This window comes from Corallococcus sp. AB032C (assembly GCF_003668935.1).
Taxonomy (GTDB): Bacteria; Myxococcota; Myxococcia; order Myxococcales; family Myxococcaceae; genus Corallococcus; species Corallococcus exiguus.
In genome coordinates, this window is record NZ_RAWP01000078.1 from 1 (window position 1) to 49,370 (window position 49,370).

Sequence of the window (49,370 nt, forward strand, 5' to 3'; positions counted from 1 at the left end):
GGGGGTGGGCACGGTCCCCGGGGACAGGTTGCCGGGCGAGGGAGCCGCGGTCCCCGGCGCCCCCGTTCCAGGAGCATTCGAGGGGGCTGTCGTGGGCGAGATCTGCGCGCCCGCCACGCCACCGGTGAGCATCATTGCCACTGCGACGACCCTGCCGACTTCTCTGCCCATGCTGTGGTCCGCCTCGTGTGCGTCCGGGCATATCCGGAAGCCCGCGACGGCGCAGCATTTCTGTGCACCTTCCCGGGGGTCCGGATGTCGGCTTCCCTCCAGTCGGCTTGCGCGAGAAGGCGCGTAGAGGGCGTGACAGTCGCGGACATTCCGTTCAGACAGTGCTTGGTGGGCGCGGACAAGGACCGCAGAATCCCGCGCCAGTTTCGACGCCTTCCTTCAAGGAAAACCCATGGCCTACACCGACCGCGTCAAGCAGATCCTCTCCTGGTATCCCTCCGACAATCCCGGCACGTTGACGAACCTGGCGCGCCTGCTGAACCACGGCACGCTCGCGGGCACGGGCAAGCTGGTCATCCTGCCGGTGGATCAGGGCTTCGAGCACGGCCCCGCGCGCTCCTTCGGTCCCAACCCCGTTGGATATGATCCGGACTACCACGCGCAGCTGGCCATCGACTCCGGCTGCAACGCGTACGCGGCGCCGCTGGGCTTCCTGGAGGCCGTCGCGGGCAAGCTGGCCGGTGAGATTCCCCTCATCCTGAAGGTGAACAACTCCGACTCGCTGGCCAAGACGGCCGCGCCCATGTCCGCGGTGACGTCGTCCGTGAAGGACGCGGTGCGCCTGGGCTGCGCGGCGGTGGGCTACACCATCTACCCGGGCTCCGCGGCCCGCAACGAGCAGTACGAAGACCTGCGCGACATCATCGCGGAGGCCAAGTCCTACGGCCTGCCCACGGTGCTCTGGGCCTACCCGCGCGGCGCCCTGAGCAAGGAGGGCGAGACGGCCATCGACGTGGTGGCGTACGCGGCGCAGATCAGCGCGCAGCTGGGCGCGCACATCATCAAGGTGAAGCCGCCCACGGACTTCCTGGAGCAGGCGGAGGCGAAGAAGGCCTTCGAGAAGGCGAACATCTCCACCAAGACGCTCTCGGACCGCGTGCGCGAGGTGGTGCGCTCCGCGTTCAACGGCAAGCGCATCGTCATCTTCTCCGGCGGCGAGGCGAAGGAGACGTCCGCCCTCATGGAGGACATCAAGCAGATCCACCAGGGTGGCGGCTTCGGCTCCATCATGGGCCGCAACGCCTTCCAGCGTCCCCACGGCGAGTCGCTCAAGCTGCTCAAGGACGTGATGAACGTCTTCGCGGGCAAGTAGTCCCCGCGCGAGCACATGCGTGGCGTGGCGCCCTTCCCGGCCTGACTCTTCGCGGGACGGGCGCCAGGCTCGCGGGATCGTTTCGCCGTGAACGCTGGCGGGCTGGCAGGCCCTGGAGCGGCCGGCCTCCCCCGTTCCTCCCCTGGCCTCCCAGAGGGGCTTCGATTACGGAACGGGCATGAGTCACGGTTCCAGGAGGTCCGGCGGGCACGGCGGGAACGCACCCGCGCTGCCACCGGATGACGCCAACCGCGCGGCGGCCCTGGAGGTGCTCGCCGGCGGCGACGAGATGGGCGCCCTGATGCGCTCCATGGACTGGTCGAAGACGCCGCTGGGTCCGGTGGCCTCCTGGCCGCAGTCCCTGCGCACCATCGCCAGCGTGTGCCTCACCTCGGGCTTTCCCATGATGGTGTTCTGGGGACCGCAGGCGGTGAAGCTCTACAACGGCGCCTACAGCCGCATCCTGGGCGGCAAGCACCCCGCCGCCATGGGGAGGCCCGGACACGAGGTCTGGGCGGAGGTCTGGGACGAGATCGGCCCGTGGGTGGAGCAGGTCCGCAGCGAGGGCCGCGCCATCATGACGGAGAACCAGCGCCTCTTCATGGAGCGCAACGGCTTCCTGGAGGAGACCTACTTCACCTTCTCCTATAGCCCCGTCCGCGACGAGTCCGGGGCCGTCAACGGCGTGCTCGACACGGTGGTGGAGACCACCAGCCAGGTGCTGGACGCGCGCCGCCTCCGGACGCTGCAGGAGGTGGCTTCACGCGCGGGCGGAAGCCTCAAGGTCCACGACGCCTCCACGCGTGGCCTGGAGGCGCTCGCCACCAACCCCGCGGACCTCCCGTTCGCGCTGCTCTACCTCGTGGACGCGGACGGCGCCCGGGCGCGGCTGGAGGGGCGCATGGGCCTGGAGGGGGACGGCGCCTTCTGCCCCAAGGAGGTGGGCCTGGAGCCGGGCGCGGCCTCCCCCTGGCCCCTGGCCCAGGTGATCCGCTCCGGGCAGGCCGAGCGGGTCCAGGGACTCAAGGCCCGCTTCGGTCCCCTCCCCCTGCGGGCCGGTGTGCCGCAGCCGGGCTCCGCGCTCGTCCTGCCCATGGCCCGCCCCGGCGAGTCGAATCCCCTGGGCGTGATCGTGCTGGGCATGTCCCCGCGGTTGCCCGCGGATGCGTCGTACCAGTCGTTCCTGGAGCTCGTCGCCGGGAGCCTGGGCGCCGCCATCGCCGGGGCCCGCGCGCACGAGGACGCCCGGCGGCAGGCGGAGGCCCTGGCGGAGCTGGACCGGGCGAAGACGGCCTTCTTCTCCAACGTCAGCCATGAGTTCCGCACGCCGCTGACGCTGATGCTGGGGCCGCTGGGGGACGTGCTCGCGGACGTGGAGCACCCGCTGGAGCCCGCGCACCGCGAGCGGCTGGCGATCGTGCAGCGCAACAGCCAGCGGTTGCACAAGCTGGTGAACAGCCTGCTCGACTTCAGTCGCCTGGAGGCGGGCCGCATGCGGGCCACCTTCGAGCCCACGGACCTGGGCCCGCTCACCGCGGGGCTCGCGAGCGCGTTCGACTCGCTGGTGAAGCGGGCGGGGCTGCGGCTCCAGGTGGACTGCCCTCCCCTGTCCACCTCCGTCTGGGTGGACCGCGATCTCTGGGAGAAGGTCGTCCTCAACCTCCTCTCCAACGCCTTCAAGTTCACCTTCCAGGGCACGCTCACCGTCCGGCTCCGCGAGCGCGACGGCCGGGTGGAGCTGTCCGTCAGCGACACAGGCACGGGCATCCCCACGCACGAGCTGCCCCGCGTCTTCGACCGCTTCCACCGCGTGGAGGGCGCGAAGGGCCGCAGCCATGAAGGCAGCGGCATCGGGCTGGCGCTCGTGCGGGAGCTGGTGGAGCTGCATGGCGGCCGTGTCGCCGTGGAGAGCACGCCAGGCCGGGGCAGCACCTTCACGGTGTCCCTGCCCACCGGCACGGCGCACCTGCCGCCCGAGCAGCTCAGGGCCTCCTCGCGGGAGGCCGTCCGGGCCCCGAACCCGGAGGTCTTCGTCAACGAGGCGGCGCAGTGGCTGTCGGGCGCGGCGGACGACACGCCCGCGCCCGTCCCGGAGGCGCCACCGGGAGTCGTGCGGGGGCACGTGCTCGTGGCGGACGACAACGCGGACATGCGCGACTACGTGCGGCGGTCGCTGGAGGGGCGCTTCCAGGTGACGACCGTGGCGGACGGCAATGCCGCGCTGGAACTGGCACGGCGACACCCGCCGGACGTGGTGCTGTCGGACGTGATGATGCCGGGGCTGGACGGCTTCGGGCTCCTGCGCGCGCTGAAGTCGGATCCGCGCACGGCGCACGTCCCCGTCATCCTCCTGTCCGCGCGCGCGGGCGAGGAGGCGAAGGTGGAGGGCCTCACCGCCGGCGCGGACGACTACCTGGTGAAGCCCTTCGGCGTGCGCGAGCTGGTGGCCCGCCTGGAGGGAACGGTGAACGCCGCGCGGGCGCGCGCCCAGCGCGAGGAGCTGCTCCAGGCGCTCAAGCTGTCGGAGACGCGCTACCGGCTGGCCACCCGGGCCACGAAGGACGCCGTCTGGGACCTGGACCTGAGCACCCAGCAACTCACCTGGAGCGAGGGCGTCCACACGCTCTTCGGCTACCCGCTCGACGCGGTGCCCCCCGAGCTGGACTGGTGGACGGACGCCGTCCACCCGGAGGACCGCGCGCAGGCCGTGGAAAGCCTCCACGCCATCGTGGACTCGCCCGGCGGCAGCGACTGGCGCGCCGAGTACCGCTTCCGCAAGGCGGATGGCACCTATGCCCAGGTGGAGGACCGGGGTTGGGTGGTGCGCGACGCCACCGGAACGGCCATCCGCATGGTGGGCGCCATGCAGGACGTCACCCTGCGCAAGGCCGCGGCGGACGCCCTTCGCCGCAGCGAGGAGGAGTTCCGCACGCTCGCGGAGGCGCTGCCGGAGGCCGTCTTCGTCACCGCCCCGGATGGCTCCGTCGTCTACGTGAACGGCGTGCTGACGGAGGAGACCGGCGTGAGCGCGGAGACGCTGTTGGACCGGGGCTACCGGCACGTCATCCACCCCGACGACCTGGCCTCCAGCGGACAGGCCTGGGTGGAGGCCCTGACGCGCGGCGACCGCTACCAGGCCGAGCACCGGGTGCGCTACCGCGATGGCCTGTATCGCTGGCACCTGGTGCGCGCCATGTCCGTGAAGGACGCGGAGGGCCGGGTCATCAAGTGGGTGGGCACCTCCATGGACGTCCACGAGCTGCGCCAGGCCCAGGCCCAGCAGCAGCAGCGCGCGGACTTCGAACAGCAGCTCATCGGCATCGTGAGCCACGACCTGCGCAACCCCGTGAGCGCCATCCTCCTGGGCGCCGCCAGCCTGATGCGCCGCGAGGAGCTGGACGAGCGCAGCACCAAGGCCGTCAGCCGCATCCAGTCCGCCGCGGAGCGGGCCCACCGGATGATCCGCGACCTGCTCGACTTCACCCAGGCGCGTTTGGGCGGCGGGCTGCACATCCAGCGGCGCGCGTCGGACCTGCACGAAATCGTGGACGGCGTGCTGGAGGAGATTGAAGCCACGCACCCGGACCGGGAGATCCGCCGGCGCCGGAGCGGCAGCGGCCTGGGCGCGTGGGATCCGGACCGGCTGGGGCAGCTGGCCCAGAACCTGGTGACCAACGCGCTGAAGTACAGCCCTCGGGACACCGCCATCCAGGTGGAGACCCACGGCGGCCCCGACGCCGTGACGCTGTCCATCCACAACGCGGGGGCCCCCATCTCCCCGGAGCGGATGAGCCACCTCTTCCAGCCGCTGCAGCGTCCCAGCGGCGAGGTGGACCACAGCAGCCGGAGCATCGGCCTGGGGCTCTACATCGTGAAGCAGTTGGTGAAAGCCCACGGGGGCATCATCACCGTGGAGTCCACCGACGAAGCGGGAACCACCTTCACCGTGCGGCTGCCCCGCGACGTCCCGGCGAGCCCGTAGCGAGGGCGCCGGGGCGTGGCCCTGGCGGGGAGCAGCCCCCAGCGGAGGCCCCAAAAGCGAAAGGCCCGCGAGATTTCTCTCGCGGGCCTCTCTCAATTCAGTGTGGAGCTAACCGGGATCGAACCGGTGACCTCTTGAATGCCATTCAAGCGCTCTCCCAGCTGAGCTATAGCCCCGTCTCTTCTACTGCGTGCTGCCCGTTCCGCCGTGGGGGGCGGTCCGTGCCGTGAGGCGGCGCGACTTCTACGGCTTCTTCGTTCCGGACGCCACAACTTTTTGCGGCTTCGCGACGGTTTTTACCTTCAAACGATCCGCCACCTCTTCTCCTTCCCGAAGGAGGTCGGTGAGGGACGCGGCGTGGTCCGCCGCCGCCTTCTCCGCCGCCGCGATGTTCTGCAGCAGCCGGGCAAAGCTCGCGGGCAGCTCCAGCCGGCCTGCCTGGATGGACTGCCAGACGGCCTCGCCCAGCTCGCGGTGGGTCTGCTCCTTCTTGTCCTTGAGGAAGGCCGCCTTGCCGTTGGCCCGCGCCAGCTCCGTGTTGCGCTCGACGGCTTCCCGCAGCTTGGCCAGCTTGGCCTCGGCCGCCTGGAAGGCTTCGTTGATCTGCTGCATCACTTCGTTCTGCTTCGGATCTGCCGCCACGGCTGTCACCCTCGGGAGAGGAGAAGGTCGTTCGTGCGTAACGTGGCGGCTCGGCGACTGTCAACCCGCCTTGCGGACCAGCCGGGCGGCGAAGAAGCCCCCGCCGGGGACCCGAGGCGGCAGGGCGCGCAGGTAGGGACCGTCCACTCCCACCTGGAGCTCCGGCGCCCAGCCCTCCCCCACCGGCTCCAGGGCGAAGCCCGGGTGTTTCTGGAGGAAGCCCTCCACCACCGCGTCGTTCTCCTCCGGCAGCACGGAGCACGTGGCGTAGATGATCCGCGCCCCGGGCTTCACCTGCGCGGCCACCTCCGCGAGCAGCTTGGACTGCGTGGCCTGGAACTCCGTGATGGCCTTCGCGGAAAGCTTCCACTTCTGATCCGGCTCGCGAGCCAGGGACCCCGTGCCGCTGCACGGCGCGTCCACCAGCACCACGTCCACCGCCTCCAGCGGCACCGGGTGCGGGAACGTCACCTGCTTCAGGCCGAACTCGCGCACGCGGTCGCGCGCATCCGAAAGCCGCCGCTTGGAGCGGTCTCCCGCGAGCACCTTCCCCTTCGCGCCCACCAGATCCGCGAGCCCCAGCGTCTTGCCGCCGGCCCCCGCGCACACGTCCGCCACGGCGAGCCCCTCCAAGGTCGCCCCGGGAGGCAGGCACGCCAGGACGATGAGCTGACTGCCCACGTCCTGCACCTGGAGCCGCCGGGCCTTCATGGTCCGCGACTCGAAGATGCGGTGGCTGGAGTCCGCGACCCGCAGCGCGTCCGGAGCGCAGGGCACCGCCTCCACCGCCACGCCCTCCTCCGCCAGCGCCGCCAGCACCGCGTCGCGAGTGCCCGGGGGCCGAGCGCGGAAGTGCAGCGACGGCTCGTCATCCAGGGACGCCATCAGCCCCGCGAGCGTCGCTTCCGGATACACCTGCGCCAGTCGCTGCGTGAGCCAACCGGGGAACGAGTACCGGGTGGCCAGCCGCTCGATGACGGCCTCCGAGCCCTCCGCCGCGACGGGCTCCACGAGGGGCTTCGTCGCCAGCCCCTCCAGCACCGCGTCATGCAGCGTGCGCGGCCGCACCGGCCCCGGCAGCTTCACCTCCGGCCCGATGCGCGCCCAGCCCTCGCCACAGAAGAGGCGCCGCCAGAGCGTGTAGCGCACCAGCGCTGTATCTTCCGTGAGCGCGTGCTTGCCCGGGGAATGCCCCAGCTGCCGCGCCGCCAGGTCCAACAGCCGCGTGTGCCGGGACAGCTCGCGCGCCGCCAGGGCCACGAAGCGCCGCTCCTGTCCGCCCAGCCCTTCCGCCTCCCGCAGCGCGGTGGCGAGCGCGGCCTTCAGCGGCTCGCCCTTGAGGACGGCGATGTGCGTCTCCACCGCAGCAGTGGCCGCGCGCCGGGACGGACGCCCCAGACGTGACGGCTCATGCGGCGTGGGCCAGAGGGGAATGTCCACGAGTGACCTCTTTGCCTAGCCGCGCAACGGAACGCACACGGCCAGCGCGCCGGCCCGCGTCTTCACCTGGGGCGACGCGCCCTGGGAGAGGAACAGGTAGCACGGCGCGGCGTAACGCTCGCCGTCCAGCTCAAGGTCGCCCTCCAGCAGGAGGACCCCATGGGCGGACCGGGAACGGCTCCAGGGAAAGGCGGCTTCGGCGGCCAGCCGCATCCACATCCGGTCGCTGTCCGGCGCCGAACCGGCACACTTCACTCCGGGTGATGACTCATTCCACTCCGGTGAGTCCCCGTCCACGGGCTCCCGGGCGGCGGCGACCACCTGGCGCTTGAGCGTCAGGAAGCGCTCCACCAGCTCCATGATGTCGTCGACCTGGAAGGGCTTGATCAGCAGCGCGTCCGGCACCGAGGGGTGCAGGACCTGGGCGACCTCGTCCGAACTGGCGGCGCTGACGATGGCCACCGGGTGGCGCTGCCGGCGCGCGGCCTCCAGGACGCCCCGGCCGTCCGTGTGCCCCCCGGCGATGCGCATGTCGGTCATCACCAGCTCGAAGCGGCCCGCCGCCAGGGCGCGCAGCGCTTCGTCGAGGGTGCCCACCGCCTGCACGTCCGCCAGCTCGGAGACCAGCTCTCCCATTCCTTCGCGGAGGCTCGGATCATCCTCGACCAGCAGGACCTTCATCGCATCTTCCAGCGCGGGGAACAGGGGAGCGCTTTCACGTTCGGGCGACCCGGAAAGGACGGCATCTCGGGCGCCGGGTCTGCGTTTGAAGATGGCCCTCCCCGGACTCGAACCGGGACGCGGGGTCAGCCGCAGCGGATTTTGAGTCCGCCTCGTCTACCAATTTCGACAGAGGGCCCCTTGGGTGTGAGCGAGGCGGCCGAACGTATATCGCGCCTTCGGTTCGTGTGCATCCGAAGATTGCGGCTGTCCACGCACACCGCTAAAGGGGCAGCGCATGTACAACCTCCTCATCTCCCTGGCCATCGGGCTGGCGGTCGGCGTGCTGGTGAAGTTCGCCGGCGGCTTCTCGTGGTGGGCCGGCATCGTGCCCGGCGTCATCGTCTTCTTCGCTGCCTACATCGTGCTCGCCCGCCGGGTCTCCACCCGGGTCCAGGCGCTGATGACGACGGTGCAGAATGATCTCCAGGGTCAGCCCGCCAACCAGAAGGAGGCCCAGGGGCGCGTGGACCGCGCCGTCAAGACGCTGGAGCAGGGCCTCGTCTGGGACAAGTGGCAGTTCCTGATCGGGCCTGAGCTCCACGCCCAGATCGGGATGCTGAAGTACATGGTGAAGGACCTGGATGGCGCGAAGCCCCATCTGGAGAAGGCCAGCGGCCGCAACTACATGGCCAAGGCCATGGAGGGCGCCCTGCACTTCCGCCGCAACGACGTGCCCGCCATGAAGACCTCCTTCGAGGCCGCGGTGAAGAGCGGCAAGAAGGAATCCATCGTCTGGGCCGCGTACGCGTGGTGCCTCCTCCAGCTGAAGGACAAGGACAGCGCCCAGCGAGTGCTCGCGCGCGGCGTGGAGCAGAACCCCTCCGACGAGAAGCTCAAGGGCAGCCTCGCCCAGCTGCAGAACGACAAGCGCCTGAAGATGAAGCCCTATGAGCCGCTCTGGTGGCAGTTCGGCCTGGAGGCGCCGCCGATGATGCCGCCCCAGGGTGGCGGGCGCCGCGTGCAGTTCACGAACCGGCGCTGAAGTCCCGGCGAAGTGATGGCCCGGCGCCAATGCAATGGCGCCAGGGCCCCCTTTCGCTGCTCGCCGTAACCCCGTTGAGGCGCCGCCTGGCGCGCGCTTCCGGGGAGTCCTCAACGGATCAGCCGCTCCATCCCCTCTCGGGGCACCGGGTTCGTCAGCGGCCCGCGTCCGGCAATTCCTACCGTGCGCGCGGGCCCCACGCTGCAACGTCTTCCGGCTGTCTTGTTGGCTGTCTCGCCGGCCCCCATGCAACCCCCTGAAAAGAGGCCGTCCCGCGGGTGAAGCGCGGGGCACAGGGCTTGCTCTCGGGCAGGGGCACGCGGGCAATCGGAACGGATGGTTCCCAAAGCCCCCGCGGAGGCGGACGGGCTTGGCAGCCGGAGGTCTCGGGAGAAGTTTGGATGGGTGGGGGTGGGTGCTTGCAGGACGAGGCGGCGGCGGGTGCGCGTGGGGCGCAAGGGCGTGGGGAGCACCTGGAAGGGCGTGGCGCCCGAGACTTTCGGCCTGCCATTTCGGGGCAGGCGAGCGGAGCGAACCAGTTCATGGAACGGCACGGACGCAGCAGTGAGCGCGCGCTCCTGCTCATCATCGAGGACGACATCGGCGTGCGCGAAGGCCTGATGGACCTGCTCGCTCCACGCTTCGACGTGCTGGCCGCTTCGGACGCGGACGCGGGCGTGGAGCTGGCGCGCGAACACCGCCCGGACCTGGTGCTGTTGGATCGCTTCCTGCCCTCCGGGGATGGGCTGGCGGTCCTGGAGACGCTCCAGGGCGACGTGCGCACGGAGATGGTGCCGGTCATCTTCCTCACGGGGGACGCGGACGAGGCGACCCTGGAGCGATGCCTGGAGATGGGCGCCGTGGACTTCATCCACAAGCCGGCGAGCTCGCGCGAATTGCTCGCCCGCATCGACCGCGCGGTTCGCCAGAGCGAGCAGCAGCGCAAGCTCCAGGTGCTGGCGCAGACGGACGCGCTCACGGGCCTGGCGAACTTCCGGGCGCTGTCGGTGCGGCTGGAGGACGAGTTCAAGCGCGCCCAGCGCTACGGCTACGCGATGAGCGTGGTGGTCATCGACCTGGACCACCTGAAGGCCATCAACGACGGCATGGGCCACGACGTGGGCAACCGCGCCATCCTGGCCCTGGCCACCTTGATGCAGGGCAACCTGCGCGAGTCCGACTTCGCGGCGCGCTTCGGCGGGGACGAGTTCGTCGTGCTGCTGCCGCACCAGACGTCGCTGGAGGCCGCGGTGTTCGCGGAGCGCCTGCGTACGGAGCTGCGCGGCGTGAACGTGCAGCGCGGTGACGGGCGCCCGGCGCCCTTCGGTTTGAGCATCAGCGTGGGCGTGGCGGACCACACGGCCGACTCCCCGCGTGAGAGCACGGAGGCCTTGCTGAAGGCGGCGGACGCCGCGCTCTACGAGGCCAAGCGGGAGGGGCGCGACCGGGTGGTGGTGTACGGCCAGTCGGCCCACTCACCGGCGGCGCAGCGGCACTGACGGCGGGAAGGGAACGAGGGCGCGCGATGAGCGGGACCAGCAAGCTGGCGAGTGGTTCGAGGGTGGCGATCGTCGGCGGCGGCATCGCCGGGGCGGGGCTGGCGGCCTCTCTTCTCTTCAACGGCCGCGCGCGGGGCGTGGCCCTGGACGTGCGCGTCTACGCGGGGGGCACCGAGGAGCGCACCGCGCCCCCTGCCCTGCTCACGCCGGAGTGCCGCTCGCGGCTCGCCGCGCTGGGCTGCCGGATTCCTCCGGAGTGGCGCGCGCACGAACTGCGCGGCGTGGAGATCATCTCCCAGGGCGAGCGCGAGCTGCTGCCCTGCGCGGCCGGCGGACTCTGGGTCGTGGATGGCTGGCCCCGCGGCGAAGGTGGCCTGGACATGGTGCGCCACGTGCTGTCCACGGCGGCCAGCGCGCAGGGCGCCCGGTTCGTGAACCGCCACGTGGAGCGCGTGGAGCGGCAGGCGCCCGCACCGGACGCGCCCACGGCGGTGCGCAACGCTGGGCCCCTGGTCGTCCGCGCGCAGGGCAGCGGCGAGCGCTTCCACGCGGTGGCGCTGGCCGCGGGCGCGGGGCCGCTGTTGGGTGACGCCTTCTTCAAGGGCTTCAAGCCGGCGCCGTCCATGCCGGCGGTGCAGGCACGCATCCAGGGCGGGATGCCGGGCCGGGACCTGGCGCCGGTGGCGCGGCTGTGGGTGGCGCCGCTGCCGACCGTGGATGCGCTGTTCCTCATCCCGGGCGCGTCGTCCGTGTACGCGCTGGCCTTTGGCGCGGCGGTGACGCCCGCGGACCTGTGCCAGGTGCTGATGATGGCCGCGCGCGACGGCCTGCTGGAGGAGGGCTTCGAGCTCACCACCCTGGAGACGACGCGCCTGCCCTTCGGCCCCGGCCGCACGCTGGTGGCGCCCGGGCAGTTGGTGGTCGGTCCCGCGGCCTTCGGCCACCCGCTGCAGGTGGGCCTGTCGGAGACGCTGGCGTCGTGCAGTCGCGCCGCGGTGGCGCTGCTGGATGGCGGGCTGGACGCGCCGTCGCTGGAGCGCCGCTACGTGCGCGACGGGCTGGGCGAGTTGATGGAGGACGCGGCGGCGGGTGCGCGCTCCCTCACGTGGCTGCGCCGCGCGGGCAAGCGGGCTCCGGCGGCGTTCGTCGCGGCGCGCGCGAAGCACACGGCGGGCGGCGTGTACGGCGGTGGCGTGCTGGGGTTGAGCTCCCCCACTCCACTGGGCCTCTTGTCCGCGGCGCGCTGGTCCGGCGTGCGCGAGGTGGTGGGCTCATGGCTGCGCACGCCCATCGAGCCCGTGCCCACGCTGGTGCCGGAGGTGGAGCCGGACCTCTACTACGTGGTGGACGACGACGCGGACACGCGCGAGGCGCTCACGCTGCTGTTGGAGAGCACCGGCGCGCGCGTGGTGTCCTTCGCGGACGAGCTGGCGCTGTTCTGCGCGGTGGCGCGCCGTCCGCCCACCGCCATCCTGCTGGACGTGGTGCTGCACTGGGTGGACGGCCTGCGTCTGTGTGAAGGCCTCAAGCAGCACCCGCTCACCCGCGACACGCGCGTGCTGGTGATGAGCGGCCTCAACCGTCCGCACGTGCGTCAGCGCGCGCTCGACGCGGGCGCGGAGGCCTTCCTGCCCAAGCCGGTGAACCCGGACCGTCTCCTGTGCCAGCTCACCGGCCGCGTGCCGGACCCGCTCGGCTCGCCGCGCGACGTCATCCGCGCCTCGGTCGCGGAAACATTCGGCGAAGACCGCTTTGCGTCCTGATACCTACCTGCACGCAACCACGATCACATCGACGGGATAATCCCTACAAACGCATGAAGTTTCGCACTTCATGCTCCATCCAAAGGGAATCCCTCATGCTCGCCTCGAAGCTGTTTCGCGCCGGTCAGACGTCGTCCCGGTTGTTCAAGCACGCCCCGGAGATCACCCGTTCGTTCTCCACGAAGGTCCCGTCGCAGGAGGATCAGGCGCTCAAGCTCCGCGCCGAGCAGAACCGGATCAAGTTCCAGCAGCACGACATCATGAGCGCCATCATGGACGTCGAGGATCGGCGTGACGGCGGCAACAACCAGTTCGCGCCGCGCATCCGGCCGGACGTGGAGCTGACCCGCCGGGACAACTTCCCCTTCAACGAGGTCCAGCCGAAGTACGACACGCCGAAGTCGGCCATCGACCGTGACGGCAAGCTGCAGCCGGTGGATGCGAGGGACCGCACGGTGACGCTGACGGCGCACGTGGACGGCGCGAAGGAGACGAAGGCCCACTCGCCCTTCACGTCCTTCAGCGGCGTGCCCGTGGGCGTGGATGGACAGGCCACGAAGAAGGAGCTCGTGGACAACCCGGACTACGGCAAGAGCCGCGTCGTCCACAACCCGGCGCGCGACGCGAAGGGCGGGGACGTCTTCGATCAGTTCGACATCCAGCGGGACATCCGCACGTCCACGCATCCGGGCCTGGACGAGACGGCCGTGAACCGCAGCCAGCCCGGCACGCCGGTGTGGCAGCCGGAGCCCCTCGAGCGGAAGATCCTGGCGGACGTCGGCGTGGATCCGACCCGGCCCAGCTTCACCTACCGCGAGCGCGCGAGCATGAACTCCGCGCGGGATCAGGAGTACCTGGTGCGCGGCACCATCCACGACTTCTCGCTGGAGCGCCCGGACGCCAAGGGCGACCTGAAGCACGTGTCGCGTGAGCAGTTCGCCGACCAGTTCGACGACGCGCACCAGAAGACGAAGTAGGCCGCGAACCGGTCCGGCGCCAGGCACCGGCGCCGGTCCCCCCGGTCGAGACTTCACCCGCCGATATCCCTACATCACCCAGAGTGAATTGGCGCCAGGGGGTGTCGTCCTGGTGCTCAAGCCTCCACGCGATGCAGTCCCCGCCGCAGGATGAGCGAGCCGGACATCATCGAGATGCCTCGGAAGAAGACGGCGAGCCCCACCATCGTGCCCACGAGCCACACGGAGGACGAGGGCCATCTGGCCATGACGCTGAGGCCCAGGACCAGGGAGATGAGGCCGTAGGCCAGGTCCCATCCCCATTGGAAGTAGCGGTCCATGACGGAGGTGATGACGTGGAAGAGGCCGCTGGCGAAGAAGTAGCCGGCGATCAGCAGCGTGAGGGAGGCCAGCCCCGCGGCCGGGTACATGACGGTGAGGATGCCGACCACGGTGGTGAGGACGCCGCCGAGCATGAAGGACCAGAAGGCGCTCCGGCTTTCGCTGCGTGAGCGGACGGCTGCGGCGATCTCCAGGACGCCGCCAATCACCAGCATCATCCCCACGAAGAAGACGGTGACCATGCTGGTGAAGAACGTGGCGCCCAGCAGCACGACCCCCGCGATCGCCGTCAGCAGGCCCAGGAGGAAGGGGCCGCCCCACATGGCGGAGGCTCCCCGGGAGGGACGGTCCGGCCGGGTCTCCGGCGCGCTTTCAACGTTCGTTCGCATGGCGATCTCCACGGTGATGGCTGCCCACCTCGGGCCCTCGGCCGCATGTCGGTCCGGGAGTGGACGTGGTGGGGGTAGCGCTTCCTCGTGGAAGATGGGAGCGCGACCGGGCGCGAACAATCGGCGCCAGCCGACGAAATGAGGCGGGAAGGCGAGCAGGGGCCAAGATGGCCCGCCGCGCCTAGAGGGCGGGACGAGCGTACGGTGGCGACAGGAACACCGCGCCGGGCTCCTTGCGGAACCAGGTGAGTTGCCGTTTGGCGTAGCGCCGGGTTTCCTGCGCGGTGTCGGCGATGGCCTCTTCGCGGGTCATCCGCCCCTCCACCACGGCGCGGGCCTGCACGTAGCCGACGCTGCGCATGGGCGCCGCGTCCGCGTAGCCCTGCTCCAGCAAGGCCCGCGTCTCCTCCACGAGTCCTCGCGAGAAGAGCGCCTCCGTGCGCGCGTTGATGGCGGCGTAGAGGGACTCGCGCGGAGGGTCCAGCACGTAGAGCTGGAAGGGATAGCGGTCCGGCGCGAAGGCATGGGCGCGGCGGAACTCGGACGCGGGCACGCCTGTCTGCGCGTGGATCTCCAGGGCACGGACGACGCGCACCAGGTCCTGGGGGGGCAGCCTCGCCGCGGTCTCCGGATCCACCCCGGCCAGCCGGCGGTGCACGGCCTCCCTCCCCTGCTCCGCCGCGAGCGACTCCAGCTCCGCGCGCAGCGAAGGCAGGGCGCCGGGCGCGTCCACCACGCCGTGCAGCAGGATGCGCAGGTACAGGCCGGTGCCGCCGACGATGAACACCGGCCGGCCCCGCGAGGCGATGTCCGCGATGGCCGCATCCGCGCGGCGTTGGTACTCGGCGGCGGAGAAGGGCTCGAGCGGATCCACGCAGGAGACCAGGTGGTGCGGCACTGCGGCCAGCTCCTCGACGGAAGGCTTCGCGGTGCCGATGTCGAAGGCGCGGTACACCTGCTGCGAGTCCGCGCTGACGATCTCCCCTCCCGCGTCACGAGCCCAGGCGATGGCCAACGCCGTCTTCCCCGACGCCGTGGGTCCAGCGATCACCGTCAACGGCACCCGCGTCTCAGCCACCAGCGTCCGCCTCCCACGCCCGCTGTAACGCAGACGCGAGGCGAGCGCGAGCCCCCGCTAAGCCAGCCGCGCCCGCACCACCTGCGCCGCGCTGGCATCCCGCGAGAACACGAGCCGGGCGGTCTCCACGGACGACAGCACGCGTCCAGCCGCGCCCACCAGCGCCCCCCGGCCCGCGGACGTGGGCTCCGGCAACAGCGCATTCAGCAGCAGCACGCGGGCCACCTCCCCCGCCCCCTGCGCCTCCCACCGCGAAGCCATGTCCCAGCCCAATGTGCCCACCGCGACGAGCGCCGCCTCGGTGGTCCGGACCGGCACGTTCCAGGGCGTCCCCGCGGCCCGCCACCCACCACCCTCCACGGGCCACACCGCGACCAACTCATCCGCGAGCACCGTCCCGCCCGCCTCGCGCCACAGCCCGCCCAGGGTGCTCTTGCCCGCACCGGAGTGCCCCACGAACAGCGCGGCCCGGCCCTCGTGAACCAGCCCCACGCCGTGGATGAGCAGCCCGCCACGCTTCGCCAGCGCGGACGCGAGCATCACCTTGATCACGTTCTCCACCGGGTACCGCCCCGCACCGATGACGTCCGCAAGGCACCGGTCCGGGGAGAGCAACGCGGAGTACCCGGCGCCCTCCACGCGCAGCGTCCCCGAGTCGCCAGGCTCCAGCCGGGGCAGCTCCTGCACGGTGGGGGGAGCAATCGGACTGGGCGGGTTCCGCATCACCAGCCGGGCATCGGGAGACGCGGCATCTGGAGCGAGGAATGCGCCGAACACTCGCCGGAGCGGACCGGCGAGCGCGTCATCCTCCACGTCGAGCGCCACGGTCCACCCGGCCAGGGTGATCCGGAGCGCGCCGTCACGGGGACCCGACAGGGGGTCCCCGCTGTTCACGGCATGCACTCCGATTCGCCGGGGATGGTGCACATGGACAGCTGCGCCAGCGCGACGAAGGGCTGCTCCCACAGGATGGCGGGAGCCACGTACACGGCGGGCGCGGCCGGCGGCTTCGGCACGGAGGGACCCGCGGGAGGCTGTGAAGGGCGTTGGCTCACGTGATGGCCCACCTAGAAGGGCACCGGGAAGGCACAGATACGACCATCCCCGGTACCGACATGCAACCGGCTCACGGTGTGATCGACGGTCGGCATGCCGATGATCTGCGCCGGACCCACGGTCACCTGCCCGGTCTCGGTACCGGTCGCGAGATCGAACTGGTGCACCTTGCCGTCCGCGGCGCCAACGTAGGCGCGCACCACGCCATTGAGGTTGAGGGTGAAGACACCGGTGGGGCGCGCTGCGACGGGTGTCGACCACAGCAGCTCAGGCACGTTGGTCCCGTGCGACTCGACCACCTCATAACGCTCGATCTTGTTGTCGTCCGTGGTCACGACGAAGCCCCGCCCCTGGGGGCGCGCGAACTGGCTGAATGCCGAAACCAAGTTGGACCGGACGGCGACCGTCCAGGCCGTCGTGGGTGTGGTCGGATTCACGCCGTGCACGCTGCCGTCATTGGCGGTGACCAGGATCTGGTTGCTCGTGGCGTTGCGGACCACGCCGAACTCCAGGTCGCCCAGCTCCAGCCGCGCCACCTCCGCGCCCGTGAGACTGCTGAGCACGCGCAGGGTGTATGAGCTCACGCCTGACCTGGTCGGCACGTAGAGCCGGTTCGTCGTGTAGTCCACCAGCATGCCGCCGCTCACCATGCCCAGATCCCCGGGCCGATAGCGCCAGATGAGCGCGCCGGTGGCCGCGTTCAACGCGACCACCTGGTTCTGCGTGGCCGTGTTGTGCGTGGCGAAGATGGCCAGGTCCACGTTCGAGTACGTCGTCCGGTACTCCGGATTCGCGTAGTCGAGCAGCTGCGTCACGGGGAACGAGTTGAGACGCCCCAGGTCCAGCGTGGTGTTCTTCCACAGGAACTCGCCCGTGGCCGCGTTGAGCACCGCCGGCACACCCGTCTCATCACCCACGACGAGCCACTGCTGCCCGGGCCGCCCCAGCAGCGGCACCACCGGGAAGCGGCTGCCAATCGTGCCCGGCAGCTTCACTGGCCGGAATCGCTCCGCGCCGTCCTCGGTCGGGTTCGCGGTGTTCGTGAGGACGCCCACCACCGAGTCGTTGAAGGAGCTGAAGATGCCCACGCCCAGTTCGGTGACGGGCTGGTACCGCGAGGCCAGCAAGCCCACCGAGTAGCACCACAGCGGGTTGCCCGGCACGCGCGCCTGGGGAGTGGCCAGCAAGCCCACCGAGGTGGGCTGGTTGCCCGGCCCGTACCGCAGCTGATCATCCGCGTTGAACACGCGGTAGAAGTACGTCGTGCCGTTCGTCACCGCCGTGTCCGTGAAGGACGACGCGGAGCTGAGCTCGTCCACGTACGCCACCGTGGCGTTGCCCAGCACGTCCCCCACCGCGTAGCGCACGCCGAGGGTGGGCGCGGTGTTGGGCGTCGCGCCCTGGGCGCGCAGCGCCAGGGTGCCACCGTGGTTGAAGGGGTTGTCCCACGTGAGAGTCACGCTGCCGTCGCGGGCCACGCCGGTGAGGCGCCCCACGTCCGGAGCCGCGGTGTCCTTGAGCAGCGTCATCGTCGCCTCCACGCGGATGCGCGGATCGTTCCATCCCTGGTTCAGCTCCAGCCGGTGGCGGAACGCCGTTTCCGAGTCGACGGCGGCGAAGCCCGAATAGGTGATGCGGAAGGTAGCCTCGCCGCCCACCGGGATGCCGGACTCCGACTCCCAGAGGTAGCCGGCCGTTTCCGTGTAGACGTTCCAGTCCCCGGACGCCTGGGGGCCCGACGCGGCCACCGAGAAGTAGTTCACCGCGGGCTTGAACAGCCTCACCTCGTAGATGGGCAGCGGGCCCCGGTTCTGCACCGTGTACGCCACCGTCACGCCCGTGGCCGCCGTGGACACCGTCTCATGGCTCAACCGCACGCGGTGCTCCACGATGCGGCCCTTGCGCGCCGTGACGGCATCCCCCGCCACCGCCGAACCGTTATGCGTCCCGTCCACCTGCGCCTGGAACTGGTAGCGGGCGCCGGGCGTGCCCGACACCTGGTAGCGCCAGGTGAACTGCCCGGAAGCGCCCGGAGCCAGCTGCGCCACGCTCTCCGGCGACGGCCCGGCCACGAGCGACGCCGTCGCGTTGCCCAGCAGCACCGGCGCGCGCGGGCGCACCTGGGTGTATGTGTTCGTGGTGGAGGTGTTGAGCACCGTCAGGCGCAGCGTCACCTGATCACCGTCGAACGCGTCCACGATGTCCATGTCCGCCGACGCCACCAGGTTGCCCACGTCCGCCACGGGCGAATCCACGAGCGGGGCGTTCGCATTGGTCGCGCGAGCCCGGACGCGCGCGGCCACGGCGCCTGCGGCGGTGGGCCGCAGGTTGACCGCGATGACGCCCGCGGACCGCACGGCCACGGGCAAGCTGGTGGCGGGGCTCTTGCTCGCGGTGGTGAGCGGCACACTGCTCGTGGAGGTGGGGTTGTCCACGAGCACCGAGGCGGATCCCGTCGTCCCCCGGTTCTCCACCACCACGCGCGCCACGGTGTTTCCGTTGACCGCGAGCATTCGCGGAGCCAGCGTCACGTTCGCGGCCAGGATGCCGCGAGTCCAGGCGGTCATGCTGGCGACGTTGTACGTGTAGCTCGTCCCGTCGCACTGGTCGCGGGCGTACGTCCCCGCCATAAGGCGCTCGCTGGTGCTATCGTTGGTGCGGTTCGACGGGCCCACCACGCTCAGCACGAAGCGCGCGGACTCAGTGCGAGCCAGGCCGCGCCCCTCTTCCACGCAGCCCAGCGTGGACTGGAAGGTGATGCGCCGCTCGTTGGCGTCGATGTAGTCGACCTTCCAGTTCGGGTTCGCCTCCGCCGGCAGGCCGCCCAGGAGCTGGTAGCCCGCCGGCAGGACGAAGGACACCTCCGACAGGCGGGCGTCGTTCGTGCTCGTGGACGTGTTCGTCACCTCCACGACGAGGTCGGACGCGTCGTCCATCACCACGCGAGCGACGGTCTCCCCGGCGGAGGGGACGGGGCGTACGGTCCAGGTATGGGTCTGGGAGAAGCCCACCGCGGGCAACAGCACGGCGAGGAGCGCGAGGATGCGGACGTTCATGGCGTGCCTCACGTCACGGCTCCAGGGTGAAGGACGTGGCGGCCAACTGCACCCCATCCAGGAAGAAGCGCACCTGCCAGGTGCCCGTCATGCGCGTCATGGACACCGGCGTGCCCGCCACCGGCAGCGAATAGCGCAGCGTGCGCGTCTCCTCCGGTGGCGCCTCCACCGTCGCGCTCCGCTTCTCGTACGGACGCCCGTCTGGCGCGATGAACTCCACGTCCACCTGGCCCTTGTTCCGCACGCCGCTCACCACGAAGTCCACGTCCACCTGCAGCACCTCGGACAGGGCCGTGGGCTGGGAGCCCACGACCTCCGCGCTCCCGGTCGGGGGCGGCAGCGGCACCGGCGGCGGCTCCTCCTCCACGACCTCGTCCGGAGGCGGCTCTTCCGGAGGCGGCTCTTCGCCCGTGGGGGCAGCAGGCGGCGGCCGGGCAACGCTCCCGCCACCGGCCAGCACGTCCGTTGGATCCACGGGGGTGACGGAGCCGCTGCCCTGCCCCGGCTTCACGGCCGACGGCGGCGGCAGGGGAGATACCCCTTCCGAGCACGCCGACAGCACCATCGCTCCCGCCAGCACGGCCACGAGCGCCCGCATCATGTCTCCTCCAGAGGCGCGGCACCGGCCGGCGCGCGCACTTCGTCCAACAGACCTCGCCGCTGGAGTTCCTCCAGGAAGCCCAGCGTGTCGGCCAGCACCGGACCGACGTCGGTCGAAAACTCGGAAGCCACCTGCTCCGCCACCGCCCGGGCCGTGCGCTTTCCGTCGCACAGCGCCCAGATGCGCGCCGCCGTCGGGTTGAGCCCGCGCAGCGTGCGCCCCTCCGCGTCCAGCACCAGGAAGTCCGCGCCGAAGCCCTCCCCCGAGGTCCCCAAACGCTTCCGGGGAACGCTGCCTTCCTGAAAGCTCATGCGCGGCCCGTCCTTCCCAGCCACGCAGCCACCTGGCGCTTCAGCGTCGCGCGCCAGCGACCCAGCCGCTGGGGCCCCACGTCCCAACGGTCCATCTCCAGCAGCGTGCCGCCCCGGCGCACACGCCGCGCCCGCCCGAGGATACGGACGAGAGGCAGCGGCGGATCTTCCATGGCGCCATTGTCCCCACGAAGCGCACAGAGGCTGCCGTCGCACCAACGCACCCGGTGCAGCACCAGCGAGGACTCGAAGCGCGCCAGCACCACCTCACCCGGGCGCGGCGCCTCCCTCAGCGGCTCCACCTCCGCCACGTCACCCGCCCGCAACGACGGCCACATGCTGTCCCCGGCGACGGGGATCCAACGTGGGCCATCGATCATGGAAACGGGCTGGGGAGCGCTCGACATTGCGGATGGAATCTTACTCCACCCTCTCAATGTCCGCGAATCTCCGAGGCCTCAATCCCCCAGCGATTCCCAGGACTTACGCTGCTTAACACCTTTACTCCCGGGTTTTCTGGGAAGACGGGCCGCCCCCCTCCCCTCCGGCCTGGCGCGTCATGCCGGAGGGGGCGGTTGGATCAGGCCGCGGGGGCCGGAGCCGGGGCATCCGGCTGCGCGCGCACGGTGGCGGCGACGCTGTCGAGCGCCACGGGAACGGGCTCACCCCCCGCCATGGGCTTGAGCTTCGCCTGGCCGCTGGTGCGCTCCTGCTCGCCCAGCACCAGCGTGAAGCGGGCACCGGACTTGTCCGCGCGCTTCATCTGGCTCTTGAGGCTGCCGCCGCGCGTGTCGAAGTCCACCTTGAGGCCTTCGCGGCGCAGGCGGCTGGCGAGCTTCAGGCCCTCGTCCTGCGAGCCCTCGTCCGCCACGGCGATGAACAGGTCCGGCCGCTGGGTGAACGTCTTGCCGCTCTCCTTCAAGAGCAGCACCAGCCGGTCCAGGCCCATGGCGAAGCCCACCGCGGGCACGTCCGGCCCGCCCAGGCCCTTCATCATCTTGTCGTAGCGCCCGCCGCCGCCCACCGTGCTGGCGGTGCCCAGCGCGGGGTGCGAGGCGATGAACTCGAAGACCGTGCGCGTGTAGTAGTCCAGGCCGCGCACCAGCCGGTGGTTCACCACGTAGCGGATGCCCAGCACGCCCAGCTTGCGCTGCAGGTCCGTGAAGTGCGCGCGGCACGGCTCACAGAGGAACTCCAGCACGTTGGGCCCGGCTCCGGCCACCGCCTGGCACTTCTCGTTCTTGCAGTCCAGGACGCGCAGCGGGTTGCGCTCCAGCCGCTGCTGGCAGTCCGCGCACAGCTCTTCTTTGTGCGCGTTGAGGTACTCCACCAGCTTGGCGTGGTACGCGGGCCGGCAGTTGTCGTCGCCCAGCGAGTTGATGTTCAGGGTGACGTCCGTGAGGCCCAGGGCCTCCAGGAACTGCACCACCACGTCCATCAACTCCGCGTCCTGCGCGGGCTCCTTGGCGCCGTAGGCCTCCGCGCCAATCTGGGAGAACTGACGGTAGCGGCCCGTCTTCATCCGCTCGTAGCGGAACATGGGCCCCATGTAGAACCAGCGCGACACCGGCTCCTGGTTGTTCACCGAGTGCTCGATGTACGCGCGCGCCGCGGGCGCGGTGCCCTCCGGACGCAGGGACAGGCTGCGTCCGCCCTTGTCCTCGAAGGTGTACATCTCCTTGCCGACGATGTCCGTCTCCTCGCCCACGCTGCGCACGAAGAGGGCCGTGTCCTCCACCATCGGCGTGCGCACCTCGCCGTAGCCGAAGCGGCCGAACAACGTGCGCGCGGTCGACTCCACGAACTGCCAGACCTCAATCTCGCCCGGCAGAAGGTCGTTCATCCCCTTCACGCCGTTGATCTTCTGGCTCACGTGATGACTCCGATACGCGTGCCCATGCGAACCACCGCCTCCGGCTGCATGCTGTCGTCCCAACGCACGCGGCCGGGCTCGAAGCAGAGGATGACGGTGGAGCCCATCTCGAAGCGGCCCAGCTCGCCGCCCTTCTCCACCGGGATGCCCGCGCCGTAGTTGTGCACCTTGCCGGGCTGGCCCACGTGCGTGGTGATGTCCTCGTAGGACGCCTTGATGCGGGACACGCAGGTGGCGCCCACCTTCACCACCGCCACCTTGCCGGCCACGGTGTCCAGGTACGTGACGAGCCGCTCGTTCACGCAGAACAGCGACTGCTTGTTCTTCACCGACGCGGGGTTCACCGGCCAGAACTCACCCGGGATGTACGCGTACCCGGTGATGGTGCCGCCCAGCGGCGCGTGGATGCGGTGGTAGTCGCGCGGGGACAGGTACACCGTCGTCCAGGCGCCGCCGTGGAAGGGCTTCGCCGCCTGCGAGTCCCCCAGGAGCTCGTCCACCGTGTACTCGATGCCCTTGGCCTGCAGGCAGCGGCCGTTGTCCGCGTAGCCCACCTGGGACACCCGGCCGTCCACCGGGGACACGACAATCTTCTCGCCGGCGTCCACCGGGCGCAGGCCCGGCTTCAGGCCGCGGGTGAAGAACTGGGCGAAGGTCGGGTACTTCTCGAAGGAGTGCTCCGCCTCCTCCATGTCCACGTTGTACGCCTTGGCGAAGGTGCGCATGGCCCAGTGGTGCACCGGCGCGGGCGCGGGCAGGCGCGTGGCCAGCCCCACCGCGGAGGACACCGCCGACTTGGGGAGCACGCGCATCAACTTCATGAAGGTCTGTTCGTTCATCGAAGGTCGTCAGCTCTTGAAAGAGAGAAGTTCAACGCCCGCCATCGTCCACGGGCACCGTGCCGCCGTCCTCATAACGGCGCACGGTCCGCACGGCGCTCTTGGGTAACAGCGCCAGCACACGGCCGTCTTCAACCAGCAGCACGGAGTCCCGGTGAGAGGGGTACCCCAGCTGGCAGGACGCCCGGTCGCTCAGCTGCCAGGTGTCCCGCATCCCCCGCCCCTCCACGGTCACGGCCGTGCCGCGGGTAAAGCAGCCCTCGAAGCCGGCCACCAGCTCGGAGGCCGGGGTGCCCGTCTGGGGCCCGGCAATCACCCCGGCGTCCGCCGGCCCGGCGTCCACCGGCTCCGCCGCCACGGGCTCGGCCTGGCGCGGAAGGTCCGTCGAGGAGGGGTCCATCGTGGGCAGCGCGCTGGCGCTGGCCACCGCGCGGCGCTGGTCCTCCTGGGACGCCTGCATGCGCGTGCGGCCCTCCTGGATGCGCTGGAGCAGGGACTGGGACGCGAGGGAGTCCACGCTGTCCGCGGGCACGCGCTGCAACTGCGCCTCAATCTCCCCGATGGAGGGGTCCAGGTACGCGTCGTCCAGCTTCTGGGCGTAGAGCGCCGTCCACCGGCGGCTGGCCTGCTCGAACTCGGGCGAGGGCGGCGCGGGCGAGCGGCTGCATCCGGCGGCGAACAGGAAGGCTGCGAGGCCAAGGCCCATGAAGGGCCGCTTCGAACGGGGGACCTGGGGGCGCACAGCCCCGGTTTATGCCACCTTCCGTCCGGCCGCGCCCCTTTTCCGCACGGGCGCGGGCAGGTCCGCCTACACGCCCAGGAACAGCCGCTTGCCGAAGTTGAGCGCCAGGTCCGCGTCGAAGATCTTCTGCGCGGAGGTCTCGATGTCGTACTCCACGCGCAGATACTCCACCGTGCGCGCGTCCGTGTCGCAGATGACGAAGCAGGCCCGGTTGTCGTAGTCGCGCGGCTGGCCCACGCTCCCCACGGACACGATGTACTTGTAGCCCTTGCGCAGCACGAACTTCTGCGCCACCACGTCGTTCACCTCGCCGTTGCCAATGGCGAACGCGCGGCACAGGTGGCTGTGGCCAATGAAGGTGACTTCCGGAAGCTCCGCCACGTACGGCGTCAGCTCCCGCGCCTGCTCCAGCGCGAAGATGTACTCGTACGCCTTCGGGTCGATGGGCGAACCGTGGCAGAAGCCCACCTCGCCAATGCGGTACGTGTACGGGAGGCTGCGCAGCCAGGCCAGGTTCTCGTCGGAGATGACGTTGGCGCTCCAGTCGAGCGCGTGCCGGGCGGCGTCGTAGTAGTACGAGTAGTCCATCCGCCCCGCCACCGCCGCGTCGTGGTTGCCCAGCAGCGTGATCTCCGCCACCGAGCGCACCAGGTCGCAGCACGGGTTGGGGGACGCCCCGTAACCGACGATGTCCCCCAGCGACACGAAGCGGTCCACCTTCTGGTGCTCCGCCACCCTCAGCACCTCCGTGAGGGCCTCGATGTTGGAGTGGATGTCGGAGATGACGGCGATGCGCATGGGAACCCTAGGGGTGGGTTTGCTGCTGGGAGATGATGCGCCGCAGACTCGTCAGCGCGTCCGCGTCCAACGCTTCGAATCTCAGGCCCATGCCCGGAGGGCGGCCGGCCGGCTGCACTTCCTGCCGCAACCAGACGACCGTGGCCTGCGCCTGCAACTGCGTGTCCGTCGCCTGCTGGGTGAGCCGAACCTGCGTCCGCGTCCCCGCCGCCAGCGGGGTGCTCGTCCTCAAGAAGAGGCCGCCCTCGCTCAGGTTGGCGATGCGTGCATACAGGGTCACGTTCTCACCCTCGCACCAGCAGCGCAGGTGGGTGCCGACCCGCGCGTACTTTCGATTGTCGCTCAACCCGGGGACCTCCCGACGTGGCAACTTCCCGTCCACGTCGGCGCTGAAAAAGGACGTCCGCACCGGATTTGTTCATCCACTGCGTCCGCCCGAGCCTAGGAAGGGTGGGTGCGGCCCGTCAAGTTCCACACCGGACCTTCCGTCCCCTCGCCCGTGCTCCCCTACCCGCCCAGCGGGCCCAGGTCGTCGAAGTGGGTGAGCTTCTTGAACTCGGCGAAGCGGGCGTGGATCTCCGGGCGCTGCACCTCGCGCAGGCGCTCCAGGCTGAACTTCTCCACGGTGAAGGACGCCATCACGCTGCCCATGACCATGGCCTTGCGCAGCACCTGCTGATCCACCTTGCCGGAGCCGGAGCTGGCCAGGGTGCCCATGAAGCCGCCAGCGAAGGTGTCACCCGCGCCGGTGGGGTCGAACACCTCCGACAGGGGGAAGGCCGGGCAGGCGAAGATGTGGTCCTGGTCGAAGAGGAGCGCGCCGTGCTCGCCGCGCTTGATCACCACGCGGGACGGGCCCATGGCCAGGATGGCGCGGGCGGCCTTCACCACGTTGTGCTCGCCGGACAACTGGCGCGCCTCCGCGTCGTTGATGAAGAGCAGGTTCACGCGCTGGAGCGTCTTGAGCAGCGCGGGGCGGCTGCCCTGGATCCAGAAGTTCATCGTGTCCGCGGCCACCAGCTTGGGCGACTTCACCTGGTCCAGCACGCGCGACTGGAGCTCCGGGTGGATGTTGCCCAGGAAGACGTAGGGCGTCTCGCGGTAGGCGGCCGGCAGGTTGGGCGAGAAGGACTCGAAGACGTTGAGCTGGGTGTCCAGCGTCTGCGCCTCGTTGAGCTCCCAGCCGTACTTGCCCTTCCAGCGGAAGGTGCGGCCGGCCTCACGGGTGAGCCCCTCCAGGTCGATTCCGCGCCCGCGCAGGAACTGCAGGTGCGCCTCCGGGAAGTCCTCGCCAATCACCGCCACCAGCTGAACGGGGCTGAAGAAGGACGCGGACGTGGAGAAGTAGGTGGCCGAGCCACCCAGCACGTCCTCCTTCTTGCCGAAGGGCGTTTCCAGCGAGTCCAGCGCGATTGAACCGACGACGAGCAGAGACATGAAGGCTTCTTCCTGGGGGTGACCCGGCGCGGGTACGGCATCGCGTCAGGGCACGGCGCATTCCAGGGGAAACCCCGTGCCCGTGCCGGGTACGACACCTTCCCGGTAACGTCAAGGGGACAACGGTCTAGAAGGTCGGGATGCCCGTGGCGGTGATGAGGGACTTCAGGTCGTCGTCGGTGAAGAAGAAGCCCGCGCCGAAGAAGAAGTCTCGGCCGGCGATCAGGCGCCGGGTCGCCGCGTCGCGCTGCCTGGCGTTGAGGATGTCGTCCATGCCCGCCATGACGTACAGGTGGTCGAACGCCTGGGCCTTCAGCATGGCGCGCAGGCGCGGGTAGCGCAGCTCGTCCGCGGTGAAGTTGAACGCGTCCATCTTCAGGGTCAGCACGTCGTCGAAGAGGTGCAGGTCCGCGCCCACACCGCCCGTGGATTCGATGAGGCCCACGCGCAGGGTGGTGAAGTAGTAGCGCTTGGCGAACTGGAGGCTGACCTTGAAGGACTCCTTGGTCACCTTCTGCGTCTGGATGACCGGGTCCCCTTCCGACGGCGGGTTCGTCTGCACCACCTGCGTGCTGACGGAGCCGCGCGGGTCGTCGATGATCTCCAGCAGGTAGTACTTGTCCGGCTTGGGGATGAGCTTCAGCGTCAGGCCGTTCTTCGACGCACCCTGGGACAGCAGGTAGCTGCTGAACAGGCCCACCTCCGTCTGGAGGGTGCTCAGGCGGGTGGCGAACTCGCTGACGTCCGTGACGGCCTCGCTGAGGCGCTGACCCAGCTGCTCGTCGGTGAGCAGCGCCCCGGCGGCGCCCTCGCCGTCCTTCACCTTGCGGGTGATGTCCTCCAGGTTGGCCAGGGTGTTGTCCAGCCGGCCCAGCGTCTGCTTGAGGCTGGAGACGCTCTCCTTGAACTCCCCTTCCCCGCTGCCCACGATGTTCTTGACGGTGCCCAGCACCTCGCGGACGTCCTGGGTGATGCGCTCCACGTTGGTGACGATGCGCGTCACCTCCGCGCCGTTGCCCTGGGTGAGGGCGCGCACGTCGGAGGACACGCCCTCCACGTTCGCCATGATGGTGTCCAGGCGGTCCGTGTTGCGGCGCACCGTCGCGTCCACCGAGTCCGACAGGCGGACCAGGTTCTCCACGATGCGCTCCAGGCTGCCCGCGCCCTTCTCGCCGCCCAGCACCTCGCGCAGCGCGCCCGTCACCTGCTGGATGTCGGAGGTGATCTGCGACAGGGACTCGAAGACGGCCTCCACGCCCTGGGTGTCGATGACGCGGCGGATCTGCCCGCCGTTCTCCAGCTCAGGCGCCTGCTCCGTGCCGGGGTTCAGGTCCAGCAGGTAGTCGCCCAGCAGCGACTCCGAGCGCTTGGTGACCGCGGCGTCCTGGCGGATGTCCACGCCCTTGCGGATCTTCAGCCAGACCTTCGCGCGGGTGCCCTCCAGGCTGATGTCGCTGATCTCGCCCACGGGGATGCCGGCGATCTGCACGCGGCCGCGGACCGCCAGGCCGGACGCATCCCGGAAATAGGCCCACACCTTGGTGGAGTCTCTGTCGCTCAGTCCGCCCTTCGTGGCGAACAACACGAACGTGATGAGGAACCCACCGGCGGCGAGGACCAGCAGGCCAACACGGAAGGGCGTGACGAGCTTCTTCACCTGATGTGACTCCGAGCGCTACCACCGGCCGCGCGCGACTCTAACGATTTGCATGCCGGGTGCCAGCTTTTCATGAAGGGCTGGAATCCTTGGGGGACCGGTTTCCCTCCCCCAATGTCCTAGTTCTTGCCGAACCAGGTCTGGAGGAAGACCTGGACGGCCGGGTGCTGGGACGCCCGCAGCTGCTCCGGCGAACCGTGCTCCACGATGACGCCCTTGGACAGGAAGGCGATCTGGTTGGCCACGTTGAAGGCGGACGCGATGTCGTGGCTGATGACCACGCTGGTGACGCCCAGCTCCTTCTGCGCGGTGAGGATCATGTCGTCCACGGAGTCCGTGGTGATGGGATCCAGGCCGGTGGTGGGCTCGTCGTAGAGGACGACCTTGGGGTCCAGCACCACGGCGCGCGCCAGGCCCACGCGCTTGCGCATGCCGCCGGACAGGTCCGCGGGGAAGCGGCCCTCCACCTCGCGCTTGAGGCCCATGAGGTCCAGGCGCTTCCTCACCTGTTCGCGGATGGCGTCCTCCGGCAGCGACGTGTGCTGGCGCAGGGGGAAGGCGACGTTCTCGAACACCGTCATGGAGTCGAAGAGCGCGGCGGCCTGGAACACCATGCCGAAGCTGCGGCGCACCTGCTGCAGCCCCTCCACGCTCATGGGGACGATGTCCTGCCCGTCGATGATGACCTGGCCGCTGTCCGGCTTGAGCAGGCCGATCATGTGCTTCATCAACACCGTCTTGCCGGAGCCAGAGCCGCCCAGGATGACGCAGGTGCTGCCCGCGGGCACGGTGAGGTTGATGCCGGTGAGGACCTTGTTCCCCGCGAACGTCTTGTGCAGGTCCACGATGTCGATCATGGCCCGCGCGGATCCGGGCGGAGTCTGGGGGCCCATCAGTGCATCAACATGCCGACGATGAAGTCGAGGATGAAGATGGCCAGCGCGCTCGACACCATGGCCTCCGTGGTGGCCTGGCCCACGCCCTTGGCGCCGCCGGACGCGTTGTAGCCCTTGTAACAACAGATGAGGGCCACGGAGAGGCCGAAGATGGCGCCCTTGAGCAGGCCCTCGTAGATGTCCGCTGGCGCCATCCACTGCTGGGTGCGTGACAGGAACGTGCCGGGGGAGATGCCCAGGCCGAAGACGGCGACCACGTAGGCGCCGCTCATGCCCGTGGTGTTGAAGAGCATGGTGAGCGCGGGGACCATGAACAGGCCCGCGAGCACCCGGGGCACCAGCAGGTACTGCACCGGGTTGACGGCCATGGTCTCCAGCGCGTCCACCTGTTCGGTGACGCGCATGGTGCCCAGCTCCGTGCACATGGCGGAGCCGGCGCGCATGGTGACCATCAGCGCGGCGAATACGGAGGCCAGCTCGCGCGTGAGCGTCAGCGCGACGGTGGGGCCCACCAGGCTCTCCGCGTCGAACAGGGCGAAGGCCGTGGACGTCTGGAGGGCGAACACCATGCCGGTGAAGGTGCCGGTGAGCCCCACGATGAAGATGGAGCCCACGCCCACGAAGTCCAGCTGGGTGAAGAGGTTGTGCAGCCGGAACGGGCGGCGCACGCTCCAGCGGAAGACGTCCAGGCCCAGCGCGACCACGCCGCCAATGCTGCTGATGACGTCGATGATGCCCTTGCCGAGGCCCTCCACCGACTGGGTGAAGGCGCCGGTGAACCGGTTGGGTTTGCTGGGGGTCTCGGTGGTCATGCGTTCAGGCGGGCGACTCTACGTGCTCCGGACGGCGGCACAAGGGAACTGAGCGCGGGCCCATCCCACCCCCACCTCCATCGGCTGGTTGCCCGGGGGGCTCCCACGCGACGCGCAGGTGGGATGCGATGGGGCTTCCTCCGCCTGGGGTCGGCCGTTATGTTGCGCGGCCCTCTTTACTTCCACGCCCGGCGCGCCCTTCAGGGGAGTTGCCGGGCCAGAGCGACACGACAGCATGGCTACTCAGAAGGTCGGCGGCGAGGTGGATGCCCAGTGCACCCGCTGCAAGATGAATCTGGCGCACACCATCCTCGCGATGGTCGGTCCAAAGATCGTGCGCGTCCGCTGCAACACCTGCGGCGGGGACCACGCGTTCCGGGGCACCGCGGGCGTCACGGACCGCCCCACCAAGGCGTCCACCCGCGCCCCTCGCGCCGCATCCTCCGGCGGCTCGACCCGCGCGGAGAAGGTGGTCATCTCCTTTGACGAGCAGCTGGCGGGCAAGGACCTCGCGAGCGCGCCCAAGTACAGCCCCAAGGACACCTACAAGGTCGATCAGGTGCTCCACCACCCGACGTTCGGCGTGGGCCTGGTGACGGCGGTGCGCGGCGACAAGGTGGACCTCACCTTCCGCACGGACACCAAGACGCTGGTGCACGGCCGGGGCGGCGTTCCGGCGGACAGGCCTGTCTTCAGTCCGCCGACGAACAAGCACACCGGACCCGCGGACAAGCCCCAGGCCGAGCTGCCTCCGGACGAGGAAGCCGCCGCTGAGACTTCCCTGCCTTCCGGGGATTGACCCGGAGGCCGGAGCGGCGGTCAACTGGGACGCTGGGTTTCCCGTATGCGTCCGCCGCTCCATCTCGCTGTCTGCCTGCTGATGCTGGGTGCCGCCGTCGCACGGGCGGAACCGCCGGAGGTGGAGGCGACGCCCGGGCGCGTGGTGCTCGGGGAGGACGTCACCGTGGAGGTGCGGGTGCGGGTGCCGAAGGGCGCCGGCCCCGTGCGCGCGGCGGCCTCCTCCGGCACCTGGGAGCAGACGCGGGTGGAGGGCGGCGCCGAGCGCGTCTTCCACTGGTCGCCTCCGCCGGTGCGCTACCCGCTGTGGGCGGTGCTCGCGTTCTGGGTGGAGGACGGCCGCGCGCCGGAGGTCACCACCGTGCGGCTGCCTCTGTTGGGACGCACCACGCTGGACGTGTCCACGGCGCCGGGCGCGGAGGTGGTGGTCGCGGTGGGCGACGCGCGCTTCGGCCCCGTGAAGGCGGATGGGCACGGCAATGCACAGGTGCCCGTGGAGGTGCCGCCGGATGCGACGGAGGCGCGCGTGCTCGCGACCCGGGGCACGCTCACCACGGATCGCCGCGCGCCGCTGGAGGTGCCCGCCGCGCGTCCGCTCGTCGCCGCGCTCACGCCGGATCCGCTGCCCACGGAGGGCGGTGGCTGGCTGATCATCGCGGGTGACGAGGAGCGGATCTCCGCCTCGGAGCTGACCGTGGAGGCAGCGGGCGCCACCGTGAAGCCGGTGGATCCGGAGCGCGCTCGCTACACGGTGCAGCCGCGCGCGGACGCGACGGATGTGTCCGTCTCCGTGCGCTGGAGTGATGCGCCCGTCGAGGACGCGGTGCGGATTCAAGGCGCGGTGAAGCCCGGCGCCGCACAGCCCGAGGAGGGGGGGATCATCGTCCCGGACACTCCCTCCGTTCGCCGTGCGCACTATGTCCGGGGCCCGGTGCCACGGACGTCGCTGTTCCTCCTGGGCGGTGCCGCGTTCGCGAGCGGCGCCAATGGTGGGCCACTGCTGGGGCTGGGCGTCTCCGTGCCGCTGCCGGTGTGGTACTGGCGCGTGGCGGCGGAGGCGGAGGTGGGCCTTCGTCACGCGAGCCTGGATGGACAGCAGGGAGACACGCAGGTGCACTCGCGCGTGTGGGGGATTCCCCTGCTTTTGTCCGCGCGGGTCACCCTTTTCCAACGTGGCTCCTTTCAGCTGGACGGCCGTGCAGGCGGCGGCGTGATGGCTTTGAGCCATCACCTGTCGACGCAAGGCATTGAGGCCGGGGACGTCTTTCCTGACGCCGTGGATGAGCGCAGAGTGCGCGCCATGGGATTCCTGGCCGCGCAGGGCGCGTATGGCTTTGGTCGCTGGAGCATCCTCACGGAGGTGCGCGCGGCATTGGCGCCGGTGGAGACACCGTCGCTGCGCGCCGAACTGGGCGGCGTATCCGTGTCCGCGGGGCTGAGGTTCGCTCCGTGATGCGCGCGGGCCTGGCCGCGGTGGGAATGGCGGCGCTGGCGTGGGCCTGCACGGGCGATCCGGCGGCGTTGCCTCCGCCCACCATCGTCGGCGTGGAGCCCGCGACGCTGCCGGTGAACGCGAAGGACGAAGACGTCACCGTGCGGTTCGACGCGCGCTACAGCGTGGCCGTGGACTACGGCGCGGAGAAGGTGGATGCGCGCATGGGTTCAGGCCGCATCTGGATGGATGAGAAGGAAGCGACGGTGTCGCGCTTCGACCCGGCGGGCGTCGCCATCGTGACGGTGCCCCGGGGGCTGGGCGCGGGCGCGCACGCGGTGCGCCTGCAATTGGATGACGGGCGCGAGGCGGTGGCTGAAGGCGCCCTCACCCTGCGTCCTCCGGGACAGGAAGTCACCGAACCGCCCCTCACCGAGGACGGGGGCATCCTCATCCTCACCGACGCGGGGCCCATCTACGGCGACTTCGACGGCGGGGTCGACACCACGGACGGCGGCCAGCAGGTGGACGCGGGCCCCGGGCCGGATGTGCCGATGCGCGAGGGCGACATCACGGGCTTCAGCTTCGACGAAATCGAAGGCACGCGCGTGAGCCGGACGTCCTTCGCCATCACGGTGCGCGCCCAGGGCCCGAGGGCCGGGCACTTCCAGGGCTCGGTGGAGCTGAGCGCGTCGCGCGGCACGGTGTCGCCCACCAAGATTGGCCCCTGCGAGGTCGGCGTGTGCAACGCGAACGTCGTCCTGGACGCGCCCGCAGGCAACGTGCGCATCACCGCGAGGGACAGCTTCGGAGTGACGGGCGAGTCCAACACGTTCCGGCTGGAGCCGTACAAGTAGCGCCGCGCCTCACCCCGCCGCGCGCAGCAACTCCAACGTGCGCTGCATGTCCGCGGGCAGCGGCGCATCCACTCCGCGCGCTGGCAGCCCGGGCAAAGCGGGCCACTCCACGCGAGCCGCATGCAGCGGCGTCCGGGTCAGCACCTCCTGGGTCCCCTGCCCTCCCAGGTCGCCTTCCGTGAGTGGAGCCTCCCTGCCGTACTGGTGGTCCACGAGCAGCGGATGCCCCAGGGACAGCAGGTGCACGCGGATTTGATGCGTGCGGCCCGTCAGCGGCTCCGCCTCCACCAGCGACGCGCTCGCGAAGGCCTCCACCGGGCGCACCCGCGTGCGTGATGGCTTCGCGTCCGGCTCCTCCGGCTTCGCCACGCGCATGCGCCCCTTGCGGCCGGCGACGAGCGGCGCGTCCACCATCTGGGGCGCCTCCAGCCGGCCCTCGACCAGGGCGCGGTAGCGCTTGCGCACCTTGCCCGCCTCGAAGGCCTGGGACAGCGCGCGGTGCACGTCCGCGTCCAGCGCGAACACCAGCGCGCCGGACGTGTCGCGATCCAACCGGTGCACCACGTAGACCTTGCGGCCCAGGTGGGCTTCCAGCGTGTCGCGCAGGGACGCGCCGCCCTCGCGGCCGGGGATGACGAGCACCCCGGCCGGCTTGTCCACCACCATCACGCCCGCGCCCTCGAAGAGGACGCGGGGAACGTCACCGCTCATTCGTAGTCCGACGCCGGCACGACGGTGATGGGACCCAGCCCTTCCAGCAGCGGCTTGACCTCCGACGCCTTGCCCAGCACGACGATGACGGGCCGGTCCGCGAACGCGTACTTCTTCGACGCCGCGGCCACGTCCCTGGGCGTCACCGCGCGCAGCCGGTCGCGGAACTTCTCCACCCAGTCATCGCCCAGGCCGTGCATGCGCATGTCCCCGATGACGGAGGCCACGGACTCGTTGGTCTCCGTGCGCAGCGGATACAGGCCGGCCAGGTAGCTCTGCGCGTCCTTCAGCTCGCGGGGCTTGAGGCCGCCGTCGCGCACGCCGTGGATCTCCTTCAGCGCCACGTCGATGATCACCCGCGTGGACGCCGTCTTCGTGAACGTGGACAGCGCGAAGATGCCGCCCGCGCTCATCGTGTCGAAGTAGGAGCTGACGCCGTAGGTGAGGCCCCGGTTGACGCGGATCTCGTTCATCAGCCGCGACGTGAAGCCGCCGCCCAGCGCGATGTTCATCGCCGTGGCCGGGAAGTAGTCCTCGTGGCCCAGCCAGAAGCCGGGGCCGCCCAGGCGCACCTGCGACTGCGTCTGGTCCGGCTTGTCCACCAGCAGCACCGTCCCGGCCTTCGCCAGCGGCTCCTGCTTGCGGGGCAGCATCGGATCCGCGTCGGGGCCGCCCGTCCAACCGGCGAAGGCGCGCTCGGCCTCCGCGGCCACGGTCGCCGGGTCGATGGCGCCCACCACCGTGAGCAGGGAGATCCGGGGCCCCATGCACTCGGCGTGGAAGCGGACCAGGTCGTCGCGGGTGAAGGTGGACACGGTGCGCTTGTTGCCGCCCAGGTCGCGCCCGTACGGATGGTCACCCCAGATGGCGCGCGTGAAGGCGCGGTCCGCGATGGAGGAAGGGTCATCCAGGTCGTTGGCGAACTGCGCCAGCGCGCGCTCCCGGGCGTCCACGACCTCCTTCTCCGGGAACGTGGGCTCACGCATCACCTGCCCCAGCACGTCCAGCATCGCGGAGAAGTGCTCCGCCGGCGTGGTGAGATAGACGGACAGCACGTCCTCGTTGACGCCCGCGTAGAGGCTGGCGCCCACGAACTCGATGGCTTCACTGATGCCATCCGCGTCCGTGCGCTTCGTGCCCCGGCGCAGCAGCCGCGCGGTGAAGTCCGCCAGGCCGTCCTTGCCCTGCGGGTCCCACACGCCGCCCGCGCGCATCACCAGCCGCACGGAGACCAGCGGCAGCGGCCCGCGCTCGGCGGCGATGACCCTCAGGCCCGTGGACGTGGTGCTCTCATGCAGCGCGGGCAGCTTCAGCTCGCCGGTGGCGGCGGACTTCGGCGCCGTCGCGGCCTTCACCAACTTCTTGGCTCGGGCCGGGACTGCCTTCTTCACCTGCGCGACCTTCTTGCGCGCGGCGGTGGCCTGCTTGCGCACGGCCTTGGCGGCCTTGCGGACGGTGTTCTTCACTTTGGCGATCTTTCGGGAGGCCATGGGTCTCAAGCCTCCGCCGCTTCGTCACCGGTCTCTTCGGCGCCGGCTTCGGGATGGAGGGTGACCACCGAGCGGCGCTCGGGGGCGAAGTACTTCGCGGCCACGGACTTCACCTGCTCCGCAGTGACGGACGCGTAGAAGGTCGGCAGGGACAGGCCCTCGCGCCAGTCGCCCAGCAGGGCCTCGTAGTGGCCCAGGGCGTGCCCACGGCCGCTGTTGGTGGACAGCTCCCGCAGGTGGTCCGCGCGCAGGTTGTTCTTCGCCTTCTGCAGCTCCTTCTCGGTGACGCCATCGCGCGCCAGCTTCTCCAGCTCCGCGTACAGCAGGGCCTCCACCTTCGCGGCTTCGGAGTCCGGCTTGAGCTCCAGGTAGAACAGGATGGTCCCCGGGTCGATGCGCCAGCTCCAGTCGAGCATCACCGACACGGCGGCCTTCTGGTCATACACGAGGGACTTCACCAGCCGGCTGCCCTCGCCCTTGGTGAGGATGTACTGGACCACGTCCAGCACCAGCGTGTCCTCGTTGCTGGCCGCGGGTCCGCGGAAGCCGATCATCACCGACGGCGACTGCGCGGGGTGGCGCACCACGGCGCGGCGCTCGCCCTTCTGCTCCGGCTCCGCGTTGAGCACCGGCGCGGGCGAGGGGCCGCGCGGGATGTTGCCGTAGTAGCGCTTCACCAGCGCGAGCGTCTTCTTCGGGTCGATGTCCCCGGCGATGTAGAGCACCGCGTTGTTGGGCGCGTAGTACGTGCGGAAGTACTCCTGGCAGTCGTCGCGGGTGATGTTCTCGATGTCCGCCATCCACCCGATGACGGGCCAGCGGTACGCGTGCGCCTTGTAGACGAGCGTGCCCAGCTCCTCGTCCATCATGCCGGGGATTTCGTTGTCCACGCGGACGCGGCGCTCCTCCATCACGACCTGGCGCTCGCTGGCCAGCGTCTGGTCGGAGATGCGCAGCGAGCGCATCCGGTCCGACTCCAGGTCGAGCACCGTCTCCAGCGCGTCCGCGCTGAAGTCGTCGTAGTACACGGTCATGTCATTGGACGTGTACGCGTTGGAGCGGCCGCCGTTGGACTCCAGCGTCTTGTCGAACATCTTGGGGCCGTACTTCTTCGCCCCGTTGAACATCATGTGTTCGAACAGGTGGCTGATGCCGGTGATGCCGGGCCGCTCGTTGCGGCTGCCCACCTGGAAGAAGGTGTAGAGGCTGACCACCGGGGCCTGATGGTTCGCCAGCAGGCGGACCTTGAGGCCGTTGGGCAGGGTTGCCTCGTGAACGTCGAAGAGTGCGGCGAGCGTGGGGTCCACCGCGCGCACCGCGGTGGACCGCGGGGATGCCTTGGACATAGGTGCCACACCGTAACCACGGCGCGGCTAGAGATCCACGACACCTTGACGCAGGGCCATCACCACCGCGTCCACATGGGAGTTGACGCCCATCTTCCGGTAGATATGCGACAGGTGCGTGCGCACCGTGCGCCGCTCCAGCGTCATCACCCGCCCCACCTCCGCGTTGGACAGGCCCTTGGCCACGTAGCGAAGGACGTCCAGCTCCACGTCCGTCAGACCCCAGGGCAGCTCGGCGGGCTTCTGGGCGGGCCTGGCTTGGATGGACTGGAAGTAGTTCCAGAAGCGCCGGGCGATGATGGGCTCCAGCACGGTGCCCCCGTCCATGACCTCCTGGATGCCGGAGCGGATCTTCTCCGGCCCCACCCGCTTCACCAGGTAGCCGGACGCGCCCGCCTGGATGGCCTCGTAGACCTTCTGCTCGTCCTCGAAGGACGTGAGGATGAGGATCTCCACCTCCGGGGCGCGGCGCTTGACCTTCTGGGTCACCTGGATGCCGTTGAGGCTGGGGAGCTCCAGGTCCAGCAGGACGAGCTGCGGGCGTTCGCGGACGATGTCGTCCACCGCCTGCTCGCCGTCCTGGGAGGTGCCCACGACCTCCAGCTCCGGAAAGGTGCCCAGCACCTTGACCAGGTTCTTCAGGAGCTGGGGCTGGTCCTCGACGACGAAGATGCGCGTGCGCTCCACGAAACTCACCGCCTGGTGGGGGGAGGCTGGAACTGTTCGTCCAGCTTCTGGTGCTGGCCCCGCGAGAAGCGGAGCTGGAAGTCCTTCTGCTCACCGGTGGAGATGGCCACCACGCGGATGTCGCGAGTGCCCGCGCGGACCGGGTAGTTCAGCAGCGGCGTCGTGCGGCGCACCTTCGCCCCGTCGATGAAGACGTTCGCCGGCAGGTTCGTGCGCAGCGTGAGGAACGCGCGCTGGTTCTTGGGAGGAACGCCGGGCTCGGCGGTGTCCTCCCCCGCTTCCTCGTCCTCGATGTCCCGTGCGCCGGGGTTGGGCGGCGGAGCGGGCGGAGGAGGCGCGATGGGCTTCAGCGCGGACGGGTTCTCGGATGGCGCCTGTGTGCCGTTCGCCGAGGGCGCGTTCGGGTCGTAGCGGGGCAGCTCCGGTTCCTGCACCGGCTCCAGGCCCAACCGCCACGCGGCGACGGCGAACATGAACAGGCCCACCACGGCGATGCCACCCGCGATGAAGAGCAGCCGCTTGCGGCGGGTCCCGGCGTCCACCGCGCCCATGCGCGGCGTCTCCACGGTGTCGAAGCGCTGGTGCACCGGCAGGTGCCGGTCCGACGGCGCGGGCTCCGCCATGTCGGTGCGCACGCGGCCTTCCGCCTTCGGAGGGGCCATGCGGCGCTCCGAGCGGGGTTCGGCGGGAAGGGCTTCGGCGGCTTCTGCGCGGCCCCGGCGCTCCTGGCGATCGGCGGCAGCGGGGGCCGGCGACGGTGCTCCGCCGCCAGCAGGAAGGATCGCCGTCTCCTGGCCGGGAGCCCTACCCCCGGCCCCCTTCGCGGGGCGCAGGGCCGGGCGCTTCGGCGGTTCTTCTTCCTCGCTCGGGGACTGGCCGGGACGCATGGCGGCGCGACGGCCGGTGGGCACGGGCGGATCGTCGTCCCCGAGGGCCGGCCCGGGCCGCATGGCGGCGCGGCGGCCGGTGGGCACGGGAGGTTCGTCGTCCCCGAGCGGCGGTCCGGAGAAGTCCTCGATGACCTTCACGCGAGGATTGCGTCCCGCGCGCGCTGACGCCGGGCTGTCCGGGCGGCGGGACTTCTGCGCGAGCACACCAGGCGGCGCATCCCAGCCCTGCTCCAACGGCCCCGCGGGCGAAAGTTCGGTGCTCCGCACTTCACCTGCCTGCTCGGGCTCGTCGTCCATGGGTGCGTCGTCATCCGACGCGTAGTCCTCGGGACGGAACTCCTCGAAGCCGGGCGCGGCCTCCTGCGTCTCGGCGGACGCCTCCTTCTCCGTGGGCGCGCGGCTGTACGGCGCGCGCTGGACGATGGAGGCCTCGTACTCCTCCGCGTGCAGGTCCTCCATCTCCGCGCCAGAGACGGCCTCCAGCTGAAAGGGCTCGGCGAACGGGACGGGCCCGGGGGCCGCGATGCTCACCTCGTTGGGGAACAGCTCCGACACGAAGCGCGCCACCTCCTCCGCGCCGGGCAGGCCACCGCCCGCGGAGAGGAAGTTGCGCAGGGCCTGGGCGAACTCGCCGCACGAGCGGAAGCGCCGCTGGGGCGCCGGATCCAACGCGCGCATGATCGCCGGATCCAGCCGCGAGTTGATCCGCCGATCCAACCGGCTGGGCGGAGGCAGCGCCTCGCGGCGGGTGCTCACGCCGCTGCCGGGCACCACGGCCTCGCGCAGGGTGAGCAGCTCGTACGCGATGGCGCCCAGCGAGTACACGTCGGACGCCTCCGTGGCCGTCTCCCCGCGGGTGACTTCCGGTGCCCGATACGCGCTGCGGCCCCGGTGCGCGAACGTGCGCTTGAGCTGGGGCACGGACAGCAGCGCCTGGAGCGCGCCGAAGTCGCAGATGGCCGGGAAGCCGTCGCGGGCCAGGAGCACGTTGCCAGGGGTGATGGCGCCGTGGACGACGCCCGCGTCGTGCGCGAGCTGCACGGTCTCCAACAGCTGGATGACGATGGACAGCGCCACCGTGGGCGGCAGCAGCACCTCTTTCGTATTGAGGCGCTGGAGCGCGACGCCCAGAGTGAAGCCGTCCACGTCCTCGCGCACCACGGCGAGCCGCTGGCGCACGAAGCCCACGTCCACGACGTGGAGGAGGCCCGGGTGGCGCACGGGCTGGAGCAGCCGCACCGTCTCCGCCACCGAGCGGGCATAGGCGGGGTCGGAGGTGCGCGGCAGGAAGAGCTTCACCGCGACGGGGATGGAGGGCAGCAGCAGGGACTCGTACAGCTCCGCGAGGTCTCCTGCCTCCGTGCGGCCGATGAGCCGGTACGTCCCGCTCATCGGGTCTTCCGGGGCGACTTGGGCCCACTGGCGCGGCGGCGGGTCACGGCGGCGAACATGAAGCCACACCACACGCACGACTCACCGCGCCGTCCACGGGGCAGCTCCAGGGTGCAGCCAGGGCAGCGGGGCCGGGGCCGGGCGGTGCGGACGGTGGCGGCGGAGGCGCTGGCCCGGGTGCGGACGAGGGGCGGCTTTCGGGCCTCCAGGGCGAGCCGGGCCTCCAGACGGCGCACCCGGTCCTCCAACGCGGTGATGCGAGCGGCCAGGCGCGCGTGGAGGTCCTCGGCGGAAGCCGGGGATGGACGTGGGGTGCGCATCGTTGGACAGAGCGTGCCAGCCCCGTGCGAAGCCCGCAAGGACGCGGGCTAAGGGCATGCGGCGCGTGTTATGTCTTGAGGTCCCGTGTCGCCCATACTCTCCCCTGCCAGGCCCATCCCGGGCGGACCCTCCGTGGATCCGCTGCACGGGAGTTTCCGTTCCTCCATCAGCCGCGAGCGCGCCGACGACGCGGCCCGCCGGGCGAGGGACTTGCTCACCGACGACGTGCTCGGCCGGCTGCTCACCACGCCGCGTGAGGCCACGGACCAGGTGCCGCATTCGCGGGACGTGTTCGTCAACCGCAACCTGCGCATGGACCACATCGAACTCATCGGGTTCGACATGGACTACACGCTGGCCATCTACCACATGCGCCGGCTGGAGCAGCTGTCGTTCGACATGACGCTCGCGAAGCTGATCAGCGAGTACGGCTATCCGCCGTTCGTGGGCGGCCTGCTCTACGACCACCACTTCGTGATGCGCGGGTTGGCGGTGGACCGCGTCAACGGCAACGTCCTGAAGATGGACCGCTTCGGTCACGTGGGGCGCGCGTATCACGGCCTCAGGCCGCTGAAGCGCGACGCGTGGAAGGAGCTGTACCGCAACAAGCGCGTGCGGCTGCGCAACCCGCAGTTCGCGTGGAACGACACGCTCTTCGCGTTGCCGGAGACGTGCCTGTATTCGGGCATCATCGAGCTGATGGAGTCGCTGGGGCACACCGTGAACTACGGCAAGCTCTACGACGACATCCGGGAAGCCATCGACACGGTGCACCGGGACAACTCGCTCAAGCGGGAGATCCGCAAGGACCTGACGCGCTACGTGTTCCTGGATCCGGAGCTGGGTCCGGCGTTGCACAAGCTGCGCTCCGGCGGGAAGAAGTTGTTCCTGCTGACGAACTCCGCGTGGGACTACACGAACGCGGTGATGCGCTACCTGCTGGAAGGGCAGCTGCCGGAGTACCCCAGTTGGCGCAACTACTTCGACTTCGTGGTGACGGCTGCGGGCAAGCCGGCCTTCTTCACGGAGGCCCGGCCGTTCCTGGAGCTGGACTCGTCCACGGAGGCCGGCAAGGTCGTGGGCGAGGCGAAGTCGCTGGAGCGCGGCACGGTGTACTCGGGCGGCAACCTGGCCCAGTTCGAGGAGTTCACCGGCTACCGGGGCGAGCACATCCTCTACGTGGGCGACCACATCTACGGCGACATCCTGAAGTCGAAGAAGTCGTCGCTGTGGCGCACGTGCATGATCGTCCAGGAGATCGAGGACGAGATCACCTACACCGACGCGCGGCGCGAGGAGATCGGCACGCTGTCGGAGGTGGAGCTGACGCGCGCGCGGCTGGACGACGAGGTGAACCACCGCAAGACGGTGCTGAACACCCTGGAGCGCAGGCTGGAGCGCGAGGAGCTGTCGGAGCCGGAGCGCCAGGAAGTGGAAGAGCTGCGCAAGAAGGTGAAGGCGGAGCTGGAGAAGCTGCGCCGGTCGCTGAAGGAGACCAACGGCATCGCGGACACGCTGGAGCGCGACGTCGAGGAGGGCTTCAATCCGTACTGGGGCCTGCTGTTCAAGGAGGGCAACGAGAACAGCCGCTTCGGCTACCAGGTGGAGCAGTACGCGTGTCTCTACACGAGCCGCGTGTCGAACTTCCTGCACCACTCGCCCATGCAGTACTACCGCTCGCCGCGCGACCTGATGGCGCACGAGCAGGCCGGCGCGCTGTCGAGCAAGTTGTCCCCGATGGGCAGTGAGGGTCCGCCGAAGGGGTCGGAGAAGGAATAGCTCAGGGCATCGCGGGCAGCCGACCCCAGATGACGTCGCTGAAGCGCGAGGTGGGCGCAGGCTCGATGCCCACCTTCTTCAAATCGTCGGTGTGGCGGGCGCCCTTCACGACGACCCACCGGCGGGCGACGCGCCTCCCCTCCTCCACCGCTTCAGGAGTGAGGGGCGCGTGCTCCGCGAAGCGGCGCAGGACGTCGAAGGCAGGCTGGGCCTTCTTCGGCTTGGCGAACATCGGGTCGAAGAAGACGACGTCGAAAGACTTCGAAGGCAGCGTCTTCAGGTACGCGTGAGCATCCGCGTGGAGCACTTCGATGGCGCACGAGTCCGCGCCTCGGTCGTAGCGCTGGAGCCCCTCCGCGGCGACGATGCACAGGGGCAGGCTCTTCTCCAGGCCGACGACACGGCCCGTAGGCCCCACGGCGAGCGACGCCACCAGCGCGTCCTGCGCGAGCCCCAGGGTGCAGTCGAGCACGGCATCCCCGGGGACGATCTCCGCGACCTTGAGGAACGCGTCGTCGCGCTGTCCCTGCCGCAGCCGCATTCGCCGCAGGTGCGCCATGCCCGCGTGGAAGCCGAACGACCCCTGCGGCTCCCACAGCGTCACGCCGTCGCCGCCCACGACGAGCAGCGCCTCCACCTTGGTGCCCAGCCAGGGCGCGATGCCCTCACTGGAGCGGCGCGGTAGGAACGGCAGGTTCCACCGCTGCGCCACGGTCCGAGCCTCGCGCACCGTGGCCGCGTCCGTCTTCGTGCTGGTGGTGACCGCGAGGGGAACGGGCGGCATCGATACCGCCGCCCTACTCCGCGACCGCCTGGAGCTTCCGGCCACCCTGCATCTGCGCCACCGTCACGGACAGGTTCCGGCCGTTGCGCTTCGAGTGGTACAGGCACTGGTCCGCCAGGTCGATCATCTGCTGCTTCTCCATGGCGTTGTCCGGGAACGTCGCGATGCCCAGCGACATCGTGATGCGCAGCGGGCCCATCTCCGTCTGGAACACCTCCGCCATCACCGCCTCGCGGATGCGCTCCGCGATGATCTTCGCGCCCTGCACGTCCGTCTCCGGCATCACCATCACGAACTCCTCGCCGCCGTAGCGCGCGACGACGTCCGTGTCCCGCGCCAGCGTCTTGATGATGCGCGCCACGCCCTTGAGCACCTGGTCGCCCGTGGGGTGACCGTAGGTGTCGTTCACGTTCTTGAAGTGGTCCACGTCCGTCAACATGATGGAGCACTTGCGGTTGTACCGCCGCGCCTGCGCCAGGATGTCGTCCGCGCGCGACTGGAACGTGCGGTGGTTCAGCAGCCCCGTGAGGCCGTCCGTCGTCGCCATCCGCTCCATCTGCTCGTAGAGCTGCGCGCGCAACACCGCCTGCGCCGCCTGGATGGCGATGACTTCGATCATCCGCAGCACGTCCTGCTCGAACGCCGCCTTCTTGCGCGACCCCGCCACCAGCGTGCCCAGAATCCGGTCCCCCGCCACCAGCGGGAAGATCTTCAGCGCGCCCAGGCCGCGCACCTGCGTCTCTTCATCGAAGATGACCTGGCGGTCCATCGCCTTGATGTCCCGCCCCGGCAGCGGCGCCCCGTAGCGCACCACGTTCGCCACCAGGCCGTTGTTGTCCTGGAACGTCTGGCCCTCCAGCGCCTTGCCCTGCGCCGTGACGCCCGTCATCCGCGCCACGCGGTGCATCCGCTTGCCGTCCTGCTCCGACACCAGCGTCACCGCGCAGAAGTCCAGCCCCGCCAGCTGCCGCGTCGCCTCCAGCACCGCCACGAACACCTGGTCCGGGCTGCCCGCGCGGTTGAGCTCCTCGATGGCCCGGAAGAACCGGTCCTTCTCGTCGCGCGTCTTGCGGATGTAGCTCATCACCCGCTCCACCTCGATGGAGCGCAGCACCTCGCCCGCGATGGTGGTGAGCATCTTCTCGTCCTGGTCCGTGAACGGCTCGTTCTTGAGCTTGTCCGCCACCAGCACGCCGCGCACCAGGCCGCTGCCCTCCAGGATGGGCACCGCCAGCAGCGCCTGCACCGTGGGACCGCTGCTCTCGTAGTACGTGACGCCCTTCAGCCCCTGCGGCGAGTTCATCCGCACCGGCGCGCGGCGCTTCAGCACGCCTCCGATGATGCCCTCGCCCGCGTTGAACTTCTCGCGCTGCACCCGCTCCGAACCGGAGCGGCAGTCGTACAGCTTCAGGCTCCGGTCGTCCGACGTGAGCAGGAACGCCGCGCAGGTGTCCGTGCGCAGGCCCGTCTCCGCGATCTCCAGCGCCGCGTGCACCGCGCCCTCAATCTCCTTCACCGACGCGACCAGCCACTTCTCGTCGGAGTTCATCCCGCTGAAGCTGTCCTGCGTCCCGGAGGACACCAGCCGGAAGGTGCGCGCGCGCTCCTCCACCTCGCGGATGCGCTTCTGCACCGCGTCCGACTCCGCCCGCTTCGCCACCGCCATCCGCGCGGACAGCACCAGGTGGTACAGCCCCGCGAACAGCGCCAGGAACAGCGTGTGCGTCAGGAACCCGGTGATGTTCACCACCGGCCCGCCCAGCGTCACCAGGCCGTCGTACACCAGCGCCACGCCCAGCAGCGTCATGCCCGCGTTGCGAGGCAGGAACGCCACCAGGAACGCCATCAACAGATAGACGATGGGGAACAGCTCCCCGCCGCCAATGGCCACCACGATGAAGGCCGCGGAGATGAGCCCGCCGCCCAGCTCCAGGTCGTCGCGCAGGTCGATGACCGCGCCCACCGAGGAGCGCATGGCCCGGCGCCACGCCGCCATGCCAATGCCGATGAGCAGCCCCAACACCAGCGCCGCTTCCGTCCACCCCAGCGTGTGCAGGCCCCGGAAGCCGCCGCGCGCCAGGTGGACGAACGTGGCCAGCGCCACCGCCGCGGGGATGGCGCGGAAGAACGCGCGCACGAGCTTCGCCGGAGAGGGCACCACGGACAGCGAGGTCATGGCGACTCCAGGTGGAAGACGATTTCGCCCGGCTTCACGTAGCCGAGCTCCTCACGGACCGACTGCTCCAGCGTCGCCGGGTCCTTGCGCAGCGCCGCGATCTCCTTGCGGAGCACGTCGTTCTGCGCGGCCAGCGCGCGGTTGCGCTCATCGAGCGCCTCCACGTCCTGCCGCAGACGCAGGTAGCGCCGGAAGCCCTTGGCGTCCGCCACCGAAGCGAGGCTCAAGGCCACCGCCACCACCGCCGCCACCATCAGGAGCTTTCGCCGGGACGTCATGAGCGCCGGCGAAGGTACCAGCGGCCCCCCTGCCCGCAAGAATTCCGCTCCAGCCCTGTAGCACCCCGGGCGGAGGCGGAAATCAGTCCGCCTTCAGCAGCTTTTCAATGGCCTTCGCCACGTCCGCCTGGCCTTCAATCCCCTGCCACGCGGCCACCGCGCGGCCGTGCCTGTCCAGCAGCACCGTGCTGGGCAGCGCCCGGATGCGGCCGAAGGCGCTCTCACCGGCGCGCATCCGCTCGTCGGACAAGAGCACCGGGTACGGAAACGCGTAGTGGTTCGCGAACGGCCCCAGCACCCGGCCCTCGTCGATGTCCATCCCCACCGCGACGACCTGGAAGCCCTGGGGGCCGTAGGTCTCCTGGAGATGCTTGAGCGAGGGCTGGTCCGCCAGGCACGGGAAGCACCAGGTGGCCATGAAGGACACCAGCACCACCTTGCCCGTGAGCTGGCGGGGGTCGTAGCGCGCGGGCCCCACCGACGGCAGCCACAGCGCCCGGTAGAACGCGGGCCCGGCGTCCACCGGCCCGCCGTGGCGACAGCCGGACACCGAGCCCGTCAGCGTCAGTGCGCCCAGCGCCACCGCGCACAGGAGCGCGCGTCGTCGCACCGGGCTCACGCGCTCAGGCCTCTGTCTCCGGAGAGCCACCCCGGAGCTGACACTCGCGACACAAGCCGTACAGCTCCATCTTGTGCGACGTCACCGTGAAGCCGTGCTTGCGCGCCACCGCGTCCTGGAGCGTCTCGATGCGGTCGTTCTCGAACTCCACGATGGTGCCGCAGCTCGTGCAGATGAGGTGGTCGTGGTGCTCGCGCCCCGCCGCCGCCTCGTAGCGCGTCTGCCCGTCACCGAAGTTGCGCGCGTGAGCCAGGCCGCACTCGTTGAGCAGCTTCATCGTCCGGTACACGGTGGCCACGGACACCTTGGTGTCCTGTTCGCGCACCTTGTTCCACAGTTCCTCGACGGACAGGTGGCCGCCCACCTCGAAGAAGGTGTCGATGATGAGGCTGCGCTGGCGCGTGCTCTTCAGCCCGTGCTGGGCCATGTAGCGCGCCAGGACCTCGTCCTTGTCCTTGTCCGAGGGGCCGTGGGAGTGGGAGTGGCTGTGGTGATGGGTCGTCATCTGCAATCTCTGGAGCACCCCATGTGTTGGGGTGGGGATGCCTGCTCCCGCAAGACAATCTGGACGGCCGGACCTGGCAAGCGCCCGCTTCCCCGGTGACTACCATGGAGTCCGGTGTCTTCGGCTTGCGGCGCGCGTGAGCTGTTTACATTGAGGCCGGACTGGCTCATTGACACCTGTCTGGCCGCGAAGATAGAGGCATCCGCCCTCGTAAACGAGCAATTTTCCGAACCTTTCCATGATCAGTCCCTGGCAGAGAAGACGGCAGCCCGATGACGTACCCACCCCGGTGGCGGTGGCGGTGTCGGACTTCTGCCGACGCGCGAAGGCTCCGGCCCCCGCACAGCAGGTCCGCGAAGCGCTCGCGCTCCTCACTGAAGATGAGGACTTCCGGGTCCGCGCTCTCACGGATGGTGAACCGGAGACGTCCCCCCTGGGGCCCTTCGCGGTGGTGGACATCCTGCGCGGCGTGACGCCGGCGCTCGCGGCCCAGCGCCAGGAGTGCGGCTACTACGACGTGGCGCAGGAGCTGGCCCTGGTGCGCGAGGAGAAGACGCCGCCCCCCGCGCCCGCCTCCACGACGCCCGTGTTCGCGCTCCCCTCCCCGGCCTCCGAGGAGACGGACGCGAAGACCGGCCGCCGCAAGAGCGCCAAGGCGGAGGCCGCCGCCGTCCAGGAGCGCATCGCGCCCAAGAAGCGCACCACCGACGCGGAGGATGCCGACACCGCCGCGTCCGCCCCGGCTCCCCAGGCGCCCCAGGAAGAAGAGGAGGCCCCACGCTTCCTCAAGCGCGAGCTGCCCCGCCCCCGCGGCCGCTTCACCCGCGTGGAGGCCCAGCGACTGTCGTTCCTTGAACTGACGCGCGCGGAGGGCAAGGAGACACTGGAGGCCGCCATCGAGGCCACGGAGCACCGCTACTCACTTCTGCGCACGCTGGAGCACCGCTACAACGGCCCGCGCGGTGAGATGACCCAGGTCGACATGGAGAACGTGCTGCGGCAGCACGGCATCATGGAGACGCTGGAGGCTCGCGAGCGCCACAACATCGAGACCGCCTACGCGTCCCAGCGCGGCGCCACCGGCCGGGTGGCCTGGGCGCTCGGCCTGTCCCCCAGCGAGCTGCAGCGGCTCAACCACGCGCTCAGGATGGAAGAAGTCGTGGAGGCGCTGCGCGAGCGCTTCCGCAACGAGGTGCTGGCCACGAGCCACCTCACCCACCGGCTGGATCTGCTCGGCCGGGACAAGTACCTGGTGGACCTGGGCATCCAGAAGCGCTTCGCCGACGCGCTCCGCAAGGAGCTGGAGCGGCTGGCGAAGGACGCCCTGCCGGACGCCACGGATCTCCACTCGCTGGCCAACGTCGTGGGTCGCAAGCACGGCGCGCCCGCGGAGCTGGTCACCCGCGCCTTCGAGCGCCTGAATCTGACGGAAGGCCTGCGCAAGCAGCTCTCCGCCCAGGCCCAATCCCCTTCGAACTGACTCATCGAGACGAGGCCCCCACCCCATGCCCATCTACGAGTACGGCTGCTCGGCCTGTGGAAAGACCATCGACGTCCTGCAGAAGATGTCCGACCCGACGCCCCCCGCCTGCACCGCGTGCGGCGCCGAGGGCACGCTGAGCAAGCAGCTCAGCCGCTCCAGCTTCCACCTCAAGGGTGGCGGCTGGTACTCGGACCTGTACGGCTCCACGAAGAAGGACGGCGGCGGTTCGTCGTCGTCCTCCTCGGCGTCGTCGCCCGCGTCTTCTTCGACCACGTCGTCGTCGAGCACCAGCACGGCGCCCAGCGCTCCCGCGGCCGCGCCGAGCACGCCGTCCGCGTCCGGCGACAAGTCGTAGCGCCCCAGGCTCCACCGTCCCACCGCCCCCGGCTGAAAATTCGCTGGGGGCGCGGGGAGGCCGCACACTTGACGCGTGCCCTTTCCTCCCTCGAAGCGTCCCCCCCGCCACTGCGCGCTGTGCGGCCATCCGGAGCTGACGGATGCTCGGGGGCAGGGGCGGTTCCTCCTGGTCGCGGACCCGCACGGCCGCGGTCCCGTGTGTCCCACGCAGCGCGGCTGCCGCAACGGCAAGCTCGCGGCGTCGGACACGCCAGCGCTGACGCAGGCCAGCCGCTAGGCTAAGCAGACACCCGAAGGCGCGCGCCGTCCCATCCCGCGCGCCTCCAGGTGCCATGCCGCGTTCCTTCCGCTCGCTGTCGTCGCTGTTCCTGGTGCCGCTCGTGGCCGCCGTGTCTTTCGGCTGCGCGTCCGCCACCCGCATGTCCCCCGAGGACCGCGCCGCGTTGGACCGCGGCCTCAGCGGCCCGGACGCGGAGCAGTACCTGCGCGTCTCCGCCTACCTGACGCCCTTCTTCGGCGACGCGTCCAAGCGGCTGCTCACGCCCTACCCTCCAGAGGACGTGCGGCTGGTGGACGACACCCAGGGCAAGCCCATCAACCCCGGCCCCATCCAGGCCACCCTCCCCGCCGGCTCGCGCGTGCGGATCACCAAGGTGGAGTTCCCCACCGCGTGGGTCGTCACCGAGCGCGTCCTCTACTCCCCGCGCACCTGGCCGTGGGTGTACGTGACGGTGGAGGGCGCCCCCGCGGGCGAGCAGGTGGTGATGGTGCTGCCGCCCAACCTGGACCGGCAGGACGCGTTCCGCGCGGAGCTGGGGAACACGCTGTCACCCCACCCGCTGACGCAGCAGCTCAACGGCTTCAGCGCGGCGGTGAAGGAGGCCGTGCGCACCAAGACGCTGGTGCCGGACATGCCCGCGGACGCGGTGCGCATGGCCTGGGGCCCGCCGGAGTCCGTGCGCCGCACGCTGGAGGGCACCGCCAAGAACGAGGAGTGGCGCTACACCGGCGAGCGCCGCAAGGCGTTCCTCAGCGACGGGAAGCTGGTGCGCGCTGAAGAGGCAGGCAAATCCGTCCTGCCCTGAACCGCCTGGTGCCCGTCTAGCGCCGGCCGCCGCGGCGGTGCTGCTTCTTGCCGCCGCCGCCGCCCTTGCGCTGGGCCTGCGCCTCGCCCGGCCGGGTGAGGCGGGGCAGCTCACCGGCCATCACCGGCCAGTAGTCGCCCTTGATCAGCTCCTCCACCAGCTGCGCCTGGGTGAGCACGTCGCGCTTGAAGAAGGTGGCGCCGCGGCCCATCTCGTCCAGGGAGCCGCGCGCGTCGCTGCCGCCCACGCAGGGCACCTTGAGGACGTCCGCGGCCTCCACGGCCAGGTCGTTGGCCGTCTGCTTCACCTTGGCGTTGTAGCCCTCCACGGCGCACAGCACGCCGGACAGTGAGCGCACGTACTCCATGGCGGGGTTGGGCACGTCGCGGTCGAAGGGGCGGGCCGCGATGATGGCCGCGCCCATCGCCTTCACCTTGGGCAGGCACTCGGCGGCGCTCCAGGGCTTCTCCCGGTTGCTGCCCCACATCTGCACGGGCTCCGGCGCCAGCTCCGGCTTCGGGAAGAAGCACAGGTATTGGCCCCGGTCCGTGACGAGCTCCAGGCCCACGAAGACCTTCACCTTGGACTTCGCGCCGATCTCGAAGAGTTCGTCGCAGCCGTCCTGGGTGTTCGTCTCGGTGAACGCCACCGCGTCCAGGCCGAACATGGCCGCCCGCTCCAGCACGGCGCGCGGCTCCAGGTCGCACCCCTTGGACAGGTGGGAATGGGCGTGTAGGTCGATGAGCATGGGCGACGCGTGCCTAACAGGCCTCCCCGGGCCTGTCGAGCCCGCGCGCGCAGGCCCTCAGGCGTACGCGTAGGACTGGAAGTTGCCCTGCTTGGCCTGGCTGTTCTTCTCTTCGTACGTGCGGATGAGGTAGCCCATCAGCATCAGCGAGGACGTGTTCTCCAACACCCGGGACGGATCCTTGGAGATGAGGTTCGCGCTGTAGTTCAGGAAGAACTGAGCCAGCTCCTCGCCCGCTTCCTTCACGATGAGGGCGTTGAGCGCGCTCGGCTCCATGGTGCGGATGGTGTTGATGAAATCGACCGCCAGGTCCTTCTTCGTCTTCATGTCCACGGTCCTGCCCCCTTTTTCCGCCCACGCCCTGGAGCCGGAAATGGCCCCGAGCCCCGCCCCAATTCACGAACCGGGTGCGACCGGGTGAACCTATGCATGCC

The 49,370-nt window shown here is 70.2% G+C and carries 47 protein-coding genes and 2 tRNA genes; 14 read left to right on the plus strand and 35 right to left on the minus strand.

Annotated elements, in window-relative coordinates; genetic code table 11:
• The first annotated feature begins 403 nt into the window (after positions 1–403).
• Complete coding sequence (locus tag D7X99_RS28615; protein WP_120598568.1) at positions 404–1,324, plus strand: class I fructose-bisphosphate aldolase; 921 nt, start codon at positions 404–406, stop codon at positions 1,322–1,324.
• Between the two features lie 178 nt (positions 1,325–1,502).
• Positions 1,503–5,306 carry an ATP-binding protein gene (locus tag D7X99_RS28620; protein ID WP_121780564.1) on the plus strand — a complete coding sequence of 1,268 codons (3,804 nt, stop codon included), beginning with the start codon at positions 1,503–1,505 and terminating at the stop codon, positions 5,304–5,306.
• 103 nt (positions 5,307–5,409) lie between these two features.
• On the opposite strand, the gene D7X99_RS28625 is transcribed toward D7X99_RS28620, so the two are convergent.
• The 5 genes from D7X99_RS28625 to D7X99_RS28645 form a co-directional block, all read right to left on the minus strand.
• Positions 5,410–5,482: transfer RNA gene (locus tag D7X99_RS28625), tRNA-Ala, on the minus strand.
• A 67-nt stretch (positions 5,483–5,549) separates the two neighbouring features.
• Entirely contained in the window at positions 5,550–5,948 is a 399-nt protein-coding gene (locus D7X99_RS28630) for a hypothetical protein (RefSeq protein WP_120598570.1), read from the minus strand.
• A 60-nt stretch (positions 5,949–6,008) separates the two neighbouring features.
• The gene (locus D7X99_RS28635; RefSeq protein WP_171805522.1) at positions 6,009–7,388 is read right to left on the minus strand and encodes an RsmB/NOP family class I SAM-dependent RNA methyltransferase; all 1,380 of its coding nucleotides are present in this window, start codon (positions 7,386–7,388) and stop codon (positions 6,009–6,011) included.
• Between the two features lie 15 nt (positions 7,389–7,403).
• Positions 7,404–8,069, minus strand: coding sequence for a response regulator (locus D7X99_RS28640; RefSeq protein WP_121780565.1), 666 nt, complete (start codon positions 8,067–8,069; stop codon positions 7,404–7,406).
• Positions 8,070–8,161: 92 nt separating this feature from the next.
• Positions 8,162–8,247, minus strand: a tRNA-Leu gene (locus tag D7X99_RS28645).
• Positions 8,248–8,346: 99 nt separating this feature from the next.
• Between D7X99_RS28645 and D7X99_RS28650 the strand changes: the two genes are divergently transcribed.
• The 4 genes from D7X99_RS28650 (at position 8,347) to D7X99_RS28665 (ending at position 13,332) form a co-directional block, all read left to right on the plus strand.
• On the plus strand, positions 8,347–9,093 hold the full coding sequence (locus D7X99_RS28650) for a M48 family metallopeptidase (RefSeq protein WP_121780566.1): 747 nt from the start codon (positions 8,347–8,349) through the stop codon (positions 9,091–9,093).
• A gap of 542 nt (positions 9,094–9,635) precedes the next feature.
• Complete coding sequence (locus D7X99_RS28655; protein WP_121780567.1) at positions 9,636–10,592, plus strand: diguanylate cyclase; 957 nt, start codon at positions 9,636–9,638, stop codon at positions 10,590–10,592.
• Positions 10,593–10,618: 26 nt separating this feature from the next.
• On the plus strand, positions 10,619–12,355 hold the full coding sequence (locus D7X99_RS28660) for a two-component system response regulator (protein ID WP_121780568.1): 1,737 nt from the start codon (positions 10,619–10,621) through the stop codon (positions 12,353–12,355).
• A 95-nt stretch (positions 12,356–12,450) separates the two neighbouring features.
• Positions 12,451–13,332, plus strand: coding sequence for a hypothetical protein (locus D7X99_RS28665; RefSeq protein WP_121780569.1), 882 nt, complete (start codon positions 12,451–12,453; stop codon positions 13,330–13,332).
• Between the two features lie 116 nt (positions 13,333–13,448).
• Here D7X99_RS28665 and D7X99_RS28670 read toward each other — a convergent pair whose 3' ends face one another.
• From D7X99_RS28670 to D7X99_RS28745, 17 genes are all read right to left on the minus strand, one after another.
• Positions 13,449–14,042, minus strand: coding sequence for an HdeD family acid-resistance protein (locus tag D7X99_RS28670; RefSeq protein WP_233613801.1), 594 nt, complete (start codon positions 14,040–14,042; stop codon positions 13,449–13,451).
• Between the two features lie 181 nt (positions 14,043–14,223).
• Positions 14,224–15,105: a tRNA (adenosine(37)-N6)-dimethylallyltransferase MiaA gene (gene miaA, locus D7X99_RS28675; RefSeq protein WP_121780571.1), complete on the minus strand. Its 882-nt coding sequence runs from the start codon at positions 15,103–15,105 to the stop codon at positions 14,224–14,226.
• Positions 15,106–15,177: 72 nt separating this feature from the next.
• Positions 15,178–16,014 carry a hypothetical protein gene (locus tag D7X99_RS28680; RefSeq protein WP_233613802.1) on the minus strand — a complete coding sequence of 279 codons (837 nt, stop codon included), beginning with the start codon at positions 16,012–16,014 and terminating at the stop codon, positions 15,178–15,180.
• Positions 16,011–16,175 carry a hypothetical protein gene (locus D7X99_RS42930; protein WP_158624425.1) on the minus strand — a complete coding sequence of 55 codons (165 nt, stop codon included), beginning with the start codon at positions 16,173–16,175 and terminating at the stop codon, positions 16,011–16,013. The genes D7X99_RS28680 and D7X99_RS42930 overlap by 4 nt, the downstream gene beginning before the upstream one ends.
• Positions 16,176–16,187: 12 nt before the next feature.
• Positions 16,188–19,232, minus strand: coding sequence for a PQQ-binding-like beta-propeller repeat protein (locus D7X99_RS28685; protein ID WP_121780596.1), 3,045 nt, complete (start codon positions 19,230–19,232; stop codon positions 16,188–16,190).
• 13 nt (positions 19,233–19,245) lie between these two features.
• A complete protein-coding gene (locus D7X99_RS28690) occupies positions 19,246–19,833 on the minus strand; it encodes a hypothetical protein (RefSeq protein WP_121780573.1) in 588 nt (195 codons plus the stop codon).
• Positions 19,830–20,144, minus strand: a complete 315-nt coding sequence (locus tag D7X99_RS28695) for a PqqD family protein (RefSeq protein WP_121780574.1) — start codon at positions 20,142–20,144, stop codon at positions 19,830–19,832. Before D7X99_RS28695 ends, D7X99_RS28690 begins: the two co-directional genes overlap by 4 nt.
• Positions 20,141–20,551, minus strand: a complete 411-nt coding sequence (locus tag D7X99_RS28700) for a S24/S26 family peptidase (protein WP_346728410.1) — start codon at positions 20,549–20,551, stop codon at positions 20,141–20,143. Before D7X99_RS28700 ends, D7X99_RS28695 begins: the two co-directional genes overlap by 4 nt.
• A 173-nt stretch (positions 20,552–20,724) precedes the next feature.
• Positions 20,725–21,987: a histidine--tRNA ligase gene (gene hisS / locus D7X99_RS28705; protein ID WP_211486292.1), complete on the minus strand. Its 1,263-nt coding sequence runs from the start codon at positions 21,985–21,987 to the stop codon at positions 20,725–20,727.
• 26 nt (positions 21,988–22,013) lie between these two features.
• Positions 22,014–22,856: an archaetidylserine decarboxylase gene (gene asd, locus D7X99_RS28710; RefSeq protein ID WP_121780576.1), complete on the minus strand. Its 843-nt coding sequence runs from the start codon at positions 22,854–22,856 to the stop codon at positions 22,014–22,016.
• A 31-nt stretch (positions 22,857–22,887) separates the two neighbouring features.
• The gene (locus D7X99_RS28715) at positions 22,888–23,562 is read right to left on the minus strand and encodes a hypothetical protein (protein ID WP_121780597.1); all 675 of its coding nucleotides are present in this window, start codon (positions 23,560–23,562) and stop codon (positions 22,888–22,890) included.
• Positions 23,563–23,664: 102 nt separating this feature from the next.
• Positions 23,665–24,396: a metallophosphoesterase gene (locus tag D7X99_RS28720; RefSeq protein WP_120526312.1), complete on the minus strand. Its 732-nt coding sequence runs from the start codon at positions 24,394–24,396 to the stop codon at positions 23,665–23,667.
• A gap of 7 nt (positions 24,397–24,403) precedes the next feature.
• Positions 24,404–24,742: a TIGR02266 family protein gene (locus tag D7X99_RS28725; RefSeq protein ID WP_120577481.1), complete on the minus strand. Its 339-nt coding sequence runs from the start codon at positions 24,740–24,742 to the stop codon at positions 24,404–24,406.
• A 161-nt stretch (positions 24,743–24,903) separates the two neighbouring features.
• Positions 24,904–25,833: a PfkB family carbohydrate kinase gene (locus D7X99_RS28730; protein ID WP_121780577.1), complete on the minus strand. Its 930-nt coding sequence runs from the start codon at positions 25,831–25,833 to the stop codon at positions 24,904–24,906.
• A 127-nt stretch (positions 25,834–25,960) separates the two neighbouring features.
• Positions 25,961–27,490 carry an MlaD family protein gene (locus D7X99_RS28735; protein WP_121780578.1) on the minus strand — a complete coding sequence of 510 codons (1,530 nt, stop codon included), beginning with the start codon at positions 27,488–27,490 and terminating at the stop codon, positions 25,961–25,963.
• Between the two features lie 119 nt (positions 27,491–27,609).
• Complete coding sequence (locus D7X99_RS28740; protein WP_120596393.1) at positions 27,610–28,347, minus strand: ABC transporter ATP-binding protein; 738 nt, start codon at positions 28,345–28,347, stop codon at positions 27,610–27,612.
• Positions 28,348–28,382: 35 nt separating this feature from the next.
• Positions 28,383–29,198 carry an ABC transporter permease gene (locus D7X99_RS28745; RefSeq protein WP_120577466.1) on the minus strand — a complete coding sequence of 272 codons (816 nt, stop codon included), beginning with the start codon at positions 29,196–29,198 and terminating at the stop codon, positions 28,383–28,385.
• A gap of 235 nt (positions 29,199–29,433) precedes the next feature.
• Between D7X99_RS28745 and D7X99_RS28750 the strand changes: the two genes are divergently transcribed.
• Genes D7X99_RS28750 through D7X99_RS28760 form a run of 3 tightly spaced genes read left to right on the plus strand, consistent with a single transcriptional unit; the run spans position 29,434 to position 32,285 of the window.
• Positions 29,434–29,997, plus strand: coding sequence for a hypothetical protein (locus D7X99_RS28750; protein WP_121780579.1), 564 nt, complete (start codon positions 29,434–29,436; stop codon positions 29,995–29,997).
• A gap of 45 nt (positions 29,998–30,042) precedes the next feature.
• Positions 30,043–31,449 carry a hypothetical protein gene (locus tag D7X99_RS28755; protein WP_121780580.1) on the plus strand — a complete coding sequence of 469 codons (1,407 nt, stop codon included), beginning with the start codon at positions 30,043–30,045 and terminating at the stop codon, positions 31,447–31,449.
• Entirely contained in the window at positions 31,446–32,285 is an 840-nt protein-coding gene (locus D7X99_RS28760) for a hypothetical protein (RefSeq protein ID WP_158627087.1), read from the plus strand. Before D7X99_RS28755 ends, D7X99_RS28760 begins: the two co-directional genes overlap by 4 nt.
• A gap of 9 nt (positions 32,286–32,294) precedes the next feature.
• On the opposite strand, the gene D7X99_RS28765 is transcribed toward D7X99_RS28760, so the two are convergent.
• From D7X99_RS28765 to D7X99_RS28790, 6 genes are read right to left on the minus strand one after another with little or no spacing between them, the layout of a single operon-like run.
• Complete coding sequence (locus tag D7X99_RS28765; RefSeq protein WP_121780582.1) at positions 32,295–32,996, minus strand: RluA family pseudouridine synthase; 702 nt, start codon at positions 32,994–32,996, stop codon at positions 32,295–32,297.
• Positions 32,993–34,486 carry a pitrilysin family protein gene (locus D7X99_RS28770; RefSeq protein WP_121780583.1) on the minus strand — a complete coding sequence of 498 codons (1,494 nt, stop codon included), beginning with the start codon at positions 34,484–34,486 and terminating at the stop codon, positions 32,993–32,995. Before D7X99_RS28770 ends, D7X99_RS28765 begins: the two co-directional genes overlap by 4 nt.
• Before the next feature lie 5 nt (positions 34,487–34,491).
• The gene (locus tag D7X99_RS28775; protein ID WP_121780584.1) at positions 34,492–35,832 is read right to left on the minus strand and encodes a pitrilysin family protein; all 1,341 of its coding nucleotides are present in this window, start codon (positions 35,830–35,832) and stop codon (positions 34,492–34,494) included.
• 27 nt (positions 35,833–35,859) lie between these two features.
• Positions 35,860–36,519 carry a response regulator transcription factor gene (locus tag D7X99_RS28780; protein ID WP_120577480.1) on the minus strand — a complete coding sequence of 220 codons (660 nt, stop codon included), beginning with the start codon at positions 36,517–36,519 and terminating at the stop codon, positions 35,860–35,862.
• Between the two features lie 5 nt (positions 36,520–36,524).
• Positions 36,525–38,801, minus strand: coding sequence for a serine/threonine-protein kinase (locus tag D7X99_RS43235; protein ID WP_199756372.1), 2,277 nt, complete (start codon positions 38,799–38,801; stop codon positions 36,525–36,527).
• Positions 38,798–39,121: a hypothetical protein gene (locus D7X99_RS28790; protein WP_121780585.1), complete on the minus strand. Its 324-nt coding sequence runs from the start codon at positions 39,119–39,121 to the stop codon at positions 38,798–38,800. Before D7X99_RS28790 ends, D7X99_RS43235 begins: the two co-directional genes overlap by 4 nt.
• An 85-nt stretch (positions 39,122–39,206) precedes the next feature.
• Between D7X99_RS28790 and D7X99_RS28795 the strand changes: the two genes are divergently transcribed.
• A complete protein-coding gene (locus D7X99_RS28795) occupies positions 39,207–40,901 on the plus strand; it encodes an HAD-IG family 5'-nucleotidase (RefSeq protein WP_121780586.1) in 1,695 nt (564 codons plus the stop codon).
• A 1-nt stretch (position 40,902) separates the two neighbouring features.
• Here the strand turns inward: D7X99_RS28795 and D7X99_RS28800 are convergent, their stop codons facing one another.
• From D7X99_RS28800 to D7X99_RS28820, 5 genes are all read right to left on the minus strand, one after another.
• A complete protein-coding gene (locus D7X99_RS28800) occupies positions 40,903–41,685 on the minus strand; it encodes a class I SAM-dependent methyltransferase (RefSeq protein WP_121780587.1) in 783 nt (260 codons plus the stop codon).
• Positions 41,686–41,698: 13 nt separating this feature from the next.
• Entirely contained in the window at positions 41,699–43,861 is a 2,163-nt protein-coding gene (locus D7X99_RS28805) for a diguanylate cyclase (protein ID WP_121780588.1), read from the minus strand.
• Positions 43,858–44,139 (minus strand): septum formation initiator family protein, encoded by a 282-nt coding sequence (locus D7X99_RS28810; protein WP_121780589.1) that lies wholly within the window; start codon positions 44,137–44,139, stop codon positions 43,858–43,860. The genes D7X99_RS28805 and D7X99_RS28810 overlap by 4 nt, the downstream gene beginning before the upstream one ends.
• Positions 44,140–44,221: 82 nt before the next feature.
• Positions 44,222–44,758 (minus strand): TlpA disulfide reductase family protein, encoded by a 537-nt coding sequence (locus tag D7X99_RS28815; RefSeq protein ID WP_233597073.1) that lies wholly within the window; start codon positions 44,756–44,758, stop codon positions 44,222–44,224.
• Between the two features lie 4 nt (positions 44,759–44,762).
• On the minus strand, positions 44,763–45,263 hold the full coding sequence (locus D7X99_RS28820) for a Fur family transcriptional regulator (RefSeq protein ID WP_169826125.1): 501 nt from the start codon (positions 45,261–45,263) through the stop codon (positions 44,763–44,765).
• 238 nt (positions 45,264–45,501) lie between these two features.
• On the opposite strand from D7X99_RS28820, the gene D7X99_RS28825 reads away from it, so the two are divergent.
• The 4 genes from D7X99_RS28825 (at position 45,502) to D7X99_RS28840 (ending at position 48,188) form a co-directional block, all read left to right on the plus strand.
• Positions 45,502–46,743 carry a hypothetical protein gene (locus D7X99_RS28825; RefSeq protein WP_121780590.1) on the plus strand — a complete coding sequence of 414 codons (1,242 nt, stop codon included), beginning with the start codon at positions 45,502–45,504 and terminating at the stop codon, positions 46,741–46,743.
• 25 nt (positions 46,744–46,768) lie between these two features.
• On the plus strand, positions 46,769–47,101 hold the full coding sequence (locus D7X99_RS28830; RefSeq protein WP_121780591.1) for an FmdB family zinc ribbon protein: 333 nt from the start codon (positions 46,769–46,771) through the stop codon (positions 47,099–47,101).
• Between the two features lie 75 nt (positions 47,102–47,176).
• On the plus strand, positions 47,177–47,380 hold the full coding sequence (locus tag D7X99_RS28835) for a hypothetical protein (protein ID WP_121780592.1): 204 nt from the start codon (positions 47,177–47,179) through the stop codon (positions 47,378–47,380).
• 55 nt (positions 47,381–47,435) lie between these two features.
• Positions 47,436–48,188 carry a hypothetical protein gene (locus D7X99_RS28840; protein ID WP_121780593.1) on the plus strand — a complete coding sequence of 251 codons (753 nt, stop codon included), beginning with the start codon at positions 47,436–47,438 and terminating at the stop codon, positions 48,186–48,188.
• A 16-nt stretch (positions 48,189–48,204) separates the two neighbouring features.
• On the opposite strand, the gene D7X99_RS28845 is transcribed toward D7X99_RS28840, so the two are convergent.
• A complete protein-coding gene (locus D7X99_RS28845; protein ID WP_121780594.1) occupies positions 48,205–48,936 on the minus strand; it encodes a PHP domain-containing protein in 732 nt (243 codons plus the stop codon).
• Between the two features lie 57 nt (positions 48,937–48,993).
• On the minus strand, positions 48,994–49,269 hold the full coding sequence (locus D7X99_RS28850; protein WP_043321624.1) for a hypothetical protein: 276 nt from the start codon (positions 49,267–49,269) through the stop codon (positions 48,994–48,996).
• Positions 49,270–49,370 lie beyond the last annotated feature (101 nt).

Coding starts and splice junctions, on each gene's coding strand:
- D7X99_RS28695 (WP_121780574.1), bottom strand. CDS start 20,144: ATGAGCTTTCAGGAAGGCAGCGTTCCCCGGAAGCGTTTGGGGACCTCG.
- D7X99_RS28765 (WP_121780582.1), bottom strand. CDS start 32,996: ATGAGCGGTGACGTTCCCCGCGTCCTCTTCGAGGGCGCGGGCGTGATG.
- D7X99_RS28665 (WP_121780569.1), top strand. CDS start 12,451: ATGCTCGCCTCGAAGCTGTTTCGCGCCGGTCAGACGTCGTCCCGGTTG.
- D7X99_RS28650 (WP_121780566.1), top strand. CDS start 8,347: ATGTACAACCTCCTCATCTCCCTGGCCATCGGGCTGGCGGTCGGCGTG.
- D7X99_RS28745 (WP_120577466.1), bottom strand. CDS start 29,198: ATGACCACCGAGACCCCCAGCAAACCCAACCGGTTCACCGGCGCCTTC.
- D7X99_RS28790 (WP_121780585.1), bottom strand. CDS start 39,121: ATGCGCACCCCACGTCCATCCCCGGCTTCCGCCGAGGACCTCCACGCG.
- D7X99_RS43235 (WP_199756372.1), bottom strand. CDS start 38,801: ATGAGCGGGACGTACCGGCTCATCGGCCGCACGGAGGCAGGAGACCTC.
- D7X99_RS28800 (WP_121780587.1), bottom strand. CDS start 41,685: ATGCCGCCCGTTCCCCTCGCGGTCACCACCAGCACGAAGACGGACGCG.
- D7X99_RS28830 (WP_121780591.1), top strand. CDS start 46,769: ATGCCCATCTACGAGTACGGCTGCTCGGCCTGTGGAAAGACCATCGAC.
- D7X99_RS28810 (WP_121780589.1), bottom strand. CDS start 44,139: ATGACGTCCCGGCGAAAGCTCCTGATGGTGGCGGCGGTGGTGGCGGTG.
- D7X99_RS28740 (WP_120596393.1), bottom strand. CDS start 28,347: ATGATCGACATCGTGGACCTGCACAAGACGTTCGCGGGGAACAAGGTC.
- D7X99_RS28660 (WP_121780568.1), top strand. CDS start 10,619: ATGAGCGGGACCAGCAAGCTGGCGAGTGGTTCGAGGGTGGCGATCGTC.
- D7X99_RS28825 (WP_121780590.1), top strand. CDS start 45,502: ATGATCAGTCCCTGGCAGAGAAGACGGCAGCCCGATGACGTACCCACC.
- D7X99_RS28750 (WP_121780579.1), top strand. CDS start 29,434: ATGGCTACTCAGAAGGTCGGCGGCGAGGTGGATGCCCAGTGCACCCGC.
- asd (WP_121780576.1), bottom strand. CDS start 22,856: ATGAACGAACAGACCTTCATGAAGTTGATGCGCGTGCTCCCCAAGTCG.
- D7X99_RS28670 (WP_233613801.1), bottom strand. CDS start 14,042: ATGCGAACGAACGTTGAAAGCGCGCCGGAGACCCGGCCGGACCGTCCC.
- D7X99_RS28615 (WP_120598568.1), top strand. CDS start 404: ATGGCCTACACCGACCGCGTCAAGCAGATCCTCTCCTGGTATCCCTCC.
- D7X99_RS28640 (WP_121780565.1), bottom strand. CDS start 8,069: ATGAAGGTCCTGCTGGTCGAGGATGATCCGAGCCTCCGCGAAGGAATG.
- D7X99_RS28685 (WP_121780596.1), bottom strand. CDS start 19,232: ATGAACGTCCGCATCCTCGCGCTCCTCGCCGTGCTGTTGCCCGCGGTG.
- D7X99_RS28700 (WP_346728410.1), bottom strand. CDS start 20,551: ATGTCGAGCGCTCCCCAGCCCGTTTCCATGATCGATGGCCCACGTTGG.
- D7X99_RS28840 (WP_121780593.1), top strand. CDS start 47,436: ATGCCGCGTTCCTTCCGCTCGCTGTCGTCGCTGTTCCTGGTGCCGCTC.
- D7X99_RS28655 (WP_121780567.1), top strand. CDS start 9,636: ATGGAACGGCACGGACGCAGCAGTGAGCGCGCGCTCCTGCTCATCATC.
- D7X99_RS28755 (WP_121780580.1), top strand. CDS start 30,043: ATGCGTCCGCCGCTCCATCTCGCTGTCTGCCTGCTGATGCTGGGTGCC.
- D7X99_RS28845 (WP_121780594.1), bottom strand. CDS start 48,936: ATGCTCATCGACCTACACGCCCATTCCCACCTGTCCAAGGGGTGCGAC.
- D7X99_RS28730 (WP_121780577.1), bottom strand. CDS start 25,833: ATGTCTCTGCTCGTCGTCGGTTCAATCGCGCTGGACTCGCTGGAAACG.
- D7X99_RS28805 (WP_121780588.1), bottom strand. CDS start 43,861: ATGACCTCGCTGTCCGTGGTGCCCTCTCCGGCGAAGCTCGTGCGCGCG.
- D7X99_RS28620 (WP_121780564.1), top strand. CDS start 1,503: ATGAGTCACGGTTCCAGGAGGTCCGGCGGGCACGGCGGGAACGCACCC.
- D7X99_RS28690 (WP_121780573.1), bottom strand. CDS start 19,833: ATGATGCGGGCGCTCGTGGCCGTGCTGGCGGGAGCGATGGTGCTGTCG.
- D7X99_RS28775 (WP_121780584.1), bottom strand. CDS start 35,832: ATGTCCAAGGCATCCCCGCGGTCCACCGCGGTGCGCGCGGTGGACCCC.
- D7X99_RS28715 (WP_121780597.1), bottom strand. CDS start 23,562: ATGGGCCTTGGCCTCGCAGCCTTCCTGTTCGCCGCCGGATGCAGCCGC.
- hisS (WP_211486292.1), bottom strand. CDS start 21,987: ATGAACGACCTTCTGCCGGGCGAGATTGAGGTCTGGCAGTTCGTGGAG.
- D7X99_RS28720 (WP_120526312.1), bottom strand. CDS start 24,396: ATGCGCATCGCCGTCATCTCCGACATCCACTCCAACATCGAGGCCCTC.
- D7X99_RS28770 (WP_121780583.1), bottom strand. CDS start 34,486: ATGGCCTCCCGAAAGATCGCCAAAGTGAAGAACACCGTCCGCAAGGCC.
- D7X99_RS28820 (WP_169826125.1), bottom strand. CDS start 45,263: ATGACGACCCATCACCACAGCCACTCCCACTCCCACGGCCCCTCGGAC.